At 64.8% G+C, this 55320-nt stretch carries 59 protein-coding genes and 1 pseudogene (2 of these 60 only partly in view); 29 read left to right on the forward strand and 31 right to left on the reverse strand.

Annotation, left to right across the window (positions count from 1 at the left end; translation table 11 throughout):
* Positions 1-263: the beginning of a TetR/AcrR family transcriptional regulator gene (locus AABD04_RS24150; protein ID WP_423228189.1), read on the reverse strand. It extends 439 nt beyond the left edge of the window; only the first 263 of its 702 coding nucleotides appear in the window; the start codon lies at positions 261-263; its stop codon lies beyond the left edge, outside the window.
* A gap of 187 nt (positions 264-450) precedes the next feature.
* Between AABD04_RS24150 and AABD04_RS24155 the strand changes: the two genes are divergently transcribed.
* Genes AABD04_RS24155 through atzF form a run of 5 tightly spaced genes read left to right on the forward strand, consistent with a single transcriptional unit; the run spans position 451 to position 7181 of the window.
* The gene (locus tag AABD04_RS24155; RefSeq protein ID WP_341442795.1) at positions 451-1998 is read left to right on the forward strand and encodes an amino acid permease; all 1548 of its coding nucleotides are present in this window, start codon (positions 451-453) and stop codon (positions 1996-1998) included.
* Between the two features lie 6 nt (positions 1999-2004).
* On the forward strand, positions 2005-2787 hold the full coding sequence (locus tag AABD04_RS24160) for an urea amidolyase associated protein UAAP1 (protein ID WP_341442796.1): 783 nt from the start codon (positions 2005-2007) through the stop codon (positions 2785-2787).
* Complete coding sequence (locus AABD04_RS24165; RefSeq protein WP_341442797.1) at positions 2769-3437, forward strand: urea amidolyase associated protein UAAP2; 669 nt, start codon at positions 2769-2771, stop codon at positions 3435-3437. Before AABD04_RS24160 ends, AABD04_RS24165 begins: the two co-directional genes overlap by 19 nt.
* Positions 3434-5458, forward strand: a complete 2025-nt coding sequence (locus tag AABD04_RS24170) for a 5-oxoprolinase/urea amidolyase family protein (RefSeq protein ID WP_341442798.1) — start codon at positions 3434-3436, stop codon at positions 5456-5458. The genes AABD04_RS24165 and AABD04_RS24170 overlap by 4 nt, the downstream gene beginning before the upstream one ends.
* Positions 5448-7181 carry an allophanate hydrolase gene (atzF, locus tag AABD04_RS24175; protein ID WP_341442799.1) on the forward strand — a complete coding sequence of 578 codons (1734 nt, stop codon included), beginning with the start codon at positions 5448-5450 and terminating at the stop codon, positions 7179-7181. Before AABD04_RS24170 ends, atzF begins: the two co-directional genes overlap by 11 nt.
* Here atzF and AABD04_RS24180 read toward each other — a convergent pair.
* Both AABD04_RS24180 and AABD04_RS24185 read right to left on the reverse strand, forming a co-directional pair.
* Positions 7131-7772, reverse strand: a complete 642-nt coding sequence (locus tag AABD04_RS24180; protein WP_341442800.1) for a LysE family translocator — start codon at positions 7770-7772, stop codon at positions 7131-7133. The two genes, atzF and AABD04_RS24180, sit on opposite strands and share 51 nt — an antisense overlap.
* A gap of 62 nt (positions 7773-7834) precedes the next feature.
* Positions 7835-8725 carry an SGNH/GDSL hydrolase family protein gene (locus tag AABD04_RS24185; RefSeq protein WP_341442801.1) on the reverse strand — a complete coding sequence of 297 codons (891 nt, stop codon included), beginning with the start codon at positions 8723-8725 and terminating at the stop codon, positions 7835-7837.
* A gap of 253 nt (positions 8726-8978) precedes the next feature.
* On the opposite strand from AABD04_RS24185, the gene AABD04_RS24190 reads away from it, so the two are divergent.
* Entirely contained in the window at positions 8979-9146 is a 168-nt protein-coding gene (locus AABD04_RS24190; RefSeq protein ID WP_341442802.1) for a hypothetical protein, read from the forward strand.
* Here the strand turns inward: AABD04_RS24190 and AABD04_RS24195 are convergent.
* A complete protein-coding gene (locus AABD04_RS24195; protein ID WP_335741210.1) occupies positions 9143-9385 on the reverse strand; it encodes a hypothetical protein in 243 nt (80 codons plus the stop codon). The genes AABD04_RS24190 and AABD04_RS24195 overlap by 4 nt on opposite strands.
* A 237-nt stretch (positions 9386-9622) precedes the next feature.
* On the opposite strand from AABD04_RS24195, the gene AABD04_RS24200 reads away from it, so the two are divergent.
* Entirely contained in the window at positions 9623-10597 is a 975-nt protein-coding gene (locus AABD04_RS24200; RefSeq protein ID WP_243609374.1) for an NAD(P)/FAD-dependent oxidoreductase, read from the forward strand.
* On the opposite strand, the gene AABD04_RS24205 is transcribed toward AABD04_RS24200, so the two are convergent.
* A complete protein-coding gene (locus tag AABD04_RS24205) occupies positions 10594-11301 on the reverse strand; it encodes a Clp protease N-terminal domain-containing protein (protein ID WP_243609375.1) in 708 nt (235 codons plus the stop codon). The two genes, AABD04_RS24200 and AABD04_RS24205, sit on opposite strands and share 4 nt — an antisense overlap.
* A gap of 196 nt (positions 11302-11497) precedes the next feature.
* Here AABD04_RS24205 and AABD04_RS24210 point away from each other — a divergent pair, with 196 nt between their 5' ends.
* Entirely contained in the window at positions 11498-13720 is a 2223-nt protein-coding gene (locus AABD04_RS24210) for a putative bifunctional diguanylate cyclase/phosphodiesterase (protein ID WP_341442803.1), read from the forward strand.
* Between the two features lie 21 nt (positions 13721-13741).
* Positions 13742-15673 carry a gamma-glutamyltransferase gene (gene ggt / locus AABD04_RS24215; protein ID WP_243609377.1) on the forward strand — a complete coding sequence of 644 codons (1932 nt, stop codon included), beginning with the start codon at positions 13742-13744 and terminating at the stop codon, positions 15671-15673.
* Between the two features lie 3 nt (positions 15674-15676).
* Here the strand turns inward: ggt and AABD04_RS24220 are convergent, their stop codons facing one another.
* Positions 15677-17125: an amidase gene (locus AABD04_RS24220; RefSeq protein ID WP_341442804.1), complete on the reverse strand. Its 1449-nt coding sequence runs from the start codon at positions 17123-17125 to the stop codon at positions 15677-15679.
* Between the two features lie 252 nt (positions 17126-17377).
* On the opposite strand from AABD04_RS24220, the gene AABD04_RS24225 reads away from it, so the two are divergent.
* Positions 17378-18952, forward strand: a complete 1575-nt coding sequence (locus tag AABD04_RS24225) for an AbgT family transporter (RefSeq protein ID WP_341442805.1) — start codon at positions 17378-17380, stop codon at positions 18950-18952.
* Here AABD04_RS24225 and AABD04_RS24230 read toward each other — a convergent pair whose 3' ends face one another.
* Together AABD04_RS24230 and AABD04_RS24235 are read right to left on the reverse strand one after the other, a co-directional pair.
* Positions 18953-19942 carry an Lrp/AsnC family transcriptional regulator gene (locus AABD04_RS24230; RefSeq protein ID WP_341442806.1) on the reverse strand — a complete coding sequence of 330 codons (990 nt, stop codon included), beginning with the start codon at positions 19940-19942 and terminating at the stop codon, positions 18953-18955.
* Positions 19943-19993: 51 nt separating this feature from the next.
* Positions 19994-20998 carry a 1-aminocyclopropane-1-carboxylate deaminase gene (locus tag AABD04_RS24235; protein ID WP_243595557.1) on the reverse strand — a complete coding sequence of 335 codons (1005 nt, stop codon included), beginning with the start codon at positions 20996-20998 and terminating at the stop codon, positions 19994-19996.
* Between the two features lie 91 nt (positions 20999-21089).
* Between AABD04_RS24235 and AABD04_RS24240 the strand changes: the two genes are divergently transcribed.
* Entirely contained in the window at positions 21090-21770 is a 681-nt protein-coding gene (locus AABD04_RS24240) for a GntR family transcriptional regulator (protein WP_341442807.1), read from the forward strand.
* On the opposite strand, the gene AABD04_RS24245 is transcribed toward AABD04_RS24240, so the two are convergent.
* From AABD04_RS24245 to AABD04_RS24275, 8 genes are all read right to left on the reverse strand, one after another.
* The gene (locus AABD04_RS24245; protein ID WP_341442808.1) at positions 21767-22444 is read right to left on the reverse strand and encodes a response regulator; all 678 of its coding nucleotides are present in this window, start codon (positions 22442-22444) and stop codon (positions 21767-21769) included. The genes AABD04_RS24240 and AABD04_RS24245 overlap by 4 nt on opposite strands.
* The gene (locus AABD04_RS24250; protein WP_341442809.1) at positions 22441-24894 is read right to left on the reverse strand and encodes a sensor histidine kinase; all 2454 of its coding nucleotides are present in this window, start codon (positions 24892-24894) and stop codon (positions 22441-22443) included. Before AABD04_RS24250 ends, AABD04_RS24245 begins: the two co-directional genes overlap by 4 nt.
* Positions 24895-24909: 15 nt before the next feature.
* Positions 24910-25539, reverse strand: coding sequence for a potassium-transporting ATPase subunit C (locus AABD04_RS24255; protein WP_243609384.1), 630 nt, complete (start codon positions 25537-25539; stop codon positions 24910-24912).
* Between the two features lie 2 nt (positions 25540-25541).
* Entirely contained in the window at positions 25542-27554 is a 2013-nt protein-coding gene (gene kdpB / locus AABD04_RS24260) for a potassium-transporting ATPase subunit KdpB (RefSeq protein WP_243609385.1), read from the reverse strand.
* Positions 27551-29215 (reverse strand): potassium-transporting ATPase subunit KdpA, encoded by a 1665-nt coding sequence (kdpA, locus tag AABD04_RS24265; protein WP_335741200.1) that lies wholly within the window; start codon positions 29213-29215, stop codon positions 27551-27553. Before kdpA ends, kdpB begins: the two co-directional genes overlap by 4 nt.
* A 7-nt stretch (positions 29216-29222) precedes the next feature.
* Positions 29223-29306 (reverse strand): potassium-transporting ATPase subunit F, encoded by an 84-nt coding sequence (locus AABD04_RS25215; protein WP_121871520.1) that lies wholly within the window; start codon positions 29304-29306, stop codon positions 29223-29225.
* Between the two features lie 89 nt (positions 29307-29395).
* Positions 29396-29854: a hypothetical protein gene (locus AABD04_RS24270; RefSeq protein ID WP_243609387.1), complete on the reverse strand. Its 459-nt coding sequence runs from the start codon at positions 29852-29854 to the stop codon at positions 29396-29398.
* Entirely contained in the window at positions 29839-30396 is a 558-nt protein-coding gene (locus tag AABD04_RS24275) for an RNA polymerase sigma factor (RefSeq protein WP_243595565.1), read from the reverse strand. Before AABD04_RS24275 ends, AABD04_RS24270 begins: the two co-directional genes overlap by 16 nt.
* Before the next feature lie 172 nt (positions 30397-30568).
* Here AABD04_RS24275 and AABD04_RS24280 point away from each other — a divergent pair, with 172 nt between their 5' ends.
* Genes AABD04_RS24280 through AABD04_RS24310 form a run of 7 tightly spaced genes read left to right on the forward strand, consistent with a single transcriptional unit; the run spans position 30569 to position 33303 of the window.
* Positions 30569-31060, forward strand: a complete 492-nt coding sequence (locus AABD04_RS24280) for an Asp23/Gls24 family envelope stress response protein (RefSeq protein ID WP_243595566.1) — start codon at positions 30569-30571, stop codon at positions 31058-31060.
* Positions 31061-31071: 11 nt separating this feature from the next.
* Complete coding sequence (locus tag AABD04_RS24285; RefSeq protein WP_341442810.1) at positions 31072-31347, forward strand: Asp23/Gls24 family envelope stress response protein; 276 nt, start codon at positions 31072-31074, stop codon at positions 31345-31347.
* Positions 31348-31351: 4 nt separating this feature from the next.
* Positions 31352-31636, forward strand: a complete 285-nt coding sequence (locus AABD04_RS24290; protein ID WP_243609388.1) for a hypothetical protein — start codon at positions 31352-31354, stop codon at positions 31634-31636.
* A 15-nt stretch (positions 31637-31651) separates the two neighbouring features.
* Complete coding sequence (locus tag AABD04_RS24295; RefSeq protein ID WP_027495126.1) at positions 31652-31831, forward strand: hypothetical protein; 180 nt, start codon at positions 31652-31654, stop codon at positions 31829-31831.
* On the forward strand, positions 31824-32189 hold the full coding sequence (locus tag AABD04_RS24300) for an Asp23/Gls24 family envelope stress response protein (RefSeq protein WP_341442811.1): 366 nt from the start codon (positions 31824-31826) through the stop codon (positions 32187-32189). Before AABD04_RS24295 ends, AABD04_RS24300 begins: the two co-directional genes overlap by 8 nt.
* Positions 32186-32728: a DUF6286 domain-containing protein gene (locus tag AABD04_RS24305; protein ID WP_341442812.1), complete on the forward strand. Its 543-nt coding sequence runs from the start codon at positions 32186-32188 to the stop codon at positions 32726-32728. The genes AABD04_RS24300 and AABD04_RS24305 overlap by 4 nt, the downstream gene beginning before the upstream one ends.
* On the forward strand, positions 32725-33303 hold the full coding sequence (locus AABD04_RS24310) for a hypothetical protein (RefSeq protein WP_341442813.1): 579 nt from the start codon (positions 32725-32727) through the stop codon (positions 33301-33303). The genes AABD04_RS24305 and AABD04_RS24310 overlap by 4 nt, the downstream gene beginning before the upstream one ends.
* 3 nt (positions 33304-33306) lie before the next feature.
* On the opposite strand, the gene AABD04_RS24315 is transcribed toward AABD04_RS24310, so the two are convergent.
* Genes AABD04_RS24315 through AABD04_RS24325 form a run of 3 tightly spaced genes read right to left on the reverse strand, consistent with a single transcriptional unit; the run spans position 33307 to position 36935 of the window.
* Positions 33307-34278 carry an endonuclease/exonuclease/phosphatase family protein gene (locus tag AABD04_RS24315; protein WP_341442814.1) on the reverse strand — a complete coding sequence of 324 codons (972 nt, stop codon included), beginning with the start codon at positions 34276-34278 and terminating at the stop codon, positions 33307-33309.
* Between the two features lie 14 nt (positions 34279-34292).
* Entirely contained in the window at positions 34293-35591 is a 1299-nt protein-coding gene (locus AABD04_RS24320; RefSeq protein ID WP_341442815.1) for a lipase family protein, read from the reverse strand.
* A gap of 60 nt (positions 35592-35651) precedes the next feature.
* A complete protein-coding gene (locus AABD04_RS24325) occupies positions 35652-36935 on the reverse strand; it encodes an HNH endonuclease signature motif containing protein (protein ID WP_341442816.1) in 1284 nt (427 codons plus the stop codon).
* 249 nt (positions 36936-37184) lie between these two features.
* Here AABD04_RS24325 and AABD04_RS24330 point away from each other — a divergent pair, with 249 nt between their 5' ends.
* Together AABD04_RS24330 and AABD04_RS24335 are read left to right on the forward strand one after the other, a co-directional pair.
* On the forward strand, positions 37185-38420 hold the full coding sequence (locus tag AABD04_RS24330) for a molybdopterin-dependent oxidoreductase (RefSeq protein ID WP_341443137.1): 1236 nt from the start codon (positions 37185-37187) through the stop codon (positions 38418-38420).
* Between the two features lie 99 nt (positions 38421-38519).
* Positions 38520-39578 (forward strand): annotated as a pseudogene (locus AABD04_RS24335) (Nramp family divalent metal transporter); the annotation flags it as partial.
* On the opposite strand, the gene AABD04_RS24340 reads toward AABD04_RS24335, so the two are convergent.
* On the reverse strand, positions 39575-40018 hold the full coding sequence (locus AABD04_RS24340; RefSeq protein WP_243595575.1) for an SRPBCC family protein: 444 nt from the start codon (positions 40016-40018) through the stop codon (positions 39575-39577). The pseudogene AABD04_RS24335 and the gene AABD04_RS24340 overlap by 4 nt on opposite strands.
* Positions 40019-40047: 29 nt before the next feature.
* Entirely contained in the window at positions 40048-41025 is a 978-nt protein-coding gene (locus tag AABD04_RS24345; RefSeq protein ID WP_341442817.1) for a D-2-hydroxyacid dehydrogenase, read from the reverse strand.
* Between the two features lie 29 nt (positions 41026-41054).
* Here AABD04_RS24345 and AABD04_RS24350 point away from each other — a divergent pair, with 29 nt between their 5' ends.
* Positions 41055-41561, forward strand: a complete 507-nt coding sequence (locus AABD04_RS24350) for a GNAT family N-acetyltransferase (RefSeq protein WP_341442818.1) — start codon at positions 41055-41057, stop codon at positions 41559-41561.
* 9 nt (positions 41562-41570) lie between these two features.
* The gene (locus AABD04_RS24355) at positions 41571-42131 is read left to right on the forward strand and encodes a sugar O-acetyltransferase (RefSeq protein ID WP_341442819.1); all 561 of its coding nucleotides are present in this window, start codon (positions 41571-41573) and stop codon (positions 42129-42131) included.
* Here AABD04_RS24355 and AABD04_RS24360 read toward each other — a convergent pair.
* Positions 42123-43706 (reverse strand): ABC transporter permease, encoded by a 1584-nt coding sequence (locus AABD04_RS24360; protein WP_341442820.1) that lies wholly within the window; start codon positions 43704-43706, stop codon positions 42123-42125. The genes AABD04_RS24355 and AABD04_RS24360 overlap by 9 nt on opposite strands.
* Positions 43703-44503: an ABC transporter ATP-binding protein gene (locus AABD04_RS24365; RefSeq protein WP_374230298.1), complete on the reverse strand. Its 801-nt coding sequence runs from the start codon at positions 44501-44503 to the stop codon at positions 43703-43705. Before AABD04_RS24365 ends, AABD04_RS24360 begins: the two co-directional genes overlap by 4 nt.
* Before the next feature lie 36 nt (positions 44504-44539).
* On the opposite strand from AABD04_RS24365, the gene AABD04_RS24370 reads away from it, so the two are divergent.
* Complete coding sequence (locus AABD04_RS24370) at positions 44540-45343, forward strand: SDR family oxidoreductase (RefSeq protein ID WP_341442821.1); 804 nt, start codon at positions 44540-44542, stop codon at positions 45341-45343.
* 6 nt (positions 45344-45349) lie between these two features.
* Here the strand turns inward: AABD04_RS24370 and AABD04_RS24375 are convergent, their stop codons facing one another.
* Both AABD04_RS24375 and AABD04_RS24380 read right to left on the reverse strand, forming a co-directional pair.
* On the reverse strand, positions 45350-46132 hold the full coding sequence (locus tag AABD04_RS24375; RefSeq protein ID WP_341442822.1) for a pirin family protein: 783 nt from the start codon (positions 46130-46132) through the stop codon (positions 45350-45352).
* A gap of 30 nt (positions 46133-46162) precedes the next feature.
* Positions 46163-46681, reverse strand: coding sequence for a VOC family protein (locus AABD04_RS24380; protein WP_121871542.1), 519 nt, complete (start codon positions 46679-46681; stop codon positions 46163-46165).
* A gap of 87 nt (positions 46682-46768) precedes the next feature.
* Between AABD04_RS24380 and AABD04_RS24385 the strand changes: the two genes are divergently transcribed.
* Genes AABD04_RS24385 through AABD04_RS24395 form a run of 3 tightly spaced genes read left to right on the forward strand, consistent with a single transcriptional unit; the run spans position 46769 to position 48763 of the window.
* Positions 46769-47221 (forward strand): MarR family winged helix-turn-helix transcriptional regulator, encoded by a 453-nt coding sequence (locus AABD04_RS24385; RefSeq protein WP_243609400.1) that lies wholly within the window; start codon positions 46769-46771, stop codon positions 47219-47221.
* A complete protein-coding gene (locus AABD04_RS24390) occupies positions 47218-47940 on the forward strand; it encodes a pirin family protein (RefSeq protein ID WP_341442823.1) in 723 nt (240 codons plus the stop codon). Before AABD04_RS24385 ends, AABD04_RS24390 begins: the two co-directional genes overlap by 4 nt.
* Positions 47941-47953: 13 nt before the next feature.
* Positions 47954-48763 (forward strand): alpha/beta fold hydrolase, encoded by an 810-nt coding sequence (locus AABD04_RS24395; RefSeq protein ID WP_341442824.1) that lies wholly within the window; start codon positions 47954-47956, stop codon positions 48761-48763.
* Positions 48764-48765: 2 nt separating this feature from the next.
* Here AABD04_RS24395 and AABD04_RS24400 read toward each other — a convergent pair whose 3' ends face one another.
* Positions 48766-49200, reverse strand: coding sequence for a MarR family winged helix-turn-helix transcriptional regulator (locus AABD04_RS24400; protein WP_341442825.1), 435 nt, complete (start codon positions 49198-49200; stop codon positions 48766-48768).
* Between the two features lie 62 nt (positions 49201-49262).
* Here AABD04_RS24400 and AABD04_RS24405 point away from each other — a divergent pair, with 62 nt between their 5' ends.
* From AABD04_RS24405 to AABD04_RS24415, 3 genes are all read left to right on the forward strand, one after another.
* Entirely contained in the window at positions 49263-49634 is a 372-nt protein-coding gene (locus tag AABD04_RS24405; protein WP_341442826.1) for a VOC family protein, read from the forward strand.
* A 214-nt stretch (positions 49635-49848) separates the two neighbouring features.
* Positions 49849-50436 (forward strand): ArsR/SmtB family transcription factor, encoded by a 588-nt coding sequence (locus AABD04_RS24410; protein WP_335741180.1) that lies wholly within the window; start codon positions 49849-49851, stop codon positions 50434-50436.
* A gap of 8 nt (positions 50437-50444) precedes the next feature.
* The gene (locus AABD04_RS24415) at positions 50445-50657 is read left to right on the forward strand and encodes a hypothetical protein (RefSeq protein ID WP_341442827.1); all 213 of its coding nucleotides are present in this window, start codon (positions 50445-50447) and stop codon (positions 50655-50657) included.
* Position 50658: 1 nt separating this feature from the next.
* Here the strand turns inward: AABD04_RS24415 and AABD04_RS24420 are convergent, their stop codons facing one another.
* From AABD04_RS24420 to AABD04_RS24440, 5 genes are all read right to left on the reverse strand, one after another.
* On the reverse strand, positions 50659-51144 hold the full coding sequence (locus AABD04_RS24420) for a GNAT family N-acetyltransferase (protein WP_341442828.1): 486 nt from the start codon (positions 51142-51144) through the stop codon (positions 50659-50661).
* Positions 51144-52085 carry a DUF808 domain-containing protein gene (locus AABD04_RS24425; RefSeq protein ID WP_341442829.1) on the reverse strand — a complete coding sequence of 314 codons (942 nt, stop codon included), beginning with the start codon at positions 52083-52085 and terminating at the stop codon, positions 51144-51146. The genes AABD04_RS24420 and AABD04_RS24425 overlap by 1 nt, the downstream gene beginning before the upstream one ends.
* Positions 52086-52197: 112 nt before the next feature.
* Positions 52198-53361 carry an NADH:flavin oxidoreductase/NADH oxidase gene (locus AABD04_RS24430; protein WP_243595591.1) on the reverse strand — a complete coding sequence of 388 codons (1164 nt, stop codon included), beginning with the start codon at positions 53359-53361 and terminating at the stop codon, positions 52198-52200.
* Positions 53362-53588: 227 nt separating this feature from the next.
* The gene (locus AABD04_RS24435) at positions 53589-54809 is read right to left on the reverse strand and encodes a pyridoxal phosphate-dependent aminotransferase (RefSeq protein ID WP_341442830.1); all 1221 of its coding nucleotides are present in this window, start codon (positions 54807-54809) and stop codon (positions 53589-53591) included.
* Positions 54806-55320 carry the 3' portion of a DMT family transporter gene (locus AABD04_RS24440; protein WP_243595593.1) on the reverse strand. It continues 427 nt past the right edge of the window, so only the last 515 of its 942 coding nucleotides appear in the window; its start codon lies off the right edge, out of view; the stop codon is at positions 54806-54808. The genes AABD04_RS24435 and AABD04_RS24440 overlap by 4 nt, the downstream gene beginning before the upstream one ends.

Raw genomic sequence — 55320 nt, forward strand, 5'->3', positions numbered from 1 at the left:
GACGAGTCGCGGATGCGCTGGGCGACGGCCAGCGGCGCGTCGACGGTGCCGCTGAGGAGCGCGTCGAGGATGTCGTCCTTGGTGGCGAAGTGGTGATAGAGCGAGGCCTGACGCAATCCGACGGCGTCGGCGATGACGCGAGTCGAGGTGTTGGTGAAGCCGCGCGTGGTGAACAGCTCGGCTGCAGCGTCGAGAATCTCCTCGCGGGCGGTGTCTCCTGCCCGCTTCTTTGTGCTCAACCTCGGTCTGCCTGCGCCGGTCATGGCCCCATCTTGTCAGCTCGACGTGACGGTGAGATTTCTGTCATCTGATCGAAATAGACGAAACGAGCTTGTTGCACGACGGTCACCGCCCGGGAACGGCGGTGCCGAAAACTATCAACTGACAGAAACCCGCCTCGGCGATGCAGCGGGCGGTCACTCACCACCCACCTCGCCTGTAGGAGAGAACATGAGCTCGACAACATTGCCGGCCCCGGGCGCGGGTTCGGAACCGTCGTCCACCACCGACCATTCGGATCTGGCGGCCCTCGGGTACGACCAGCAACTGCACCGCAGTCTCGGCAAGTATGCGTCGTTCGCGGCCGGCTTCTCGTTCGTCTCGATCCTCACCACCATCTTCCAGCTCTTCGGCCTCGGCTTCAGCTTCGGCGGCCCGGCCTTCTTCCTCACCTGGCCGCTGGTGTTCCTCGGCCAGTTCATGGTGGCCCTCAACTTCGCCGAACTCGCAGCCCGCTATCCCATCTCGGGCGCGATCTACCACTGGTCGCGGCGAATGGGCGGTGAACTGGTCGGGTGGTTCGCCGGTTGGTTCATGATCATCGCGCAGATCGTCACCGCTTCCGCCGCGGCCATCGCACTGCAGGTGGTACTGCCCAGCATCTGGGGTGGATTCCAGCTGATCGGCGAGGACACCGCGCTCACCTCACCGAGCGGTGCTGCGAATGCCGTTGTGCTGGGCTCGATTCTGCTGGTGCTCACCACCACCATCAACTGCATCGGCGTGAACTGGATGTCGCGCATCAACAGCATCGGCGTCACCTGCGAGATCGTCGGCGTCATCGCCCTCGTTCTGGTGTTCTTCACCCACGCCGAACGTGGCCCGCAGGTGGTCTTCGACACCGGAAGTGCCGGAGCCGATCCCGGCTACATCGGCGCCTGGATCGTCTCGGGCCTGATGGCCGCCTACGTCATGGTCGGCTTCGGATCGGCAGGCGAACTCGCCGAGGAGACCCGCAATCCCCGACGCGTCGCGCCGCGCACCATCCGCCTGGCCCTGTCCGCATCGGCACTGGGCGGCGGCCTGATGATCGTCGGCGCACTCATGGCGGCACCGAGCCTAACCGACGGTCAGCTTGCGACGCAGGGACTTCCGTACGTCATCGACTCGATCCTCACGTCCCCGTCGGGCAAGGTCCTGCTCGTCGACGTCGCCATCGCCGTGTTCATCTGCACCCTCGCCATCCAGACCGCGGCATCACGGCTGATGTTCTCCATGGCCCGCGACGGGCGACTGCCCGCCTCGACGGCTCTCGCGAAGGTCAACTCGCGCACCGGAACCCCCATCGCACCCTCGGTCCTCATCGGACTCGCCTGCATCGCGATCCTGGCGGTCAACGTCGGCAACTCCGCGATCTTCACCACGCTGTCGAGCGTGTGCATCGTGCTGATCTACCTCGCCTACATGATGGTGACCGTCCCGCTGCTGGTCCAGCGACTCAAGGGCTGGCCGCACGGCGGCGTGCAGCATGATTCCGACGGCGAGAAGCTCTTCACTCTCGGCCGACTCGGCCTGCCGGTCAACATCGCCGCAGTTCTCTACGGCGGACTGATGGTGATCAACCTGTCCTGGCCGCGGGCCGAGATCTTCGACCCCACCGGCGAATTCCCACTACTGCGGTGGGCGGCACCTTTGACCGTCCTCGCCGTGATCGTCGTGGGCATCGCCTGCCTTCCCCACGGCAAAGCCCACCCGAAGCCCGTCACGATCGGAGCCTGAACTCCCATGAGCACAGCAACCACCCATTCGGCCAAGGAACATGCGCGGTCCCAGGCGACCGTCGCACCGGCCCCCACCGCTCCGGAGGGCATCTCGGAGCTCACGTGGGCCGAATCGGTTCCCGGCGGCAGCTACGCCACCAAGGTCCTCGCTCGCGGAACTCGCCTGCGACTGGTCGACGTCGACGGTGCCGCCTGCGCCAATCTGCTGCTCTACCGCGCCGACGCCCCGTGGGAACGACTCAACACCGCCGACACCGTCAAGGTGCCGTGGCAGGCGTACCTGAGCTCGGGCCACCCCCTGCTCTCGGACCAGGGCCGCGTGCTGGCCACCATCGTCGCCGACACCTCCGGTTGCCACGACGCACTGTGCGGGACCACCTCCACCGCGACCAATGTCGCCAAATACGGAGTCAGCGGACCACATTCGTCGGCTCCGGCTGGGCGTGAACTGTTCACCCTCGCCGCAGCCAAGCACGGACTCGAACCACGCGACGTCGCGCCGTCCCTGTCGTTCTTCCACGGCGTCACCGTCGCCGCGGACGGGAGCCTCGTCAGCACCGGCTCGGCCGGACCGGGCCGCTCGGTGGACCTGCTCATCCACCTGCCGGTGATCGTGTTGCTGGCCAACACCGCTCACCCACTCGACCCCAGCCCCGAGTACCCGACAACGACCCTCGACGTGCTGGCCTGGAAGGCACCCGAAGAGCTGCTCACGCTCGACAACCCGGAGCCGGAATACCAGCGCGCAGTGCAGAACACCGAGAACGCATGGAAGGCAGCGCAGTGACCACCAGTGCAGTGACCACCAGAACCCCCGAGACCACGATCGTCCGCGACGAGATCGCCCCTGCGTTCGGACCCTGGTCCGCCGTCGTCGAAGCCGGTGACATCCTGACCATCGTCGACCTCTACGGCAATCAGGCCGTCGACACTCTGCTGTACGGAGCGCACGATCATGCGCTCCGGTACTCCGCCGCTGCGACGGTCACCGCGCAACAGAACTTGTTCCTCACCACCGGAACCGTTCTGCGCAGCGATGATTCGACGCCGCTGATGACGATCGTCGAGGACGAGGTCGGCAACCACGACACCGTCGGCGGCGCCTGCTCCAAAGAATCGAACACCCTGCGCTACGGCCACCACACCCAGCACCAGCACGCGTGCGTCGAGAACTTCCTCATCGAAGGTTCCAAGTGGGGTCTCGGCAAGCGAGACCTGGCCCCCAACATCAACTTCTTCATGAACGTCCCCGTCGACGCGGACGGCACCCTCGGCATCGTCGACGGTTTGTCGGCCCCCGGCAAGAAGCTCTCGCTGCGCGCCGAGATCGACACGCTGGTGCTGGTGTCCAACTGCCCGCAGATCAACAACCCCTGCAACGGGTTCGACCCCACCGCAGTGCAGATGATCGTGACGCGAGAGTCGGCAGGGGCATGAACGCTGTGAACAGTACGGCCGCCAAGATGACCGTGCAACGACCCGGGATGATCACCACGGTGCAGGACTGGCCCGGACGCATCGGCTACTGGAAGGTGGGCGTGCCGCCGTCGGGGCCGATGGACGATCTGTCGTTTCGGCTGGGCAACGTCGCACTCGGCAATCCCGAGGGTGCTCCGGGGCTCGAATCCACCATGGCCGGGCCGGCCCTGACTTTCGATGCCGACACCTATGTCTGCGTCACCGGTGCCGCGGTACCGGTACGCATCGACGGCCGACCGGTCCCGCAGTGGAAACCGGTTCTGGTCCCCGCCGGGTCGACCCTCGATGTCGGCACCACCACCGGCCACGGCCTGCGGGTGTACGTGCTGATCCAGGGCAGCCTCGATGTCGACGACTATCTGGGCAGCGCAGCAACTTTCACGCTCGGCAAGTTCGGCGGGCATCGCGGCGGCACCCTCGGTGAGGGTGATGTCATCGGCCTGGCCGGCCGCTCGGACAACTCCGCTGTGCTCGGACCCATTCCCATGGAACACCTACCGGTGCTGACGTCCAGCTGGGACATCGCCGTCACCGAGGGGCCGCACGGCGCACCGGAGTTCTTCACCCGCGACGACATCGACACCCTCTACGCCACCCGCTACGAGGTGCACTTCAACTCCGATCGCACCGGAGTCCGGCTGATCGGGCCGAAGCCGCAGTGGGCCAGGACCGACGGCGGCGAGGCCGGACTGCACCCGTCGAACATTCACGACAACGCCTACAGCGTCGGGGCTTTGGACTTCACCGGCGACACCCCGATCCTGCTCGGACCCGACGGCCCGAGCCTCGGCGGATTCGTCTGTCCCGTCACCGTTGTCGCCGCCGAGCGGTGGAAGCTCGGCCAGCTGCGACCGGGGGACACCATTCGCTTCGTTCCGGTGCGAGCCGCAGCCACCGCGCCGCTGGGATCACTCGGTCTCGCTCGTCGAGCGTCGCTGCCCGCAGTGTTCTCCGCAGGCGGAGACGGGGACGACGGCGTCATCGCTCGACGCGACGCCGACACGTGCGTCACCTACCGCCGATCGGGCGACGACAACGTGCTCGTCGAGTACGGGGACATGAAGCTCGACCTCACACTGCGTGCCCGGGTACACGCCCTGCACCAGCGGATCGAGGGTATCGCGCCCCGGGGCCTGTTGGACCTGACACCTGGCATCCGCTCGTTGCAGGTGAAGGTGAATCCCGATGTGCTGTCGATCGATTCGTTGATGGGCCTGCTGTCCGAGGTCGAGGACGACCTTCCCGCGGCCTCGGAACTCGTGGTCCCCAGCCGCCAGGTTCGCCTCCCGCTCTCGTGGGACGACCCCTCGACCCGGGAAGCAATTCAGCGGTACATGCACGGCGTGCGCGCCGACGCCCCGTGGTGCCCCTGGAACATCGAGTTCATCCGGCGGATGAACGGACTCGACTCCGTGGCAGACGTGTTCGACACCGTCTTCGCGGCGGACTACATGGTGCTCGGACTCGGTGACGTGTACCTGGGTGCTCCGGTCGCCACGCCACTGGATCCACGACACCGCCTGGTGACGACCAAGTACAACCCGGCGCGAACCTGGACGCCGGAGAACGCCGTCGGGATCGGCGGGGCGTACCTCTGCATCTACGGCATGGAGGGCCCAGGCGGGTATCAGTTCGTGGGTCGAACCACGCAGGTGTGGAACCACAGTGCCGCCTACAGCGGCGGCCCGTTCGAGGAGGGAACCCCGTGGCTGTTGCGGTTCTTCGACCGAATCTCCTGGTACTCGGTCGAACCCGAGGAGCTGATGGATCTGCGCGCCGACCTGGCCGCAGGCCGCGGCGGTGGAGTGGAGATCACCGACGGTGAGTTCTCACTCGCCGAGCACGAGACCTTCCTGGACACCAACGCGGACTCCATCGCCGAGTTCCGTGCAACGCAAGCCGTGGCCTTCGGTGCCGAGCGTGACGCGTGGTCGGCTGCGGGCGAATTCGACAAGAAAGGCAAGATCGATGCTGCCTGAGGTCCGAGACCGAGTTCTGCAGGCCTACAAACGAATCGCCGAGGTGGATCGACCCGAGGTGTGGATCACCCTGCGCGACGAGGACGACGTGCTGGCCGAGGCCGTGTCGCTGGACGAGGCGCTCGCGGCCGGTGCGGATCTACCGCTCGCCGGTACGCTCGTCGCGGTCAAGGACAACATCGACGTGGCGGGTCTGCCCACCACCGCGGCGTGCCCCGAGTTCGCCTACATTCCTACGGAGTCCGCTGTCGCCGTCGAGCGACTGACGAGCCAGGGCGCATTGGTGCTGGGCAAGACCAACTTGGATCAGTTCGCCACCGGATTGGTCGGCACCCGTAGCCCGTACGGCGCGGTGCGCTGTGCCTGGGACCCGACGTTGGTCTCGGGCGGATCCAGTTCGGGTTCGGCCGTCGCCGTGGCACTGGGCATCGCGGACATCGGAATCGGAACCGACACAGCGGGATCCGGACGAGTGCCCGCAGCCTTCCACGGAATCGTGGGCATCAAGGCCTCGCTGGGTATCGTGCCGACCACCGGCGTCGTGCCCGCGTGCGTCGACTACGACTGCGTCACCGTTCTCGCGCGCGATCTCGACAGTGCCACTGCAGCGATGAACGTGATGACCGGGCCCACCATCACCGATCCACGCAGCCGGGCGTGGCCGGCCGACGTGCGACTGGCCGCGTCACCGGAGCCCCGGGTCGCCATCCCGCGAGGTGAGGATCTGGCGTCGTTGAGCCCGGCGTACCGTCGGGCATTCGAGGAGACGGTGGCCGGCCTGGCCGAGAAGGGCTTCACCCACGTCGAGGTCGATATCTCGGAGCTACTCGACGCGGCCACACTGCTGTACGACGGAGCGATGGTGGCGCAACGCTATTCGGCCGTCGGGAAGTTCCTCGACACCGAGCCTGCCGGTGCCGACCCCACGGTCGCTGCGATAGTCCGCTCCGCCGCAGGGCCGTCCGCCCACCGATATGTGGACGATCTCGACACACTCGCGCGAGCGAAGACCACTGCCCGCGCACTTCTGAGCGACGTCGACGGCCTGCTGTTGCCCACCACCACCGAACATCCCACTATTGCTGCGGTGCAAGCGGATCCGAAGAATATCAATCGACGCCTCGGCACGTTCACCAACTTCTGCAACCTACTCGACATGGCTGCGGTGGCCGTTCCCGGTGCCCCGACGCACGACGGCACCCCGTTCGGGGTCATGGTCGTGGTACCGGCGTTCGAGGATCAGATCGCGATAGACCTCGCCGCACGACTGAGCGGCACACCGTCACCGACTCTGATCGAGGACGGCATCGAGGTACTGGTCGTCGGTGCGCATCTGCGCGGCTTTCCGGTGCATCACCAATTGACCGATCGCGGTGCGCGATTCAGTGGTGAGGTGACCACCACGGCGGACTACCGGCTGGTGGATCTGCACACCACCCCGCCCAAGCCAGGCCTGGTGCGGCGCGCGGGTGCCGGCGCTCCCATCTCCGGAGAGCTCTACCGCATGTCCGCTGCCGCGCTCGGGACCTTCCTCGCGGGGTTGCCCGCGCCGATGGGTCTGGGTCCGGTCGAATTGTCCGACGGTCGCTGGGTCACCGGATTCTGCTGCGCGCACGATGCGGCCGAGAAAGGAACCGACATCACCGAATTCGGCGGCTGGAGCGCATACAGCTCACGCGGGCACGGGCCTGCCGCCGTCGGTGGCGATCCGCACCGCCAGTAGCCCGAGCACCGTGCCCATGAGGTAGCGCTGCACCCTCAGCCACGTGGGGCGGACGGCCAGGAACTGCGCGATCGATCCGGCCAGCACCACGATCGCCAGGTTGACCGCCACCGCCACCGCGATCTGCACACTGCCGAGCGTGAATCCCTGCAGCAGAAGGTGACCGGCCGCGGGATCGACGAACTGCGGGATGACCGAGATGTACATGATCGCGATCTTCGGGTTCAGCAGGTTGGTCACCAAACCCATGGTGAACAGTCGCCGAGTCGAATCCTGCTGCAGCTCGGTCGGTTCGAATGCCGAGACGCTCCCGCGCAGCGCCTGCACAGCCAGCCAGGCGAGGTAGGCCGCGCCGGCGAGCTTGACCGCCGTGTAGAGCGCGGGCACGGCGGTGAACACCGCCGCCAGGCCGAGATTGGTGGCCGTCAGATAGACCAGGAAGCCGAGTGCGACTCCGGCCAGCGACACCGCACCCGCCCGTCGGCCCTGCGAAATGCTGCGCGAGACAAGGTAGATCATGTTCGGTCCCGGCGTCAGAACCAACGCGAGAGCCACTGCGAACACACCGAGAACTGCGGAAGACGACACCATGCGGTCAAGACTTCACGTCGACCGGCTCGCCTGAGAAGAGCCAGTTACGGTTTCGTGGTTCCCTATCCGGCACGCACGGCAGAGGCGACCGCGTCACCGATCGCTGCCATCCCCGCCGCCGTGGGGTGCAGCGGCGCAGCAGGATTCTGCGGGACGACGCCCTCGAAGTACCGCTGGTCCGGAGCCACGCACACGTCGTGGCCGACGCTCAGCGCCTCGGTGTCGACGAATTCCGCACCGTGTTCCTCCGCCTGCGTTCGCAGGGCCTCGTTCATCGCGGTGATGTTGCCCTGGATGTAGTCGGCGTCCTCGGGCAGCATCGGTTGGGTGGGAAAGCAACCGCCGTCCGGCAGATAGGTGCCGTAGCCGACCACCAGAATCCGTGCCTCGGGCGCACGTTCGGCCACCGCGTCGAGCATCGCTCCCCAGCTGGGTGCTCTGTCGGCGATGGCCGTCGCCACGGTATCGACGCCGCCTGCGGTGAGGCGGTCCTTGCAGATGTTGGTGGCCGAGGTGTCCGCGAACGTCAGGCATTGCACCGCCGTCGAGACGAGCCCGATGTCGTTGCCGCCGATCGTGACGGTCACCAGATCGGTGTCGGGGGTCAGCGCGTCGAGTTGCACGGGCACCTCACCGCTGGATGTGCTCTGTGGTGTGGCGACGATGTTCTCGGTGACGGCACCCGAGCAGGTCACATCGACGAACGAGCCGGTCGCCAATTCCTCGGCGAGCACGTGAGGATAGTTGGCGTCGGACTGCTGACATCCCGGAACACCGATCTGGTCGGGGATACGCGGGCCCGATGCGGCCGAGTCACCCAGCGCGACGTAGTTCAGCGGAACAGACGCCTCCGCCGACACAGCAGGCCCCTCCGGTACCGAAGAATCCGACGAACAGCCCCCAAGCAGACCGGCGCTCACAGCAAGACCGACGAGAATTCCCTGGCTCCTCACAGCGTCGACGCTACAGCTGCCGGTAATCTCGATCGGGTTGTCCAGGACACACGGTCCATCGCATCGAACAGAGGAATTACATGATCACCGCGTTCATCAACCAGATCCTCAGTGGCTTCGGCTCCATCTCCGCTGGCAGCAGCGGCTTCGAGCTGGCACCGGGAACGCTGCCCTTCGGGCTGTAGAGACACCGAACGCTCGCCCGCGCGGTGGCCGACGATTGCTTCTTCCGCCGCGCGGGTAGTCCGGCCTCATGACTACCCACAACAACGACTCGAAGAACGACGACACTGCACCCGACGCCAGGGAGGACGTGACGTCCGATCCGGCCGCGGCAGCGGAGGACAACGACTGGTCGAGCGAAGGCGGAGCCGTAGAAACCGGTCCCGCGACCGACGACGAGCGAACCGCAGGCAACTAGCCGATCAGACGGCGGGGAGCGGCCCGCACAGTGCGGACGTCACCGTCGGCGACGATATGCTCCACCGTCTCACCACGGGTGCGCATCGACTCGTCGACGGCGAAGTCCACACGAGCATCCCCGAGCCAGTCGACGCCGACAACGATTCCCACGGTTCCCTTCGGGATACCGCTACGCCACCGAACGTGCCCCAGATTGCGGACCGTGATCACGGTCTCTCCGATCTCGAAGTGCCCCATGCGCCCCCCCGGCTCGATTCTTACCGACCAGTACACCTCGAGCGAACTCCCTGTTCAAGCGGTGCATGCGCGCTTACGACGACCACCGGAGACCACGACACCGGTCGGCGCGATCACAATTCGGCTATTCGCCCGTTTCACGCCTTCGATTACGACGTCGGGTACTTTTCGATTCCACCATTTGCCGATGCGGCAAGAATATTTGCCAGTATTCGATCTGAGTCGGACACTGTCGACATGACTACAGACACCGATCCACACCTTCCGGTCGACGCGATCATCGTCGGCGGCGGAGTCGCCGGACTCAGCGCCGCCGTCGCCCTCGGCCGTTCCCGACGATCCGTCGTGATCATCGATGCCGGTGACCCGCGCAACGCGCCGGCAGCGCACTCTCACAACTACCTCACCCGCGACGGCGCGTCACCTCTCGAACTGGTTCGACTCGGCCGAGACGAGGCGCGGCACTACGGCGCACGCATCGTCGACGGCGTCGCGACCTCGGCGAGGAGAACCGCATCCGGGTTCGAGGTGACCCTCGCCGACGGTTCGGTCGTCCGCGGCCGGAGGATCCTGGTCACCACGGGCCTCACCGACGTCCTGCCGGACATTCCGGGCCTCGCCGAGCGATGGGGTCGCGACGTTCTGCACTGCCCGTACTGCCACGGCTGGGAGGTGCGGGATCGCGTTGTCGGAATCATCGGCAGCGCCATGGTCGGGCACCAGGCACAGATGTGGCGCCAACTCACCGAGCACGTCACGGTATTCGCCCACACGGCAACGGAATTGGCTGCGGGTGATCTCGAGCGACTCGACGCACGCGGCATTGCCGTCGTCGACGAGGAAATCGCTCGAATCGACGTCGACAACGACGCCATCGTGGGGGTGACGCTCGCGAACGGCGAACGAATTGCGCTCGACGCGTTGGTCGTGGGACCCAACTTCACCTCCCGCGCGGACATCCTGGTGTCGCTGGGGATCGGCACCACCGAGATGGTCATGAACGAGAACGTCCTCGGCACGTACGTCGAGGCCGACCCCGTCGGTGCCACATCCGTTCCTGGCGTCTGGGTTGCAGGCAACGTGTCCGCGCCGATGGACACGGTGGTTGCGGCGTCGGCGGCCGGAACGAAAGCGGGCGCTGCCATCAACGGCGACCTGATCGAGGAGGAGGTGCGCTCCGCCGTGGAGCGGAAGAAGTCGGCGCAGCCCTAGCTCTCCAGAGCGGCCAGCCCCTCTTCGATCGCCCCCTTGCGGACTCCGAGCTCCGCAAGGGTGGCATCCTCGTTCTCCAACAATGCCAGCAGAATGTGCTCGGTGCCGATGTACTTGTGCCCCAAGCGAAGCGCTTCGCGGAACGTCAGTTCCAACACCTTCTTGGCACCGGCGTCGAACGGCACCAGGTCCGGGATCGGGTCGGTCGGTTCCGGCAATGTCGCCGTCACCGCAGAACGGATCCGTTCGGGCGTCTGCCCCTGAGCACCCAACAACATCGCTGCCGACCCCTCGGGTTCGCCGAGCAGGCCGAGGATCAAATGCCCGGTCGTGATTCGGTCGTTGGCCGTGGCCCGCGCCTCGTTCTGCGCTCCGACCACCACGTTGCGAGCCCGCGGGGTGAAACGCGAGAAGCCCTGACTGGCATCGAGATCGGCCGGATCGTCACCACCCTTGGCGACGAAACGCTTCTGCACCGCCTGTTTGCTGACCCCCATGGATGCACCGATGGCGGTCCAGGACGCCCCGGAGCGACGGGCGCGGTCGACGAAATGTCCGATCAGATGATCGGCGACCTCGCCGAGAGCGTCGGCGGCGATCACCGCGCCGGACAACTGATCGAGGGTATCCGTATGCACTTTTTCGATGGCCTCGATGAGGTCGTCGAGACGGACGGGATTCGTCATCTTCAGCGATTCGGTCATACGTCAACTCTAAGTTGACGATCACCTGACGTCAACCCTTGGTTGACGACGTCGCCCTCGCAACATCGGTTGGCTTGCTTTCGACGCAGAGGGCGAACTTCGGCGTCGTACGCACTGCGCTACGACGTATATTCACCGATGAAGGCGTCGCGAATGCCATGTGATCGCCGCGAGTGACAAGGAAGTGGGTCCTTCGATGAATACGAAGGTCGCTGCCCCCTTCGCCATGCATTCGAAACGAACCGCCGGCCTGATCACCGTGGCCGTCGTCGCGACCACCGTGTTCGTACTCGGGGACGCCGGGGTGCGCGCCGGTGTCCTGGCCACCGTCGCCGTCGGTTCGGTACTCGCCATCACCGCTGCCATCCGTCGCTATCGACCCGATGATTCCCGATGCTGGTGGGCCCTGCTCGGTGCCTCGGTGTTGTTCATGTTCGGGGTCTCCCTCCGCAGTGATCCCAGCGCACTGAATCACTCGTTCCCACTGCTGCCGGACCTGTTCACGCTCACCGGGTACGCACTCGTCGGGTACGCACTCTCGCGTTGGATTCGAGATCGTAAGTCGATCGACGACATCACTCCGCTCGTCGACGCCGGTCTGATCTTCCTCGGCACCCTGTTCCTGTCGTGGCTACTGTTCATCTCGCCTGCGCTGGAATCGCCGCGCTCGTCGGCATCGACGGTGCTGAACGGGGTGTATCCGGCGATCGACGCGGCGTTGATCACCCTGACCACCTACCTGCTGTTCTCCGCCAAGCCCCGCACGGCTGCGCTGCAGTGGGCCCTGATCGCCCTCGTTGCAACACTCGTCGGCGACGTCTCGTACGCCTTCGCTGCCACCACCCCCGACGCGCCTGCGTCGGGATTGCTCGACGGCATCTACCTGTTCGCGTACCTCTCCCTCGCGATGGCCGCGCTCGATCCGTCGATGCGCACCGTCTCCCAACGCCAGATTCCTGCGCCCGCGCACAGCAGCCGCCGCGTCGTGTTCGTGGTGCTCATGCTGTGCGTGTGCGCTACGGTGCCGCTGCTCGGCTCGGCGGTATCCACCGGAGATCTGATCGTGCGGTCGTTGTTGCTCGCCTCGATCCTGGTGGGTGCCTTCCTCCGTGGGGAACGCGCACTGACCAGAGTGCAGGCGAGCGAAGAGCACGCGAAATATCTGGCCGCTCACGATCTGTTGACCGGCCTTCCGAACCGCACGATGCTCGACGAGGAATTCACCCTGCTCGAGCGCGCCCAGAGTCCAGGACGAACGTGCGTCCTGTTCGTCGACCTCGACAACTTCAAGATGGTCAACGACTCGTACGGCCACCGAGTAGGCGACGAACTGATCATGGCTGCGGCGAGCCGGATCCGCTCCGCAGTCGGCGCAGCCGACACCGTGGTTCGGTACGCGGGCGACGAGTTCGTCGTGCTGACCCGACGCGATCGCGGTGGTGCAGAAGCGTTGGCCCGCCGCATCATCGATCGAATGAACGAACCGTTCCCACTCAGCGCGGCAACGGCATACGTCACGGCATCGGTGGGCATCGCCGACGCGGACCGACTGCACGACGCCATCCGCGAGGCCGACACCGCGATGTATCACGCCAAGTCTCTCGGGCCGGCGCGCTTCGCGTTCTTCGACGAGTCCCTCCGCGCTCGTGCGACATCGGCCATCGAGACGGCCACCGCGCTGCGCGGCGCGATCCGGCGCGGTGAGCTCGAGGTGTACTACCAGCCGATCATCGCGACCGCCTCGCGCGCAACAGTCGTCTACGAGGCATTGGTCCGCTGGAACTGGCAAGGACGTGTACGCGCCCCCAACGAGTTCGTTCCGATCGCCGAATCGACCAATCTCATCCAGGAGATCGGCGAATGGGTGCTGCGTACCGCGCTCTCGGACCTGGTGACGTTACGCGCGAACGGCCAAGACGTCACCATGTCGGTGAACGTCTCCCCGATGCAATTGCGCGACGATTCACTGCCCGTCGTCGTCGGACGACTCCTCGACACGTACGGCCTCGACGGAGCGGATCTGGCGCTCGAGATCACCGAGAGCGTCCTGATCGACGACATGGGCGCGGCCAGAAGCGTTCTCGACCGACTCGCCGCGATGGGGGTGCTCATCGTGCTCGACGACTTCGGTATCGGCTACTCCTCGCTGAGCAGGTTGCGCGCGATGCCGATCGCGCTGCTCAAGATCGACAAGTCCTTCGTCCACCAGATCGGCAGTTCCGAATCCGATACCCAGCTGATTCGCGCCATCGTCGCCATGGCATCGGCGCTTCCGGTGGCCACCGTGGCCGAGGGCGTCGAGACCGAGGAGCAGGCCGCGATCATCGAAGCTCTCGAATGCCGCTTCGCGCAGGGCTTTCTGTTCGGCAGGCCGGCGCCCATCGCACACTGGCTTCTCGAATCTGCCGAACGACGGTGAACTCGGTGTTAGCGTCGGTCGGTGTCTGCAATCGGAGTGCACCGCTCGACTGTCCTTGCCTGTGCCCTGCTGCTGGTGCCGCTCGCCGCGTGCAGTAGCGGCGAGAGCACCGATCCCGACTCCGCGGCCGAGAACAGTTGTGTCCTCGGTGCCAGTGGCGGCACCCCGATAGGAGCGACGCCGAGCGCGAGTTCGGGCGACATCTCCACCAATCCGGAAGTGGCGACCGGGTATCGAACGAACATGACCCCGGTGGAAACGGCCTCGTACTCGGTCTCGACCGCCAATCCGGTCTCCACCGAGGCCGCGTGCGCGGTCCTGCGCGACGGCGGTACCGCGGCCGACGCACTGATCGTCGCGCAGACGGTACTGGGCCTCGTCGAACCGCAGTCGTCCGGAATCGGCGGCGGCGCCTTCCTGATGTACTACGACGCGGCCACCGGGGAAGTTCAGAGCTACGACGGCCGCGAGACCGCCCCGATGAGCGCGACCGGCGATTACCTGCGGTACATCGACGACGTCAATCGCACTCTGCCGCAACCCGATGCCCGTTCGAGTGGGCGGTCGATCGGTGTTCCGGGAGTCCTGCGCATGCTCGAGCAGGCCCACGACGATCACGGCACCCAACCGTGGGGTGAGCTCTTCCAACCCGCAATCGGTCTCGCGGACAACGGAATCGAGATCAGCCCGCGCATGGCGTCGTCCATTGCCGACTCGGCACCGAAGCTCGCCCTCGACCCCGCGTCCAAGGAGTACTTTCTACAGCCGGACGGCACCGGCAAGCCGGCCGGGACGGTTCTGAACAACCCGGCGATGTCGAAGACGCTCTCCGCCATCGCAACCGACGGTGCCGACGCCTTCTACACCGGTGATATCGCGCAGGCCATCGTCGATGCGACCGCCGACACCACCGCAGGCCGTACCCCCGGACAGATCACGCTGGAGGATCTCGCCGCGTACGAGCCCAAGACTCGTACGGCCGTGTGCACCGAGTACCGCGACCACGACATCTGCGGTATGCCCGGTCCGTCCTCGGGCGGTATCGCGGTGGCATCGGCGATGGGAATTCTCTCCAACTTCGATCTCGCGCAATACGCGCCGACGGGGATGGACGCCAACGGCGGCACCCCGACGGCCGAGGGTGTGCACCTGATCGCCGAGGCCGAGCGCCTCGCGTATGCCGATCGTGACAAGTACGTGGCCGATCCGGACTTCGTGCCCCTGCCCGGTGGGTCGCCCGACGCGTTGCTCGATCCCGAATACCTCAGCGAGCGAGCAGGACTGATCGACGAGGGTCGGTCGATGGGTACCGCGCAGCCCGGCGACTTCGGCCCGGTCCAGTTCGCCTCGTCCACCGATCCCGAATACGGCACCAGCCACATCTCCGTCGTCGACAGCGAGGGCAACGCGGCCTCGATGACGACGACAGTCGAGTCGGCCTTCGGCTCGTTCCACATGGTCGACGGGTTCCTGCTCAACAATCAGCTCACCGACTTCTCGGCCTCGCCGGTGGCCGAGGACGGAACTCCGGTGGCCAACCGCGTCGAGCCGGGGAAGCGTCCGCGCAGCTCGATGGCCCCGACACTGGTCTTCGATCGTGGCGACGACGGCGCGCGCGGCGACCTTGCGCTCGTCACCGGCTCTCCCGGCGGATCGGTGATCATCCAGTTCGTCGTCAAAACGTTGGTGGGACTGCTCGATTGGGGCATGGACCCACAGCAGGCGGTGTCGATGGTCGATTTCGGTGCCGCCAACACACCGTCGACCAACTACGGCGGTGAACACCCGAACGTCTCGGGTGAGGACGATCCGGTGGTGGTGCAGCTCCGCGAGATGGGCCACCAGGTGTCGGTCGCAGACCAGTCCAGTGGACTGAGCGCACTCGAGCGCACCGACGGCGGGTGGATCGGAGGAGCCGACCCACGCCGTGAGGGTGAGGTACTCGGCGGATGACGCTCAGGGCACGACAGCCGCGGGGCCGGCAGCGGACGTCACCGCCAGCTCGGGCTTGCGTCGGTGGAAACCCGTCGACGCCTCGAATGCGTGCGCGACGCGGAGCAGCAGCCGGTCGGCCCCATCGGCTGTGACCATCTGCAGTCCGACGGGCAGACCGGACGAGCTGAAGCCACCCGGAACAGACAACGACGGCAGTCCTGTCGCCGAGATCAAACAGGCCGCGCGCATCCAATCGAGATAGTTCCCCATGGGCGTGCCGTCGATCTCGGTCGGGTATTCCTCGTCGGCTCGAAACGGCAGTACCTGAACCGCAGGCGCGATCAGGACGTCGTACGTCGAGAAGAAACGTCTGACGGCCGCACCGAGGCGACTACGAGCCGCGTTCGCAGAGATCATGTCTCGGGTGGTGAGCGCCATGCCCTTGTCGACGTTCCACTGCACCGCGTCCTTCATCCGGTGCCGGTGCTCGGCCAGCAGGTGACCGTAGTTGGTCGCGAAGTCGAACGCACGCGTGGTCTGGAAGACCTCGTCTGCGTCGGACAGATCCGGGCAGCCGACCTCGACGACGGCACCGAGATCCTCGAAGACGTGGAGCTGGCGACTCAGGACCTCGACCACCTCGCGTTCCACCGGCACGCCGAGACCGAAATCGGTGGTCCACGCAACCCGCAGGCCACGCAGAGTGGCGGGCTCCGCCGATGCGTAGGCGTCGTCGATCGGGAGACTGTGCGGGCTCGACGCGTCCGGGCCGGCGATGGCGCGCATCAGAAAGCGCACGTCCTCCACGTCGTGAGCCAGTACGCCTTGCCGGGCGATCCACGCCCACGGGTTGCGCGCGGGAGTCAACGGGACCCGACCGAGCGACGGACGGTACCCGACCAGGTTGCAGAACGATCCCGGGGTACGCAGGGATCCGCCCATGTCGGAGCCGTCACCGGCCGGCTGCACCCCCGCGGCTATCGCGGCTGCGGCCCCGCCGCTGCTACCGCCTGCACTTCGGGTGGGGTCGTACGGATTGGTCGTCGTCCCGAACAGCGGGTTGAAGGTGTGCGACCCCGCGGCGAACTCCGGGACGTTGGACTTTCCCGTCGAATTGACTCCCGCGCGCTTGAGGCGCGCGATGATGCCGCTGTCTTCGGTGGGAACGTTGTCCGCCATCACCGGAGACCCGAACGTGGTGCGCATGCCTGCAGTGAGGTGGTTGTCCTTGTGGGTCATCGGCACGCCGTGCAGCGAGGGCAGTGCCGCACCCGATACCGAATACTCGTCCGCAGCGAGGGCGCGCTGTTCTGCGGTCTCGGCGTCGAGTGTGACGATCGCGTTGACGACGGGATTGATCTGCTCGATGCGCGTCAGATGGGATTCGAGAGCTTCTCGCGCCGAGATGTCACGACGGCGGATGCTTGCGGCCAGCTCGCGCAGGGACATGGACTCGGCAGCACTGCTCATGGATCTCCTCGCTTCGGTCCGGCATCGCCGGAAGTGTTGTCGGCAGCCTATTTACACTCTGCATGCGCCCGCAGCACAGACAGAACCATCCTTCGCAATTGAGTGTTTTCGCCCGTCGCGTGGCGGATTCGCGCATACGGCCGGAAAAAACACGCAAGCAACAAATCGGCAACGTGAAACGAGTTGAGTGAGCAGAACATTCGCCATCGTGCTCTGTGTCACAATCCGAAGGTCTGCGAAGGAGAAACACCGATGTCCAGTCGAATCGACGGCCCGCCAGCAACTCCCGCGATGGCGGAGGACCAATTACCCAGGGGATTGAGACCGCTCTTCGCGCTGGTCTCCGGCATCGAGCGGGTGGGTAACAAACTGCCTCACCCGTTCCTTCTCTTCTGGATTCTCGCGGCCATCCTGGCTGTCGTCAGCGCAGTGCTCGCGGCCCTCGGTACCAGCGTCGTACTCCCCGGTACCGGCGAGTCGACAGCGGTTCGGAGTCTGTTGAGCAGTGACGGCGTCGCCATGATCTTCGGGACCGCGTTGGACAACTTCGCAGCCTTCGGTCCGCTGCCGATCATCGTCACCGTCATCCTCGGCGTCTCGGTGGCAGAGCATTCGGGCGTGCTGACCACGTTGTTGCGCACCACCATCGTGAAACTTCCCACCAAATGGGTGACGTTCGCGGTCGCATTCGCCGGCACCATGTCGCACGTCATGTTCGATGCAGCATTCATCGTCGTCCTCCCCTTGGCGGCACTGGCCTTCAAGGCTGCGGGCCGCAGCCCGGTACTGGGCATGATGGTTGCATTCGTGGCCATCTCGGGTGGGTACAACGCATCACCGCTCATCACTCCGAGCGACGCGATTCTGTCCTCGTTGACGACCTCGGCGGCGCAGATCGTCGATGCGGAGTACGTGGTGACGCCCGTGGACAACTACTTCTTCAGTCTCGCTTCGTCATTGGTGATCTCCGTGTTCATCACCCTCGTCGTGGAACTGGTGATGGCCAAGCACATGAATCTCGACCCCGACGACGGCGTCGAGGACGGTGCCGAGAATCTGAAATTGGAACTCGAGCCCGCAGAGAAGAAGGGGCTGCGCCGCGCCGGCATCGCGTTCCTGATCTACGTCGCAGTCATCGTCGCAGCTCTGCTGCCTGCATCGTCACCACTACGAGGTGAGAACGGTGGCTTCGTCCAGTCCGTCGTCATGGAGAACGTCGCCTTCTTCATCGCCATCGCGTTCGTCCTGACCGGCTGGGTCTACGGCAGAACCACCGGCAGCTTCGGCCGTGCGCGGGAGATCCCCGAATCCATGGCAGTGGGGATCAGGACCCTCGCTCCGATTCTGGTCCTCTTCTTCGCGATCTCCCAGTTCCTCGCGTATTTCAAGTGGACCGGAATCGGCAACGTCGTCGCGGTCAACGGGGCGGAGCTGCTGAAGGCCGGTGGGTGGCATCCGTTGGTCGTCTTCCTGCTGATGCTGGTGGTCATCTCGATCATGAACCTGCTCGTCAGTAGCGGCTCGGCCATGTGGGCGATGCTCGCGCCGGTGCTGGTCCCGATGCTGATGTACATCGACGTCAACCCCGCAACCACTCAGGCCGTGTACCGGATAGCCGATTCCTGCACCAACGCAATGACTCCCATGTCCGCCTACTTCATCCTCACCCTCGGGCTCATCGAGCGATACAAGAAGAATGCGGGTATCGGCACCCTGGCGTCGTTCACCATCCCCGTCGCACTGGGCATGCTGATCGTGTGGGCTGCGCTGTTCGCCGTCTGGTACGCCTTCGGTATCCCGCTCGGCCCGGGTGCACCCATTCGCTGATCAGTACAGGTAGGCCGCGGATTCCGAGGCGAACAGCCGATTGCCGCTGCGTTTGGTGGCTCGCAACACCGATACCACCGAGATCGAATCGGCCAGTGCCGACCATTTTGAATGAGTTGTCATCTCGTGCAACGCAACTCGATCCGAGCAGGCGAAATTGATCAGTAGACCCTCGGAGCCGGCGACCGCCACGGCGTACCGCACCTCGGAATGCTCGAGCAGCAGGTCGACCAGGTTGTCGTGGTGCCGCGGTGCAACCTTCACCCACACCATCGCTTCCGCGGCGTACCCGAGCAACGCCGGTTCGACCACTACGCGCAGGCGGGACTTGTTCGTCTGCTCGAGTGTCTCCATATGACGTCGAACCGTGTTCACCGTGGTGCCCACCACGCGCGCGATCTCCGACGTGGGTGTGCGCGCGTCCTCGGCCAGCACGCGCAGGATGCTGCGATGCAGCGACGAGATCTCCGGGCCGATTCGCCCGTCCGGCTGATAGCCCTCGTGGACGGGGGGAGTCAGGGCGGCCACCTGCCCGTGGTCGAGGATGCTCGGACGCCACTCCCGTACCGAACGATAGACACGGGTGATCGGATCGACTCGAATTCGCCGAATACCACTGACGCTCGGCAGATCGTCGAGCACGAGATCGGCCAGGTGCGCGTCGTCGACCAGGATCTCCGCGATGCACTCCTCGTGTCCCGACGTGGCGTAGACGAACATCGTGTCGTCACGACGGGCCAGCCCGACGGCCACTGCGCGGGCCATACCCACGTGGCAGCGCGCTCGAAGAACGACGGCACCGGTGGCACCGATGACTCCGACCACGCGAACACTGCCCGACTCCAGCAGTTCCCGCCCCCGTCGAGTCACCGTTCTCTCGGGCTCGCCGAGCGCGTCGGCGATGCTCGCCCACGGTGCCCTCGGGTTGACCTGCAGTGCCGCGGTGATCCGACAACTCAACGGATCCAACGCTTCTCGACTCTGCCTCATCGACCGCACCTCCTGAAGTCGTCACTGGGCAGGGACGAGGCTGCGTCTACGTCAGAAGATCCCGCTGTACGCGTTGAGAGCGGGTTGACCGCCCAGGTGTGCGTAGAGCACGTTCGATTCCTTGCCGATCTCACCCTGCTCGACCAGGTCGATGAGGCCGGCCATGGACTTACCCTCGTAGACGGGGTCGATGATGACACCTTCGAGGCGACCCGTCATCTTGATGGCCTCGATGGTGGACTCGACCGGAATGCCGTAGTAGTCACCGGCCCACCCTTCGAGGACGGTGATCTCGTCGTCGCGGAGTTCACGTCCCAGACCGATGAGCTCGGCGGTGTTCCGCGCTATCCGTTCCACCTGGTTGCGAGTTGCCTCGATCTTGGCCGACGCATCGATCCCGAGGACACGGCGTGGCCGGTCCTGCCCCGCGAATCCGGCGATCATGCCCGCGTGCGTCGAGCCGGTCACACTGCACACCACGATCGTGTCGAAGAAGACCCCGAGCTGTTCCTCCTGCTTCTGTACCTCGTACGCCCAGTTGGCGAAGCCGAGACCGCCGAGCTTGTGATCGGATCCGCCTGCCGGGATCGCGTACGGTGTGCCACCCGACCGCTCGACGTCCTCGATGGCCTTCTGCCAGCTGTCCTTGAACTCGATGCCGAAGCCCGACGGGTCGAGCCGTACGTCCGCACCCATGATCCGCGACAGCAGTATGTTGCCCACCTTGTCGTTGACGGAATCGGGCCAGTCCACCCACTTCTCCTGCACCAGAACCGCTTTCAGTCCCAATTTCGCAGCCACGGCAGCGACCTGCCGAGTGTGGTTCGACTGCACGCCGCCGATGGAGACGAGAGTGTCCGCACCCTTGGCCAATGCGTCGGGGACGATGTACTCCAACTTGCGTGTCTTGTTGCCGCCGTACGCCAGTCCGGCGTTGACGTCTTCTCGTTTCGCCCAGATCTTCGCGCCGCCGAGGTGAGCGCTCAACCGTTCCATCGGGTGAATCGGGCTGGGGCCGAATGTGAGTGGATAGCGGTCGAAATCGTCGATAGGCACGGGAGCTCTCCTCGGGTCGGGGTCTGCGATATATTGCATCTTGCATGTCGCCATCTGTCAAGGCCGGACGGGGTGGGCTACGATATTTCGCATGCCGGTACCCGTCGAACTCGGAAAGCACAAGCGGTCACTGCTGCGCGAGAACGCCTACGTATCGATCCGAGACGCCATCGTCGACGGCACGTTCGCACCCGGCGAAAGACTGCGCGACTCGGAGTTGGAGCAGTGGCTCGGCGTGTCCCGCACACCCATTCGCGATGCCATCGCTCGACTGGAGCTGGCCGGTCTGGTCCATACGCGGCCCGGCCGCTCGACTGTCGTCTCGACCATCGAGCGCAAGGCGGTGTTGGACGTCCAGGCGGTGGCCGCAGCCATGCACGCGCTCGCGATGCGCACCGCCGTACCGCTCATGGGCACCCCCGAGATCACCCGGATGCGCGACGCGAACAGGGAGTTCGCCGCCGCCTTCACCCGCGGCGATGTCGACGTGGCCCTGGCGAGCGACGACGCGTTCCACAACGTCGCCGTCGAGGCCGGCCAGAACCATGTGGTGGCGTCGGTGCTCGAGCAGGTCACACCCAGCCTGCGGCGACTGGAGCGGCTACGGTTCGCCTCGCTCGTCGGTCGCGATTCGATCGCACAACACGAGAGAATCATCGAATTGTGCAGTGCCGGCGACGCCGACGGAGCCGCCCTTGCCGTGCAACAGAACTGGGAATCTCTCGCGCTCTTCGTCGACCAGGACGAGTCGGGAGCACAACCCAACCCCTAGCTCACGAATCTGTAGCCCATACCCGTTTCGGTGATGAGGTGCACCGGCGCGGCCGGGTCTCGTTCGAGTTTCTGACGCAGCTGACCGAGATAGATGCGCAGGTAATGTGTTTCGCGCTCGTGCCCGGGACCCCAGACGGTCCGCAGTATCTCTTTCTGCGACACCAACTTGCCCTCGTTGCGAACCAGCAATTCGAGAACGCCCCATTCGGTACGAGTCAGATGCACGCTCGCACCCTCTCGCACAACAGTTTTCGCAGCGAGATCCACGGTGAAGTCCGCGGTCTGCACTACCGGCTCGGCGACCGAGTGCGGTCCACGTCGCAAGGCGGCGCGCAACCGCGCCAACAACTCGTCCATACCGAACGGCTTGGTCACGAAGTCGTCGGCACCGGCATCGAGCGCCTCGACGGTATCGGCCGAGTCGGTACGCGCCGAGAGCACCAGGATCGGCACGTCGGTCCATCCACGCAGCCCCGCGATGACGTCGATTCCGTCGATGTCGGGCAGGCCGAGATCGAGAATCACGATGTCGGGGTGGAAGTTCGCGGCCACCCGCAGCGCCTCCCCGCCGCTCGCCGCGCTGACGACCTCGAACCCGCGGACGTTGAGATTGATTCGAAGCGCGCGCACGATCTGCGGCTCGTCGTCGACGACAAGCGCCCGCACCTTCACCTGATCGCCGCCTTCAACTCGACCGTCATCGTCAGCCCGCCGCCGACGGTGTTCGATGCCGTGACGGTACCGCCCATCGCCCGCACGAACCCGCGCACCACCGACAGCCCGAGCCCGACGCCCACGGAGTTGTCACGATCCCCGAGTCGTTGGAACGCGTCGAACATGGTCACCTCGGCACCCTCGGCGATACCGGGACCGTGGTCGGCGACGGAGATCGTCGCCCGGTCGCCGTGTGTCGCGGCACTGACGGTGATGTCGCCGACGGGGGCATAGCGGGCGCTGTTGTTCACCAGGTTGGCCAGCACACGCTCGAGCAGGCCCGGGTCGGCCACTACCTCGACGTCACCCACCTCGACTCGGACCCGATCCTCGGCTCCGACCAAGGCACCGACCAGAACGTCGTCGACGAAGACCGGGCGCAGACTCGGTTGCACCACACCGGCTTGCAATCGCGACGAGTCGAGCAAGTTGCTCACCAGAGCCGTCAGTTGATCGGCCGATTCGTCGATGGTGGCCAGCAATTCGTCGGTGTCCTCGGGCGAGAACTGGACGTCGGTGCTGCGCAGAGACGAGGACGCCGCCTTGACTGCAGACAGCGGCGTCCGCAGATCGTGGCTGACGGCCGAGAGCAATGCTCGACGCAATGCATCGGCCTCGGCAAGCGCACTGGCGCGGCTGGCTTCCTCGGCGAGACGGCCCTGCCGAACCATGCCGGCGGCCTGGTTGGCCACGGCCGCGAGCACTCGTCGATCGTGCGCTCGAGTTCGGTCGCCGGCGAGAAGCAGCGTGAACTCACCGGCGCCGATCTCGGTGTCGGCACTGTCCTTGTCCGTGGGGGCACCGGCCCCCGTGGTGCCGACGATCGTCGCGGACTCGTTGTCCCACAGCGACACCCCGTCCTGACTGTAGGTTTCGCGAGCACGTTCGAGCAGCGCCGGCAGATCGGCTCCCCGAAGGACGGATCCGGCGAACAGAGTCAGCAACTCGGCCTCCTGTGAGGCGCGTCGAGCTTGTCGCGTTCTCCGCGCGGCGGCGTCCACCAAGGCAGCGACTGCGATGGCCATGAGCAGCAGGACAACGGCGACGACAAAATTCTCCGGCTCTGCGATCGTGAGGCTGTACAGGGGCGCGGTGAAGAAGTAGTTCAGCAGGAACCCGGCAATGAGTGCCGACAGTGCCGCAGGCGCGACGCCTCCCAGCAGTGCGACACACAGAACGACCATGAAGAACAGTGCGCTTTCTCCGCTCGGACCGAAGTTCGGCCCGACGAGGTTCAGCACCGCCGCTGCCACACACGGGACGACAACCGCGGCGATCCACGCGAGAATCCGGCGTCGGCCTGCGTCGACCTGCAGTCGCCAGCGCCGCGCCCGCTCGTCGTGAGTGACCATGTGCACGTCGATCTTTCCGGAATTCTGCACCACCGCGGCACCGATGCCCTCGTCCAGAATCCGCGCGACCCGAGACCGTCTCGACGTACCGATCACCAACTGAGTCGCATTCACCCCGCGAGCGAAGTCGAGCAACGTCGTCGGGACGTCGTCACCGACCACACTGTGCACACTGGCACCGAGCCCCGCGGCGAGCTTGCGCACCGAACCCATCTGCGGTGCCGAGACGCCCATCAGTCCGTCCCCGCGAACGATGTGCAGCACCATCAACTCTGCGCTGGACTTGGAGGCGATGCGGCTCGCGCGACGCAGCAGAGTGTCCGATTCCGGGCCACCGGTCACCGCGACGACCACCCGCTCACGCGCCTCCCAGGTGTCGGTGATCCGATTCTCGCTGCGGTACTTCACCAGTGCCGCATCGACCTGATCGGCGATCCACAGCAACGCCAACTCACGCAGCGCAGTGAGATTGCCTCGGCGGAAGTAGTTGCTCAGTGCTGCGTCCACCTTCTCGGGGGCGTAGACGTTCCCGTGCCGCAATCTACTGCGCAACGCCTCGGGGGTGATGTCGACCAACTCGACCTGGTCGGCACCGCGAACCACGCTGTCCGGTACGGTCTCTCGCTGCGGCACCCCGGTGATCTGCTGCACCACGTCGTTCAACGATTCCAGATGTTGCACATTGAGCGTCGAAATCACACTGATGCCTGCGTTCAACAGGTCTTCGACGTCCTCCCACCGCTTACCGTGCACGCCTCCCGGTGTATTGGTGTGTGCCAGTTCGTCGACGAGGACAACCTGGGGCCGCCGCGCCAGCACGGCCTCCAGATCGAGCTCCTCCGACTGCGATCCGCGGTACTCGACGAGGCGGGGCGGTACCACCTCGATCCCGTCGAGCGCGGCGATCGTCCGTTGTCGGCCGTGGGTCTCGACCAGGGCAGCAACCACATCGCAGCCCCTGTCCTGACGCCGGTGCGCCTCACCGAGCATCGCAAACGTCTTGCCGACTCCCGGCGCAGCGCCCAGATAGATGCGCAGTTCACCTCGATCCGGCACGACACTTCTCCTGTCTCAGCTGCAGGGGCTGGTCAAGCCCAGCGCCACATTGAGCTCCGGCACGTTGACCGCCTTCGCCCCGAGCACACCGTACTGCGGTCCAGCGGTGTACTCGGCGACCAGAGCCTCGACGTCGCCGACACTCATACCGTTGACCTCGGCCACCCTCGGTACCTGCACCGCGGCGTACTCCGGACTGATCGCGGGGTCGACTCCCGAACCGGAGCCGGTGACCGCGTCCGGGGGAACCGCGGCGGGGTCGACGCCTTCGCGCTCGGCGATCGCAGCGCGACGCTGCTCGACGAACGACGCGAGAATCTCACTCGACGGCCCCTGGTTGGTCGGCAGCGCCGCGGCGGGATCTCCGGGAGCGAAGGCATCGTTCTCGGACACCGATCCCGTCACGCGGGTGTGGAAGTACGGATCGGGCTCTCCCGGCGCGACCTGCGGGTCGACGCCGATCAACGAGCTTCCGACGACGCAGCCCTGCGAGTCACGCAGCGGCGAACCCTCGGCGGAGTCGGTTCCGATTCGACTGATGCCCCAGACCACGGCCGGGTAGCCGATGCCCAGAATCACCGTCAGCGCCAACAACACTGCGAACCCGGCCACCAGCTGGCGAAGAAAACCCTGTACGAAACGCATGATCAGCCTATCCCTGGAATGTGTCGAACGAGGAGGTCGATGAGCCAGATGCCGACGAACGGGCTGATGACACCACCGACGCCGTACACCAGCAGGTTGCGGCGCAGCAACGCAGCCGCCGATGCCGGGGTGTAGCGAACACCTTTGAGCGCCAGCGGGATCAGTGCCACGATAACCAGCGCATTGAAGATCACCGCCGACAGGATCGCCGATTCCGGTGTCGCCAAATGCATGATGTTGAGCCCACCCAGCTGCGGATAGACGGTGGAGAACATCGCCGGAAGAATCGCGAAGTACTTCGCCAGGTCGTTCGCCAGCGAGAACGTCGTCAATGCTCCGCGGGTGATGAGCAACTGCTTGCCGATCTCGACGATCTCGATCAGCTTGGTGGGATCGGAATCGAGGTCGACCATGTTGCCGGCTTCCTTGGCCGCCGAGGTGCCGGTGTTCATCGCGACACCGACGTCGGCCTGCGCGAGAGCCGGGGCGTCGTTGGTGCCGTCACCGGTCATCGCGACCAGCCTCCCGCCCTCCTGCTCTCGCCGGATGAGCGTGAGCTTGTCCTCGGGGGTTGCCTCGGCCAGATAGTCGTCCACTCCGGCCTCGGCGGCGATCGCCTTGGCGGTGAGCGGGTTGTCGCCGGTCACCATGACCGTCCGAATTCCCATGGCGCGCAGCTGCGCGAAGCGCTCGGCAATGCCCGGCTTGACCACATCGGAGAGCTCGACGACTCCGAGAGCGCGGGCAGCAGAACCGGTTTCGCGGACCGCAACCACCAGCGGCGTGCCGCCGTTCTGCGCGATGTCGTGCACGGTGGCGTCCAGATCGGCCGTGCCGCCGCCCTCACGAATCCAGCTGTACACCGAATCTGCTGCACCCTTGCGGATCTCCATGCCCGGCAGGTCCAGCCCGCTCATCCGAGTCTGCGCCGTGAACGCCACGAACTCGCCGCGCTCGGATTCGCCCTCGGTCGTTGCGGATTCGAAGTCACGCTCGACCAGTTCGACGATGCTGCGTCCCTCGGGGGTGCCGTCGGCGAGCGAGGACAGGCGGGCTGCCCGCGCCAGTTCGACCGCGTCGATGCCCGTCGCCGGGTGTAGCCCGGTGGCGCGGCGATTGCCGAAGGTGATGGTTCCGGTCTTGTCCATCAGCAACGTGTCGATGTCACCTGCCGCTTCCACCGCACGCCCGGACATCGCGAGAACGTTGCGCTGCACCAGCCGGTCCATGCCCGCGATACCGATGGCCGAGAGCAGTGCGCCGATGGTGGTGGGGATCAAGCAGACCAGCAGCGCGATCAACTGGATCGGATCCTGTTGCCGGCCCGCATAGTTCGACATCGGACCGATGGCGACCACCGCGAAGAGGAACACGATCGTCAGGGACGCGAGCAGGATGTTCAGGGCGATCTCGTTCGGTGTCTTCTGCCGAGCTGCACCCTCGACGAGCGCGATCATTCGGTCCACGAACGTCTCACCCTGCGCCGCAGTGATTTTCACGACGATCTCGTCGGAGAGCACGATGGTGCCTCCGGTGACCGCGGACCGGTCACCCCCCGACTCTCGGACCACCGGTGCAGATTCACCCGTGATGGCCGATTCGTCGACGCTGGCAATGCCCTCGATGACGTCACCGTCGCCGGGGATGACCTCACCGGCCGACACGACCACCTCGTCACCGACCTTCAACTCCGCACCGGCCACTTCGGTGACGACGAACTCCGCACCGGAGGCAGTGCGTCGTCGAGCAACGCTGTCCTGCTTCACTTTCCGCAGGCTCGCGGCCTGCGCCTTGCCGCGCCCCTCGGCGACGGACTCGGCCAGGTTGGCGAAGAGCACAGTGAACCAGAGCCAACCGGTCACGAACCACGCGAACACGGACGGAGCGGCGATCGACAGCACAGTGGTGACGATGGAGCCGAGAAAGACGACGAACATGACGGGGTTACGAGCCAGGTGGCGCGGATCGAGTTTTCGGAATGCGCCTGGAAGCGCGGTTGCGAGAGAGAGTTTCATTGCATGGCCTCTGCTATGGGTCCGAGAGCAAGTGCGGGGAAGAAGGTGAGGGCCGCGACCAGAACGGCAGTGCCGATGAGCAACGTGCCGAACAGCGGCCCGTCGGTCGGGAGGGTTCCGGCGCTGGGTGCGCTGCGTTTGGTCGTCGCCAGCGAGCCGGCCAGCGCCAGCACCAAGACGATCGGCAGAAAACGGCCGAGCAGCATCGCGACACCGAGCGATATCTGGAACCAGTCGCTGGTCACCGTCAGTCCGCCGAAGGCACTGCCGTTGTTGTTGGATGCCGAGGCGTAGGCGTAGAGCACCTCGGTGAAGCCGTGGATGCCGGGATTGCCCTGATAGCCGGTCGTCGATTCGAGCAGCACTGTGATGGACGTGCCGACGAGAACGAGGATCGGCATCACCAGTACCGACAGCGCGGCCATCGTGATGGCGCGTCGACCCAACTTCTTGCCGAGAAATTCCGGAGTTCGGCCGACGAGGAGTCCCCCGACGAAGACGGCGATCACGGCCAACACCAGCAATCCGTACAGGCCGGTTCCGACGCCGCCTGGTGCGATCTCCCCGAACAGCATGTTCAGCAGTACTGTCCCGCCACCGAGCGCAGACATGCTGTCGTGCGCTGAATTGACTGCACCGGTGGACGTTCCGGTGGTCGACACGGCGAACAAAGCCGACGCCGGGATACCGAAGCGGACTTCCTTGCCTTCCATCATTGCGCCCGCCGCGGTTGCGGCAACGCCGCGGGTACCGGACTCGGCGAATAGCGTCACTGCCAACATCGTGGCCCACAGCGTGGCCATCACCGCCAGCACCGTCAGGCCCTGCTTGCGGTTGCCGACCATGGTGCCGAAGGTGCGGGTGAGGGCCACCGGAATCAGCAGCAGCGAGATGATCTCGACGATGTTCGACAGCGGCGTCGGGTTCTCGAACGGATGCGCGGAATTGGCTCCGAGAATGCCGCCGCCGTTGGTGCCGATCTCCTTGATCGCTTCCTGAGAGGCAACGGGCGCAAGCGCATTGGTCACCGCCTGCCCGTCCAGGCCGGTGGAAGCGAAGCCCGTCGAAAACGACATCACCACGCCCTGGGTGAGCAGAATTACCGCCACCAGCAGCGACAGCGGCAACAGAATTCGTAGCGTTCCGCGGATCAGATCCACCCAGAAGTTCCCCAGTTCACCGCCGGTGGAAAACCGGACGAACCCTCTGACGACGGCGATCGCCACTGCGATACCGACTGCAGCAGAAACGAAGTTCTGCACCGCCAAACCCAGCGGCTGCGTCAGGTTCGACATGGTGGTCTCGGGCGTGTACGACTGCCAGTTGGTGTTGGTGACGAACGACGCCGCGGTGTTGAACGCCATCGCCGGGCTGACACCGGACAGGCCACCGTTGAGCGGCAACACGCCTTGGATGCGCTGCAGCAGAAAGAGAAACACCACGCTGACGACCGAGAACCCGACGACGCTGGTGGAGTATCCGACCCAGGTCTGTTCGGATTCCGGATCGACTCTCGCGATGCGATACAGAACTCGTTCGACACTCGAATCCCGAGTGCGCGTGTAGACACGGGCCATGTAGTCGCCGAGAGGCACATAGGCAGCCGCGAGCACGACTATCACCACGCCGATCTGGAGACCGGCAAGCAGAGCAGGATTCATGGCGGCGTCAGAACCTCTCCGGGTCGAGGAGAGCGACGAACAGGTACACCGCGACGAACGCGGCCACCGCGAGACAGAGCAATTCGGTCATTGCTCGATCCTGGATCCCGCTACCGACCGGAGCCGGTTTCCTTACGCTTTCTTACGCCGCCGACCAGCGGTTATGACGCAATATTTACGCTAGCGCTCCTCGATATCGTCGACGCGTATCTCGACCTCTTCGCGGCCGAGGGTGATGCCCAGCAGTTCCCACACGGTCTCGATCGCAATACTCGCAAGTCGGTCGCCCGCGGCCTGCAGATCGTCGCCGTAGACCCCGATCACCGCGATGAACAGGCCGATGCAGGCATGGTCGTCGAGGTGGAGATCGATCTCGGTCGGCTGTGCGCCGTGCACGCCTGCGAGGGCACGCCGAAGCGTCGTCTTGACGATGTGGTCGCTGATCCTCAGCGAGTCGCCGCTCCCGGCTCCCGAGCCGGGAGGGAAAGCGCTGTCGATGGGCCAGGTGCGCCGGGTGGTGTTGCGTACTTTCGCGATGATGGACGAACTGATGTCCACCCAGTTCGGTTCTTGCGGTGCATCCCGAAGTTCGGTGGCAGCACGCGCGAGAACCATATCCGGTTCTACTGGGTTCGCCATGTTGCCAACCTTTCGCTCAATGTTGCTCGTGCTCTGGTCAATTGCCCGCGCACTGCGCCCGCGGACAACGTCATGATCGCGCCGATCTCGGGGTGGGTCATGCCCTCGACCTCACGGAGAAGCCAGCAGGCCCGCTGGCGGTACGGCAGTTCGGCCAGCGCGACGCCGAGCTCGGCCATGAAACTGTCGGCCTCGACATCGGCCTCCGGATCGCTGCCTGCGCCGGTGCTCTTGCGCTCGAACACCCAATCCTCCGCAGGAGGCACGCTACGCCGTCGCCGATGATCGATGACCTTGTGCGAGACGAGCGAGAAGAGCCATGTCCTCAACGCCGAGTCACCACGGAAGTTGTCGAGTCCCTTCCATGCCGCGACGAACGCGTCCTGCACCACCTCCTCGGCGGCACCTTGATCGGACAACATGTTGCGCGCATACCGGAACATCTCCGGGCCGTATCGCCGGACGATCTCCTCGAACGCATCGGTCTCGCCGAGCGCAGCCGCGCCGACGAGAACGCGGTCCGACGCGTCTACCCACTCCATCGGGCCCCCGTTCACTTCATCGTGGTCATCGATCACGCGAGTCTTTCGATACCGGTTTACCACCGGACGTAATCTATGACGTAGGTCACTTTACGACGACGTGCGTTTCGACCATCGAGCTACGACCAACTCCTGACACACACTGCACGACACTCAACGAAGAGAGGCATTCATGAGCTCCACGACGGACACCAAGGCAACCGTATCCGCAACAGGCGAAGGCAAGACCGACATCACCACCAAGTCGGATTCTGTGCTCGTCAGCTCGCAGGGCCGCACCACCATTGCCGACACCGTCGTCTCCAAGATCGCCGGTATCGCCACCCGTGAGGTTCAGGGAGTACACGCCGTCGGCGGCGGAGCAAGCCGCGCGATCGGTGCCCTCCGCGAGCGCATCCCCGGTGCCCGCGTCAACCAGTCGCAGGGCGTTTCGGTCGAGGTCGGCGAGCGTCAGGCAGCGGTCGACATCGACATCGTCGCCGATTACGGTGTCTCGATCGCAGATCTCGCGGCAGGCATCCGTCGCAACGTCATCAACGCCGTCGAGCGCATGACCGGGCTCGAGGTCACCGAGGTCAACATCGTCGTCCACGACATCTTCCTCGACGACGGCTCCGAAGACGACGACACCACCACCGAGCCCGCCACCACCCGAGTGCAGTGACCGATCCGCACATGACGGAGCGTGACAGGTCCGAGGACATCGCCGACGCCGTTCTGGCGATCGACGGTGTCGTCGGGCTGCACGGCGGCATGTTCGGCGAAGCCGCTACGTACCTACCCGGACGCCGTATCGCCGGCATCCGAATCGGGGAGGACGGAACCGAGGTTCACGTGACCCTCGAATTCGGGGTTGCGGTCCGTGAGACCGCCGATAACGTCCGTAGCACAGTGGCGGCGATGGTCGACGGGCCCGTGCACGTCACCGTCGAGGACATTGTGCGAGTCTGACCAGGTGAACGAGCATGCAGCGCACGACCGAGCCGCCGCCTACAAGGCGGCTCGGCGCGCTGTGGCACGCGAACACCACCCCGACATCGGTGGAGATCCGGCCCGATACATGGCCGAACTCGCCGCCGTCGACCGAAGATTCGCGGTGCTGCCCTCGACCCCTGTCAACGCAGCGAGCGCGCCGACGGTGTTCCGCGCGTCCTCGATTCCGTCCCCGTTACGCACTTTTCCCAAGCGGATCGCTCGCATCCGCAAACGCGTCACCAGACGCAATTACTTCGAACTCTGAGTGGAGATCAAGACCATGACCACTGCGACCATCGGTTTGTTCGTGGGACTTCTGCTGGCCATCGCCGCAGCGGCAGGCGGCTTCACCGGCTTCCTCATCGCCATCGTTCTCGGTGGCCTCGGCTTTTTCGTCGGCCGCTACATCGACGGCGAGCTGGACCTGAACTCGATCATGCGTGGTCGCGGTCGTGACTGACACAGTGACCGACCCCGGCGAACGCGGATCGCTGGAGATCAAGCACAAGGCCGTCGAGCGGCTCGCCGTCCTCGCTGCTCGCAGCACCGACGCGGTCGCCGGGCCTCAGCCGGGACTACGCGTCCTCGGCGGGCGTGACCTGCCCAAGGCCGACGTGACGGTCAACGGCTCCCGTGTTCGCGCACAGGTCGCGGTGGCGGTCAAGTGGCCCTCGCCGCTGGCGAAGGTGGCAGCCGACGTCCGAGCCGCCGTGGCACGGGATCTGTCCGAGCTGGGCATCTACACCGTCGACCGAGTCGACGTCACCGTCCAATGCGTACCCGCCGAGGCCACCCATGAAGAAGGGAGAGTGCAGTGATCGAGAAGGCAAGCAAGAAGCCGGTGGCGAACCCCACCGCAGCCGTACCCGCAATCCTGTTCGCACTCGTCCTCATCGGTGCCGGAGTGGTCCTCGGCCGCGAGGCGTTGCTGAACTGGGGTGCCATCGACGGCCCCGAGTGGGTCGGCCCCGCCGCCACACATCTCGACGGTCTGACTGCTCAGCAGTGGATGCTGCCCGGAGGTATCGCGGCAGTCGTCGTCGGATTCATCTTGGTGCTGACTGCGATTCGTCCCCGCAGACGCACCCACCGCGCCCTCACCGAGCACGACGTCTGGCTTCGCAAGGGTGACCTCGCCGCTGTTGCGCGCGCCGTCGCCCTCGACAGTGCCGGAGTCGACTCCGCGACCGCCAAGGCCGGCAACAAGAAGGTCGCCGTGTCGGTGTCCACCGTGGCCGGCTCCGATACTTCGGAGTTGAAGTCTGCGGTCGTGGCCTCTGTGAACGACGCTCTCCGCCCACTCGCGTCGGTGCCGAAGGTCCGCGCTCGAGTGCGAACGACAGGACAAGCCTCATGAAGCGCGCAACTGCATCCGTCGACCGCACCAGCACAGCCGTTGTCGGCCTTGCCCTGATCGCCCTCGGCGCAGGAGCAGTCGCGTGGGAGCGCGGCGAGTTCCCCGGCCGTGAACGTCTCGACGCTGCGTTCGTCGACACCGCCATCGACGCAGGCTGGTGGCCCTGGGCTCTCGGAGTAGCCGCCATCGTCCTCGTTCTGCTCGGTCTGTGGTGGCTACTCGCGCACCTGCCGCGCCGCTCGGTCGGCACCGTCGCTTTCGCGTCCAGTGCGGATGCCGATGTCGACGGCCGGCTCAGTGTCGACCTGGGAACGGCTGCTCGAAGCGCCGCCAAGTCACTGGCCGCGCACGACGGTGTGGTTTCGGCGACCGGCCGTTCGGTGTCCGACCGCGGGCAGCGAGTGGTCGAGATCACCGCCACCCTCGATCCGACCGTGACGTCCCTGGACAAGGTTGCGGGTGCGGCAGCACAGACGCGCGACGATGTGGTGACCTCCCTCGACGGAACGCCGGCAGCCGTCCGAATCCTGCTGCAGTGCGGCAAGTCTCGAAAGCAAGCCGGCCGCGTCAGCTGAACCTCAGGAGAACTCGATCTCCCCGATCAACCCGTGATGGTCCGATCCGGGGAGATCGATACGCTCCAGCGAGCGAGCATGACCGGTGTTGCTGAGGATGTGATCGATTCCGACGACGGCGGGGGTTCCCTTGTCCGTGGGATACGTGGGGATCAGGCCCTTCCCCAATTGCGCTGCAGCGTCGGAATATCCGGCATCGAGCAGGTTGCGGAACTTCTTGTGCGAATAGGTCGTGTTGAAGTCGCCGCTGACGATCACCGGCCCGCTGTCCGACGCTGCCTCCAGATCGTCTCGGAGCGTGTCCAATTCGGTGGTCCAGATATCGGCCGGGGTGATGTAGGCGGGACCGGGATGCACGGCCAGTAACGTGACCGGCTCGGAGCCGGGAACCTCGACCTCGGTGGCGAGATTCACCGGTCCGTAACCGTCGAGTTCGCGATTGCCGGAAATCGGGAAACGGCTGTAGATGCCGGCTCCGCCGCCGCCGGACATGTGCGGCTGAAGATAGCTGTAGGGGAAGAGTTCTTCCATGCCGGCATCGCGGAGGCCGACCACCGACGCGTCGGTCAGTTCCTGGATCGTGACAACATCGACGGCGCCCTCGCGGGCCTGCCCGACCACGACCGTCGGATCGGCCAGCCCGATCATCAGATTCGCTTGCATCACCCGCAGTCGCACTCCATCGTCGCCCGACGCGTCCTCGGGTGCCGCGTCCGCCACGTAGAGCGGTGCGTAGGCCAACGCACCGGCGACCAGCACCAGTGCGGATACTCCCGCCAGAATCCAGCGCCGACCGATCAGCGCCACGAGGGTGCCGACCACAACGGCGACGAACATCAACGGGACGAACGATGCGAGCGCGATCAGAACATTGATCCGGGTGTCGGTGTAGTAGACGACCATCGCCGCAACTCCGATGACGATGCCCAGGATGGCGATCGAGCCGGTGAGTATCCGTATCCAGGTTCGCTGCATCGGTCCGAGGGTAGCTACGCCCGAACGCCGATGATCACGGCTCTGATGGTTGTCCAGGTCAGCGACAGCAACCCCCGCACCGCGGAGAGCGAGAACGCTGTGGACCACACCGTTCGCGTCGACGGTTCGTCGACCGGCCGTCCCGCGAATCGATCGGCGAGCCAGTCCAATGTCAGCGGCGCACTGAGCGGGTGCAGCGACAGGTGTTCACTCAGCCGATCCCGTAGATAGGTCACGTGGGCACCGGCCTCGATGTACCGATCCACCTGCCCGTCCACGTCGTCGACGGCGATGATCTGATCGTGCACCGACTGAACGACCAGCAGCGGTGCCGTCGGAGCGGTCCGACCCGGCTGAATGTCCTGGAACACCTGCACGATCTCGGGCAGAGCCAGCAGATCGGCCAACGGTACTTCGATGTAGCGATCCAGATCGTGCCGCGCGAGGCGGGTGACAGCGCGGACGGTAGTCATGTTCTCGACGGAATCGAGAATGCGCATCCCGTCCTCGTTGACATACTGGCGGATGACCCGGTCCAGCTCTGGATAGGTGCGCCGCAGACCCGCCACCACCAGCGTCGGCAGCGCCGAATGGAACGTCGCATTCAGCCTGGTGAACGCCGAGCCGGGATCTCCGACGGGCGAGCCGAGGGCAGCACCGACCAACTCGATCTCCGGCGCATATTCCGGTGCCATTTCCGCCGCCCAGGACGTCGCGAGCCCGCCGCCCGAGTAGCCCCACAGCGCAACCGGCGTGCTCGAATGCAGGTCCAGCGGCTCGAACGACAGCGCCGCGCGAACCGCGTCGAGCGTGCAGAATCCGGGTTCCTGCGGCGAACCCCAGTGACCGTCGGGGCCCTCGTGATCCGGGATGGAGATGGTCCACCCACGGCGTAAGGCATGCAGTACCAGCAGGAACTCGAACTGCGGAACTGCACCGAACGCCCGCGCGCCACGCCGAAGCGCATAGGACGGGAAGCACGAGGACGCGACGCCGTCGATCGCACACTGATACGACAGCAGGACCGGCTCGGCCTTGTGTGGGCGCAGCACCGTGGTCACACTGGCCTGCGGAAGCCCGCCGAGATCAGCCGTGCGATACAGCAGCTGCCACGCGTCGACCCGCTGGCGGATGCGGCCGAACATGGCGACCTCGACCGGCCGCACCTTGAGAATCGTCCCGGGCAGAGCTGCTTCGTACCCCTCGGGCGCGGCGTAGAAGGGGTCGTCCTCGGGCCTGGTCGCATCGGTCCGGCTCGGTGCTCGTTCCACCGGCCAGGGCCGTTCGTCCTCCAACGATCTGTCGACGCTCATGTCCCACCGCTTCTTGTCCGAGTCTCGCCGTCACACTAACTTGCCCTCGAGGACCCCATTTCATGCAGCCTGCCGCCAATTCGTGATCAGGACATCGGTCGCGTAGCTCAGGTCGAGACCTTCCCCACCCCAATTCGGCACGATGGCGTCGGGCGCGATGTCGCCGTACCGTCGCTTGATCTCGTCGGCGTCTCCGGACACCGCGGGAGCGTGGATGATCTCGGTTCCCGAGGGATGGCGGAACGAAAAGCGTTGATCACCACGGGCTTCGATGAAGAAGTACCCGTCGTGCAACGCTCGATGATGCTCGCCGCACAGCAGGACCAGGTTGTCGAGTGACGTCGCACCTCCCCGTGAGCGGTAGGTGACGTGGTGCGCATGCATGAAGCGGGTTCGGCCGCACCCCGGCACCGCGCAGCATCGGTCTCGAATGATCAACTGACGCATCTGCGTTCGGCTCGGTGCTTTCGCGGTCGAACTCCACCGCACCGTTTTTCCGAGTCGGCCGTGGCCGACGGTGCGCATGACCGCAGAACACAGCACCTGAGCCAACGTCTCGTCGTCCAACCCCGGACCGTCGTCGAAATGGGCATGATCGCATCCGGCTTCGGCGCTGTTGCCGATGTGGACCAACACTTCCGCGGCCGGTGAGACGACCGGTGAATCGACGGCGTCGCAGACCATCTCCGCCATCGCGATCATCGCCGGAACCGGATTGGGTGGCGCCGGGGCGGCCCGGTCACCCTGTGATTCGCTCTCGGTTCGGGTGCGCTCGTACTCCGCTCTGGTCAACGCAGCCAGGAATCGCTTGCCGTCCTCCGGGCGAAACCGCGCCGTGAGCAGCAAGGAGCCGTCCTCCTCGTCCCAGCGCCACCGCCCGACGCACGGATCGAGGTCGACGCCGTTGCCCCTGGTCGGACGCATTGCCTTCTTCAGGCCGCGACAGAGCCGTTCGATATGCGCGGCGGGTGCATCCAGCGCTTTCTGCAGCAGCGATGCCTCGTTCTCGGCCGTGGCCACCCGGGTCATGGCTCGTACCTTGGAGTACGAGATCGTGCCGCTCAGGTACGCCGAGGTGATCAGCGGCAGTTCTCGCATCGCTTTGGCCACCCGCACCTGCTCACGGGCCGTGTGCAGATCGACTCCCGCACGCCAGGACAACCAATGCGCACAGGACCGCACCTCCCAGGCCGCCCATCCGCGTCGAGCATCGAACTCACCCACCAGAATCAGATACTGCGCCGACGCCGCAGCGATCTGACCGGCCAGAGCACAGATTTCGGTCTCGATCTCTTTCATCTCGATTCGCCCCGCCTCGGATCGCGCCTCGGTCATGTCGATCATGAACGCCCCCATTCATCGAATGCATGTTCGACAAAGCGTAGAACGAGGCACCGACAAGAACTTCTCGACGAGGGTCCGACGCGTCCCCGCGGGGACGTATCGGCTTGCTTTCTCGCTGTTCGGCCCGATACTGACACCGGATGCTGGTTTCGAGCGAGCGAAGGGCGGTAGGCGCACGTGAGCGATGACCCGCCGGTATCGGAGCAGGCCACGAGACATCCGGCACTGCGTGGGCAGCGAATGCCCTACATGGCCGACGCACGCAACCCGCTCGCGCGCTTCCGCAGTCCGCTGCGCGGCACGTGGTTGACGTCATTGTTCGGTGCGGTACTCCTGGTGGCGCTGCCGATCATCATCGTGACGGGTCTGCTCTCGTACAGCGCGTACGGCCCGCAGTTCGGCCAGGCCAGGCCCGGTGCCGTGGGGTGGCTACGGTTGCCCTTCTTCGACTGGCCGACGAACCCTGCCTGGCTCTACCAACTCACGCAGGGCCTGCACGTCGGGCTCGGCCTGATCATCGTGCCGCTCGTCATCGCCAAACTCTGGTCGGTGATGCCCAAGCTCGTCGAACTACCACCGGTGCGGTCACCCGCACATGCGCTCGAACGTCTGTCTCTGCTGGCTCTCGTGGGCGGCCTGCTGTTCGAGATCGTCACCGGTGTTCTCAACATCCAGTACGACTACGTGTTCGGCTTCGATTTCTACGCCGCTCACTACTTCGGTGCCTGGGTGTTCATCTCCGGATTTCTCGTTCACCTCGGCCTCAAGGTTCCGCTGATGTGGCGCACCCTGAGATCCGAATCCCTGATGGACGTGTTGCGCGCCAGGAACGAAGCTCCGGACAAGCAGAACGACGACAACCCTCCGGCGACCATGAATCGCCGCGGTGCCATCGGATTGGTGGCTGCCGGAATGGGTTTCGTTGCCGTGTTGACAGTCGGCCAGACGCTCGGCGGAGTGCTGCGCAAGGCTGCCATTCTGCTACCCCGCGGGCGCTCCAACGGCGACGGCCCCAACGACTTTCAGATCAACCGAACGGCGGAAGCGGCAGGAATCACCGAGGCGCAGACCGGTGCCGACTGGCAACTGACGATCAGCAGTGCAGCCGACGACGCCGTCCCGATCGTATTGTCCCGAGGCAGGCTGCTGTCGATGACGCAGCGCACTGCAGAACTTCCGATCGCGTGCGTCGAAGGATGGTCCACGACGCAGACCTGGACCGGCGTCCCGTTGGCCGAACTCGCCGCGCTGGCGGGTGTGCCCGCACCGCGGTCGGCAGAGGTGAGCTCGCTCGAGCAGAACGGAGCGTTCACCCGTGCGGTGCTGCAGGGAAATCAAGCGGCGCACCCGAACTCGTTGCTGGCTCTGAAAGTCAACGGCGTCGACCTCTCGCTCGATCACGGCTATCCCGCACGCGTGATCGTGCCTGCTCTTCCGGGCGTCCACAACACCAAATGGGTTGCTCGTATCGTGTTCCGCTCGTGACGAACAGGGGCCGAACCCGGCGGCGGGAGAGTCGGCTTGCCAGGGACCTCCACTTTCATAAAGAGTGAGGCAGGTCACTGAGCAGACGCCGGCCGCTACACGTTGGCGTCGGGAAACACGATCTTCCAGGGCTGGCGTTCGCTGGGTAAGTGGACGACGGTGTATTTCGCGCCCTACATCGTGATCTGGGGATTCGTGTACGGCGCTGCGGCGATGTCGTCGAGCGCGCTGCCGATCGTCGCACTGTTCCCCGCACTGGATCTCAAGGTCGTCGCCATCGCATCCGGACTCCTCGGGTTCGCATTGATCTCGCTCGGTAGCTACGGGTTCTTCGAGAAGATCATCACCGTCTTCGTCGGCATCATGTTCGTCACGGTCATCGGCGCTGCGGTAGTGGCTGTTCCGAACGTTCCCGCGATCGTCAAGGGTATCGTTCCCACCATTCCCGACGGCTCGATCGTGTACGTCCTCGGCCTCGCCGGTGGCGTCGGTGGCACCATCACGCTCGCCGCATACGGCTACTGGCTGCGCGAGAAGGGCTGGATCACACCGAAATTCATGCGCGTCATGCGCATCGACAATTCGATGGCCTACGTCATCTCGGGCATTTTCGTCCTCGCGATGCTCATCGTCGGTGCCGAACTGCTGTACTCGTCGCAGATCGCGATCTCCACCGGCGATCAGGGCTTGGTTCAGCTCTCCGACGTGCTGGCCGAGCGCTACGGCACGGTGTTCGGCTACGTGTTCCTCATCGGATTCTGGTCGGCGTCGTTCTCGTCGCTGATCGGGGTGTGGAACGGCGTGAGCCTGATGTTCGCGGACTTCGTCGGCAATCTGAAGGGGCTCGAACAGGGCCACTCGGACACGCGTGTGGGCGGCAAGTACTTCCGCTGGTACGTCGCGTGGTTGACGTTTCCGCCCATGGCGCTGCTGTGGCTCGACCAACCGATCGGGCTCGTACTGACGTACGGCGTGCTCGGGGCGGTCTTCATGCCGTTCCTGGCGGTCACGCTGTTGATTCTGCTCAACAGCGATCGGGTGCCGACGCAATGGCGCAACGGCTGGTTCACCAACCTCACGCTGGGTGTCTGTGCATTCCTGTTCGCATGGCTCGCCGTCGACCAGGTGTTGGATGCCCTCGACAAGTACGTGTACTAGTCGGCGGCTTCCAGGCGGGCGCGCAATGTCGACTCCGTGTGCTTGATCGCCTGACCCACAACCGGTTCCACCACCGCGCCGAGCACCTTGCCTGCGATTCCGCCGGGCAGGCTGTAGCGGAACACCACATCCAGACGGGTACCGCCGTCTGCCGTATCGGAGAACGACCACGTGGACGAGTTGGACAGGCCCTCGACCGATTCGAGCGTCAGCTTCTCGTTGTGGACCCATTCGGTCACGTGCACGACGGAGGTGAGGGCCTTGGGACCGATCTGCATCGTCGCGTCGTACCGGGCACCGAGGCCTGAGGTGACCTCGCTCGTCGGCTCGAACCGGGTGATGCCGAACATCCACTGCGGGACGTTTCTGAAGTCGTCCATGTAGGCGAACGCCGCGTCACGGCTGGTCGACGCAACGGCCGAACGATTGATTTCACGCACTCGTGCACCCTAGTACACGCTACGGAGTGTTACGTATACTTTGGCGCGTCGTTCTGTCTGCGCACGTACCCCAACCGCATGTCCACGACGTTGACCAGTGCCGAACCACGGACGTATCGCTGCAGGTTGTCCTCGAACAACGCCCACAGACGGTCGGCGAAGTCATCGGCGTCGCCCGCCAGATGCGCAGTCAGGATGACGTTGTCCATGCCCCACAGCGGGCTCGTGTCCGGCAGCGGCTCGACCTCGAACACGTCCAACACCGCCCACCCGATACCTCCGGACGTCAGGGCGTCGCACAGGGCTCGTTCGTCGACGACGGGCCCGCGAGCGATGTTGATCAGCCCCGAATCGGGACGCATGGCCATGAGCACCTCGCCGTCGACGAGACCGCGGGTGGCATCGGTCAACGGTGCCGCCAGCACGATCACGTCGTACTCGCCCGCATACGTGGGTAGTTGCCGAACATTGCGGATTCGCGTGAACTCCGTGTCACCGGACCGCTCGGACGTTGCCGCGGCATCCACGCGCATTCCGAGGGCACCGAGCACTCGGCCGATCTCGCGCCCGATGGAACCGGGTCCGACGACGAGAGCGGAGCGACCGCGAATCCCGTTGGTGATTCTGTGCTCCCAGACTCGCTCGCGTTGTCGAGCAAGCGCTTGTGGCAGTTTCTTGACCGACGCCAGAATGCCGGCGGCGACGTACTCGGCGATCGCGCGGTCGAGGATTCCACCGGAGTTCGTCAGCGTCCACGACCCCTCGCGCAGAACCGGATCGAGCAGTCGATCGACGCCGGCACTCGACGAGTGGATCCACCGAAGATTCTCGGCCTTCGGCCATACGGCCCGCAGATCGGCGGTCTCGAACGTCCGGAACAGCAGCACCTCGGCCCACGACACCGCGTCGGCGAGTTCGGCGATCGTGCAACTCCGAAACTCGGCACCGTCGATCGCGGGGAAGGACCTCCGGTCCGAATCGTTCTCGACCACAAGCACGTTCAACACAGGACTCGCCACCTCCGTACGATGGCACCGTGCTCACCGTAGAACTCGCATCTGCCGCCGACGCGGCAACGATACTCGGCCTCCGGCACGCTGCCGAGGACTGGCTGTTCGCCCGGGGGATCGATCAGTGGACGCCACGCGAGGTACCTCTCGCCACGATCGCTGCGCAGATCGACGCGGGAGAGTTCTACGTCGCTCGACGCGAGCCCGGTGCCCCGATAGTCGGGGCTCTGCGGTTGATCTGGGCCGATCCCGCAATCTGGCCCGAAGAGGATGGGCACGCCGGGTACGTGCACGGGGTGGTGATCAACAGAAGCGAGTCAGGAATGGGACTGGGCGCGTCGTTGCTCGAGTGGGCATTGCGGCGAAGCCGGCAGGAAGGGCGATCGCTACTGCGTCTGGACTGTGCCGAGACCAATACCGAACTGCGCAACTATTACCTGCGGCAGGGCTTCCGCTACGTCGGCCGCCGCGAGTTCGCCGACGGCAGTTCGTGGTTCAGCGTGGCACTGTTCGAGAAGCCGACCGATCGGTAGCCTGTCCTCATGAACGAGAACCGGGATCGAATGCTGCGCGGCGAGTTGTACCGAGAGAGTGATCCCGAGTTGGTGGCGTCTCGGGTGGCATGCAGCAAACTACTAGACCGATTCAACGCAACCGAGGCAGACCAGACCGACGCACGGCGCGAGATTCTCGGCGAGTTGCTCGGATCCATCGGATCGGACTCGTCGATCATGCCCAGATTCCAATGCGACTACGGCACTTACATTTCCATCGGATCGAATACGTTTCTCAACTACGACGCAATCCTGTTGGACTGCGCGCCGATCACCATCGGTGACGACGTATCGATCGGCCCACGGGCGCAACTGCTGACGGCGCTGCACCCGATGGAGGATCACGAGGCGCGCCGAACACGCTGGGAGAGCGCTCTTCCCATCACCATAGGAAACAACGTGTGGTTGGGTGGCGGGGTCATCGTCTGTCCAGGAGTCACCATCGGGGAGAACTCGGTGATCGGAGCCGGAAGTGTCGTCACTCGCGACGTGCCGTCGCACACCTTCGCGGCCGGCAACCCGTGTCGGGCCATTCGCGCTCTACCGTGAGATCACCTCGTGCAGGATCTTGTCGGAGTCACGGACCAACGTGTCGACGGCCACCCGCGCACCCCACCACATCCCCAGCCACCCGACGGCCGCGGCCACGGGAACGGACAGATACGCGAAGGCACCGGGGAGGAGTAGTGCCAGTAGCAGAGCGGGCAATACCGACACCGCGAGCACAACTATTGCCAGCATGAGCAGGGCGAACGAACCTCCGTTGAACGACCCTCGTGTGTTGAGAGAGAAGGCCTTGGTCGGTTCGGGAACCGGATAGGCGGCACGGACGGAGACCATGACGATGAGGCCGGCGCTGACCCCGAGCATCGACAGCGTGACCGAGATGGGGATTGCCAATCGGTCGAGTCCGAGGTCACCGAATACGCGGACGACCGCCGTGGGCACGATCGCGAAGGGTGCAGCCACGATCAGCCAGGCGAGCTGCCGGCCACGAACGTCGTCGCGCAGAGCTTGCGGAATCATCACCAGGTGCCACATCGAACCGCCGTCGAGGCCGTACAGATTCGATCCCGCGCCCATCGCCATGAAGATCACGATCCACGCGCCCCATGCTGCACTGAACGGAATCGAGTCGGTCACCAACGGACCGACTCCTCCGAGCACCGCGAAGATGAGGACCGACAGCAGCTGACTTCGACGACGCATATCGCCGCGCCACAGGGACAGCTCTCGCATCACCACCGCACCGATCCGCGATGCCCGCCAGCCGGTATCGCCGTTACGACCCCCTGCCTCCACCTGCTTCCGCGACGCGCCGTACGAGGCGGACACCCGTCCCTCGAAGAGCCGCAGCACAAGTCGCTGCCACGACCACACCACTACACCGTCGAGCAGCAACAGTCCCGCCACTGCGCCGATCGCCAGGAGCCAGTTCCCGTCCAGCGCAGCATCCACACCGGTGATTCCCCAGCTGAACGGAATCGAATGTGCCAGAGTCAGAGGCCAAGTCACTTCACCCGATAGCACCCGCGAGAAGTTCTGGGTGATGGGGAACTGCAGGAAGTACAGTCCGCCGAACACCGCACCGAACGCCAGCAGAGCGAACTCTCGACTACGTCGACTCTTCAGTAGCTGAGACATCGCCACGGTGACCACTCTGGACAGTGACACGAAGAGCACCACGGTCGCGGGCCAAGCCACCAGAGCGACCGGAAGTGCTGCGAGGGAACGGGACACGGCATAGATCGGGATCGACGCAGTCGCAATGGCCGTCAACGGCACCACCATGCCGAACGCCGACGTGCCCAACAACGCACGAGCCAGGCGTGCAGGTTCGACCGACAGCATCTGGAAGTGGCGGGGCTGGATGTTGTCGTCGGAGATTCCCGAGAGCACCGGGAACAGCACCCAGCTCAGGCCGATCAGGGTCAGCCCGAGGCTCGCGGTGCCGCCGACCAACACCTGCGAGTCTCCACTGCGCGCAGACAACACACATGCCACGACCGCGAATACCAGTCCCAGCAACCCGAACACGGCTTTCACCACTGCTTGCCCGCCCTTGAACTGCCTGCGGTAGAGCGTGATTCGCATCTGCAGGACGGTGCGGCCCAGGGACGTCACGAGCGCATCCAGGACAGGCCGTCGGGGTTCTGCTCGCGAGTACCCACCAGGCGAACGAAGGCGTCGTCCAGGCTTCCCCCCGCACGGACCTCGTCCACCGTTCCCGCGGCCACGACGCGGCCGCCGGTGATGACGCCGACGTGGGTGCAGAGCTGCTCGACGAGGGCCATCACGTGGCTCGACAGAATCACCGAGCCGCCGGACCGGACGAATTGGATCAGAATGTTGCGAATGGTGGTGGAGGAGATGGGGTCGACCGCCTCGAACGGTTCGTCCAGCACCAGTAGCCGTGGACCGTGCAGCAATGCCGAGGCCAGTCCGATCTTCTTGGTCATGCCCGCGGAGTAGTCGGCGATGACGGTTCCCCCGGCATCCGCCAGATCCAGCGCGTCCAGCAGCTCGTCTCGACGCTGTGCGATCACGTCCTCCGGCATCGCGCGCAGTCGTCCGAAGTACGTCAGCAGCTCGTGGCCGGTGAACTGCGAGGGCAGAGCGAGCCCGTCGGGAAGCACGCCCAACAGTTCTTTTGCGGCGATGGGATCGGCCCAGACATCTCGTCCGAACACCAGACTTCGGCCGTACTGTGGCCTGAGCAGACCGACCGCCATGGACAGGCACGTCGTCTTACCTGCGCCGTTCGGGCCGACGAGGCCGAACATCGATCCGGGTGGAACCATCAGCGAGAGGTCGTCGACGGCAACCTTGGGGCCGAAGGCCATACACAGGTGCTCGATCAGCAGGGCGGCAGAGTTCGTTTGCACGGGTAACAGACTAACCGGTATGGGCTGATTCGTCATGCGGTACGAACCGACTGCACCGGTACCATTCCGGACATGAATCGCACCGCAGTGGTCACCGGAGCTTCGTCGGGTATCGGACGCGCGGTCGCGCAGGCGCTCGTCGCCCGGGGCTATCGAGTGATCGGCACGTCCCGTAATCCGGCATCGATGACCGACGCCCAGCGGGCCACCGGCGTCGAGTATCGCGCTCTCGATCTCACCGAAGCCGACTCGATCCGCACCTTCGTCGCCGATCTCGGTGACGTCGACGTCCTGGTCAACAACGCCGGTGAGAGTCAGTCCGGTCCGTTCGAGGAACTGCCGACCGACGCCATCGAGCGACTGTTCCAGTTGAACGTCTTCGGCGCAGTGACGCTGTCGCAGAGCGTCATTCCCGGCATGCGTGCGCGCGGGTACGGCCGCATCGTCATGGTCGGCTCGATGCTGGCCAGCTTCCCGCTCGCCTACCGCTCGTCCTACGCCTCGACGAAGGCCGCCATCAAGGGCTTCTCCGACGCGGCACGCCTGGAACTGTCGCCCTACGGCGTGTGGATGACCACCGTCGAGCCGGGATCGATCAACACCGGAATCAGCGAGCGGCGAACCAAGTACATCGCACCGGATTCGGTCCACCGAGACGACTTCCACACCGCGATCTCATCCCTGGACCGCAAAGAAGGAACCGGCATCTCCGCCGAGGATGTCGCCGAGGTGGTGCTGAAGGCCATCGAGGCGGACAGGCCGAAACCGTTGTACGCCAGGGGCAGCAACGCACCTGTCGTATTTCTTGCGCGGCGGCTGCTGCCTGCGACGTTCATGGAGAAGACGATCGCGAAGATGTTCGGTCTGAAGAGATAGCAGACCTCACCCGGCGATCGCGGCGTGCATCTCCCACACGATCACTTCGGCTCCGGTTGCGGTGCTCAGCTTCTGCCCGCCGCCTCCGGAGATCCGTACCGCGTCGCCCTCGGCGAGTACGCCGACTCCCTCGAGCATCGCTTCACCCTCGGCGACGAAGATGTGCACGAACGGCGCGTCGGGCACATCGACCGGGGCTTGCCCTGGCTGCAGACGGGCAGCGTGCATGGCGGCGTACTTGTTCTTGATGCGGATCGCCGCGTGGTCGGCGTGATGAGCCATGCCTGACGCCACGGGAACCAGTCCGCCACTGAGCAATTCGCCGTCGATTTCGAGCTGCTCGTAGCCCGGGGTGATGCCCTGCTCGTCCGGGACCACCCACATCTGCACGAAGCGAACGGGATCGCCGTGCTTGCCCGAGTACGAGCCGGCGGTCTCACCGAGTCGCCACGAATCGTTCTTCTCGGAGTGCAGGATTCCCGTACCTGCGCTCATCCGCTGCGCGAGACCGGGGTAGATGACGCCGGTATGGCCCATCGAATCCTGGTGCACCAGCGAACCCTGCAGGACCCAGGTGACGATTTCCATGTCGCGGTGCGGATGGGTGTCGAATCCCTGACCGGGAGTGACGATGTCGTCGTTGTTGACCATCAGGACACCGTGGTGGGTGTTGCCACGGTCGAAGTGGTTGCCGAAGGAGAAGGAGTGCTTGGAGTCGAGCCAGCCGATCCTGGTCTTGAATCGGTCTTCGGCTCGACGGACGTCGAGTGTGGTTGCTGCAGAGGTCATGTCATTGCCTCGGATCTCGAAGTGTGGGGGTCAGAGAACGTGCGAGCCGTACATCTCACCGAGTGGATCGGCGATCAGTTCCAGGCGGGCACCGTCGGGGTCGCGGAAGTACAGGGAGACCTCGCTGTGCTCGATCAGTTCGACTCCGGCGTCGATCAGCTTGGAACGCAGGTGTTCCCACCTGGTGGGCTCGACACTGATCGCCACGTGATGGAGACCGCCGAGCACCTCTGCGTAGGGTCCGACATCGAGGCCGGGAAAATCGAAGAACGCCAACAGGTTGCTGTTGCCGATATCGAAGAAGAAGTGCGAAGACCCGGGATAGTCACGGTTCTCGATGAGCTCGGTGAGCGGAAACTCGAGCAGATCCTGGTAGAAGCGGACCGTTGCTTCGACGTCGCTGCTGACCAATGCGGTGTGATGGAGGCCGCGAGCCGAGGAAGCAGGCCGCTCACCGGCAGGCTTCAGGTGCTGCCGACGAATGCGTTCCCGCTGCTCTTCGTGTTCCTGCGCGCGGCGTGTCTCTTCGGCAGTCAGTTCGTTGGTCATCGCTCCACCCTCCAGGGTCAAGTAGTTGCTTCGTCAACTACTGAGAACAGTACACCTGCTAGTTGCGTTGTCAACTACTATGGGCGCATGGATTCACCACGGTGGCTGAGCAAGGACGAACAGCGGGCCTGGCGCGCATACCTCGACGCAACGCGGCTGTTGCTTCGCGATCTCGACAATCAGCTCACGCGCGACTCCGGGATCTCGTTCACCGACTTCGAGTTGCTGGTCGTGCTTTCCGAAGCGCCCGATCGCCGACGCCGCATGAGCGAACTCGCCGACGCCGTCACCACCACTCGCAGCGGCGTGACAAGGGCCATCAGTCGACTGGTCGACTGCGGCTGGGTCCGGCGCGTCAAGTGCGACGACGACAAGCGAGGAATGTCTGCCGAACTCACAGAGGCCGGCATGAACACCCTCGCCGCCGCCAGCCCCGGGCACGTCGAAGCGGTACGGAAGAACATGTTCGATCTGATCGACCCCAACGATCTCGCGGCCGTCACACGTACATTCTCGGCAATGCGGGACAACGCGTCGTGACCCTCACCCACATTCCCAGCGAACAACGGCATCACTGGTGGAACGAATGGCTCGATTCCAGGCAGTCTTTCCCCGCCACCGGAAACTATGATCTGACGGCCAATGCGCATGGACTGTTGATGGTGCACAACGAGGACATGGTGTCCCCGGGCGAGGGGTTCGACTCCCATCAGCACGAGAACATGGAGATTCTCACCTGGGTACTCGAGGGAACGCTCGAACACACGGATTCCGAGGGTCATTCCGGGCTGATCCGCCCCGGGCTGATTCAGCGAATGAGTGCGGGCACCGGCATTCGCCACACCGAACGCAACGCATCCAGCCTGACCGGCCGCGACAAGCTACGCGTCGTGCAGATGTGGATCCCACCCGATACCGACGGGAGGGTGCCGTCGTACGACGAGCGCGACGTCCGAGACGAGTTGGCGAACGGCGAGCTCGTCTGCGTGGCATCGGGAATCCCAGGAAGAAGTGGAGTGAACATCGGCAATCGCTTTGCGGCACTTCACGTTGCGCGACTCGAGACCGGACAGTCGATCACCGTTCCCGACGCACCGTTCGGTCACGTCTTCGTCGCCGACGGTTCGGCAGTGTTCGAGGACATCGGCAACCTGGCCCAGGGCGACGCGGTGCGACTGACCTCGACCGGCGGGCACCGTGTGACAGCATCGACCGCGAGCGAAATCATGATCTGGGAAATGCACGCCACATTCGCCTGAGGGAGTTTCGACCATGCCGACCGTCATCACCGACGATGCCGTCACCCTGAACTATCTCGACGAGGGCACCGGCCCGGCCGTTGTTCTGATCGCCGGATTCTGCGCGCCCGCGACCACCTGGGTGCTACAGCAGAAGGCGTTGGTGGCGAACGGATATCGGGTGTTGGCGCTCGATCGACGAGGGCACGGTGCCTCGGAGGCACCGACACACGGCGCGTCCATGGAGCGGCACGGGCGCGATGTGGCCAATTTCCTCGCGGCCGTGGGAGTCACGGACGTCGTCCTGATCGGCGGGTCGATGGGAGCGAGCACTGTCTGGTCGTACGTCTCGCAGTTCGCCACCGAGCACGTGCGAGCGATCGTGTCGGTCGATCAGACACCGAAGATGGTGAACAGCGACGATTGGCCCAACGGTTTCTACGGCCTCACCGAGGACAACCGAACCACGTTCTTCGACAACGGAATACCAGATACCGGCCACGGCCGACCCCAGTGGAAATCGATACCGTCGCTGTTGAAGCTGATACTCGCACTGAAGGCAATGCCGAAGATGGCGTCACCCGACACCCCACCGATGAAGGCTCTGCTCGCCGATCATGCTGCGCAGGATTGGCGCTCGACCATCGCGGGCATCGACAAGCCGTACCTCATGATGGCCGGACGCGACAGCCAGTTCTGGCCTGCTGCACATGCTTCCGAGTCCGCGAAACTCAATTCGCTCGGTCGGTCGGTGGTCTCGAGAAACTGCGGTCACGCCGCGAACATGGACCGACCGAACGAGTTCAACACGGCGATGCTGGGGTTCCTCGACTCGATCGAGTGACATCACGAGGTTCGGTTCCCGTCCAACGCCTCAGCGCAGGCAACAAGATTGCGATGCAACACTTCTCGCTCCTGCGCGGACAGTGAGGTGATCATGGTGCGTTCCACGTCGGCAACTGCGGCAGATGCTTGCCGCAGTCGTTCGATTCCCCGCTTCGTCACGTACAAACGCTGGTCTCGACCGCCGCCCTCGATCTCCACCAGGCCGTCGCGCGTGAGCCCGGCCAACAGCTGATGGGTTGCTTGCCGGCTGACGAACACCGCGCGAGCGAGCTCTGCATTGGACAATCCCGGCTTGTGCGCGAGGAGTTCGAGGCTGGAGTACTGCGAGACGGTGATATCGAGATCGCGTAGACAATCGTCCATTGCCGAACGCAGGGCGGAGGTGGCTCGCTTGAGGGCGTAACCGATCGAGGTGTCGACGTTTACTTGACTCATGTCAATATCTTGACATACGTTGAACTCGTCAAGAACTTGACGAACCACCGAAAGGAACCAACATGACCACCCCTACCGTCTCCGGACCGAGCTTCCTCTCCTTGCAAGTACGCGACCTCGCCGTCAGTGCAGACTTCTACGAGAGCCGACTCGGCCTGGCCCGCGCACCGCAGGCACCCCCGGGCGCGGTGGTGTTCACGACCTCGCCGATACCGTTCGCGGTCCGAAACCCCGCTGCCGAAACCGATCTCGACAGCGGACAGCCGGGACTCGGGGTTGCGCTGTGGCTCGAATGCGACGACGCCGAGGCGCTGCACGAGACACTGGTCGCCGCTGACGTCACCATCCTCACGGCACCCTTCGACGGACCGTTCGGGAAGACCTTCGTCCTGCAAGACCCCGACGGATACGCCGTGACCGTGCACAGCGGCTAGTACCGTCGCCCCATGTCGAACCGCCTGATCGACCGCCTGATCGAGGCAGCCAACGCACCTCGACGAGCTGCGAAGCCGCCCGGTCCGATCCTGCACGCCTTCACCAGTCGTGGTTGGACTCGGAGCTCTTCTGATCGTGTTCCTGCAGGAGCGGTCCACGGCGTAATTCCGAAAGAACTATTGCGAAACTTTTCTTTCGGGTTATGGTTGGTGCATGAGCCCACCCCCACCGCCCCGGACACCACGCAAGCTGACGGACATGTCCGAGCTCAAGGCGCTGACGCACCCGATTCGGCTGCGCTTGCTCTACGCATTGCGGGCCAACAAGTCGATGACAGCGACTCAGCTCGGCGATCTGGTGGACGAGTCGCCCGCGTCGGTGAGCTATCACCTGCGCAAACTTGCCGAACACGGGTTCGTGAAAGAGGTCGAGAACGGATCGGACAAGCGTCAGCGCTGGTGGTCGGAGGCCAACGAGGAAGGGTTCAGCTGGTCCGAGAACGACTTCTCCGATTCGCCGGAGTCGTTGTCGGTTGCCAAGGCGTCCAAGGACTCCTGGTTGGCGCACCAGTGGTCTCGGCTACGCGATTTCGATCGGACATCTGAATCCTGGGGGCCGGAGTGGGTCTCGGCTGCCTTCAGCACCGACAACGTCCTGCGACTGACAGCGAGCGAAACCGCCGAGATGGACGTGGAATTACGTGCCGTCGTGGACAGGTGGCGTCGACACGGGGAAACCGCGACCTCGGGGGAGCGCGAACACGTCATGGTTCTGATGCACGGATTCCCCACGACACCATAGGAGTTGGCATGTATCCGTTCGATCCGCACACATACCTCTTCATCATCAAGCACGATCGCGCGCAGCGACTACTTCGGTCCGAGCGCCGCAGACTCGCTGCTGCGCAGAAACGCCTGCGGCGCGATGAACTCCGCGTTCAGAAGGCATGGGACGAGTTGACAGCATCGCTCGCCGACGTTTCTGCATCGGAGCGACGAGTTCTCGAGCTGGCGCGAGGCTGATTCAGCGGAGAGATTTTTCGAACCACACCTCGGCAAAGGGTTCATTGTTGAACGCGCGCACCTCCTGGTAGCCGAGCTTTGCGTACAGCCGCCGCGCTTCCACCAGATCTGCCCTGGTGTCCAAACGAATACTCGTACGGTGCGACTGCTGGACGAATCCTTCGAGAAACTCGACTATCGACGCTCCGACACCGCTGCCCCGTGCCGAGGTATCGACGAACAACCGCGTCAGCTCTGCGGTGTCGTCGGACACGAAACGGATGCCTCCACAACCGACCAGCTCCGACCCCAGATACGCGACGACCAACAGGCCCGAATCTCCAGTGAGGTCGTCGCTCGGTTCGTCGATCAAGGCTCGAAGCACTTCGTCGTCCGACGCTTCTCGACCGTGGAAGCGCCCGACCACATCGACGTAATAGCGAAACAGGATCTCGGAAGCCGGCTCCGAGGCTGGATGAACGACGGCGAATGTGGCAGCGAGAGCCACTACTTTGCGGCAGCCCGCTTGGCGAGCGCCTTCGAGATCCCCAGCTGCGCAGCGACGATGATGCCGCCCACGATCGCGCCGATGACCGCCGACGCGAGGGTGTTGACGATCCACGCCAGCACTCCGCCGATGCCGGCCACTCCGCGGACTGCGTCTTCGCCGTGGTGCACGAGTTCGTAGATGGGGTGGAATCCGAGCTCGTCGATGCCGACGAGCAGGATGTGTCCACCGACCCAGAGCATCGCTGCGGTACCGACGACCGACAGCACCGACATGACCTTGGGCATGCCCTTGACCAGGCCTCGGCCGAACTTCTCGACGAACCCGGTGGAGCCGTCGGCCAGTTTCAGACCGATGTCGTCCATCTTGACGATCAGCGCGACGACTCCATACACGACGATCGTGATGACCACGGCGACGACCGCGAGGATGATCAGTCGACTCCAGAAGCCCTCTGCAGCAATGGTGTCCAGCGCGATAACCATGATCTCGGCGGACAGAATCAGATCGGTGCGTACCGCTCCGGAGACCACGGTGTCCTCGTCGCGCGGCTCGTCCTCGGCGGCGGCGTGATGGTCGCCGTGACCGAACAGTGCGCCCCAGATCTTGTGCGCGGCCTCGTAGCTGAGGTAGCACCCGCCGAGCATGAGAATCGGCGTGAGCAGCCACGGCACGAACTGACTGAGCAGCAGCGCGATCGGCAGGATGATCAGCAGCTTGTTCCGCAACGAGCCCACGGCGATGCGTTTGATGATGGGCAGTTCACGCTCGGCTGCGAGACCACGAACGTACTGCGGCGTCACCGCTGCGTCGTCGATCACGACGCCTGCTGCCTTGGCCGTCGCCTTACCGGTCGCTGCACCGACATCGTCGATGGATGCCGCGGCCAGACGAGCCAGCGCTGCCACGTCGTCGAGCAGGGCTACGAGTCCGCCGGCCATCACAAACCTCCGCTTCGATACGAGAACACCGCTGGGCTCCTCATGATGCGAGCCCTTGGAACCCTACCGTCCGCAGGTGGTCTGTGATCGCCGTCCGGCCCCCTCCTGGTTACTACGCGATCTTGCGCTCCTGTTCGACCTCGACGACCTTCGCCGGCGGCAATCCGATGCTCGGGTCGTGTCCTCGGAAATTCTTCAGCCACCAGCTCCAGTCCTCGGGCACCAGCGAGAACGGGTCACCATGGCCGAGCTCGCGTGCAGCCCACACCGGCCAGTGCGGGTTGGCCAACGCCGGACGACCGAGCAACACCACGTCGATTTTGCCGTCGCGGATCACGGTGTCCGCATTTTCCGGAACTCCCAGATTCCAGCTGCAGGTCACCGGGATATCCAGCTCACGCTTGACCCGTGCGGCCCGCTCGACCATGAACCCCATGTCGCCGAACGGCGGGTCCACCATGTCGTCGGTATTGAAGCCCAGGCTGACGTCGGCCATGTCCAGGCCGTGTTCCTTCATCCATCCGATGGCGATCATGGATTCGTCGAACTGAACCCCGTCCGGGTGGTGGTCGTCCGAGCCCAATCGCATGGTGAGCGGGAACTTCTCGGGCCACACCTCGCGCACCGCGTCGAGTGCCTCGAGGTGGAACCGTGCCCGGTTCTCCAAGCTTCCGCCGTACTGGTCGGTGCGCTGGTTCGCCAGTGGGGAGAAGAAGCTGGCCCCGAGGTAGCCGTGCGCGTAGTGCATTTCGAGCCATTCGTACCCCGCCTCCGCAGCTCGGACGGCTGCGTCGGCGTAGCTCTGGTGGATGGCCTTGATCTCGGGCACGGTGAGTTCGTGGACGGGAAACGAGTGGTCGCCGCCGTAGGGAATCGCCGACGGCGCAACACATTCCCAACCGTCGGGATGGTCTGCCGGAAGCTGGTGTCCGCCCTGCCACGGCGGCACTTCGCTGCCCTTGCGTCCGGTGTGACCCAACTGAATCGCCGGCACCGAACCCATCTGCTTGATCATCGACGCCACGCGAGCGTGACCCTCGATCTGATCGTCGTCGTAGATTCCGGCGCACCCGGGAGTGGTGCGTCCGTCGGGCGTGATCGCCACCTGTTCCGGGAACACCATCCCGAAACCGCCGGCTGCGCGCGCACCGAGATACATGAGATGAAAGTCGTTCATCTTTCCGTCGACGGCGCGATACATCGTCATCGGCGACATGGCGATTCGATTTCGAAGCGTCACCCCTTTGAGGGTGAACGGGCTGAAGAGATCCGGCATGACGGTGGTCCTTTCCTGAGTGATACCACCTCACCACCTGGCACGTTTCGATCTACTACATCGATGCTGCACGTCGGTGACAGTTTTCTCACCGTCCCACTCACCTGAGTGTGAGGGCCGGTGTGCAGTTTCCTGTACGCACAGTGCTGCTGATGATCCGCCTACCTCTCACCGCCGCCTTCGACTGCTCGATCGAGGAACTGTTCGAGCCGGATCAGAGCTGATCGTTACTGCCTGTACGAGCTCATGAAATTACCCAGACGCTCGAGCGCCGTTCCGAGATCATCCACGTTGGGCAAGGTCACGAGCCGGAAGTGATCGGGCACATCCCAATTGAACGCACGGCCGTGGCTGACGAGGATCTTCTCGGATTCGAGGAGGTCGAGGACGAACTTCTCGTCGTCGACGATCCCGAAACGTTCGGTGTCGAGTTTCGGGAACATGTAGAGCGCACCCGCCGCCTGCACGCAGCTGATTCCGTCGATCGAGTTGAGCATGCGATGCGCCAGGTCGCGCTGCGCGGTCAGCCTGCCCGCCGGGAGCAGCAGATCCTCGATCGACTGTCTCCCGCCGAGCGCGGTCTGTATTGCATGTTGCGCCGGTACATTCGCGCACATGCGCATGTTGGACAGCAGCGTGATGCCCTCGATGAAACTTGCCGCACGTCGACGAGGGCCGGTGATCGCCAACCATCCGGCCCGAAATCCACAGACCCGGTATGCCTTCGACAGGCCCGAGTACGTCAGGCACAGAACATCTTTGCCCGTCAGAGTCGCGAGATTGGTCATCTCCGCACCGTCGTAGACGATCTTCTCGTAGATCTCGTCGGCGAGCAGAATCAGATCGTGCTTGCGTGCCAGGTCGACGAATCGCTGCAGTGCGTCGCGTGGGTACACCGCGCCGGTCGGGTTGTTGGGGTTGATCACCACGATTGCACGGGTGCGGGGCGTGATCTTGGCTTCGAGGTCCTCGAAGTCCGGGGCCCAGTCCTGGCTTTCGTCGGCCAGATAATGGACGGGTACGCCTCCGGCGAGGGCCACCGAACCCGTCCACAACGGATAGTCGGGGGAGGGAATGAGGATCTCGTCCTCCGGGTTGCACAGAGCCTGCATCGTCATCGTGATCAATTCCGATACCCCGTTGCCGAGATAGACGTCGCCGACATCGAGATCCGTCAAACCTTTGGTCTGGTAGTACTGGACCACCGCGGTGCGGGCGGAGAACAGGCCTCGGGAATCCGAATACCCCTGTGCCGTAGGAAGGTTGCGGATCATGGCCATCATGATCTCGTCCGGTGCCTCGAAACCGAACGGGGCGGGGTTGCCGACGTTGAGTCGCAGGATTGCGTGACCCTGCTCCTCGAGTTCTTCGGTTTTGTCCAGAATGCGGCCACGAATGTCGTAGCGCACGTTCTCGAGCTTGCGCGCCTGATCGATCGATTTCGTCATCTCGAAAACTCCTCCTGCCGAACGGTCGGCGACATCCGGGTCCGGACCGCCACTGTTGCACACACGATGACCGCCGCTCCACCCACGAGCACCGGCCACGTCAAGCCCTCGCGCAGGATGATCGCGGCCCAGCAGATGGTCAGCACAGGTTGGATCAACTGGACCTGGCTGACGCCGGCCATCGGGCCGATCGCCAGTCCCCGATACCAGGCGAAGAACCCGAGATACATGCTCACCACCGCCAGGTAGCCGAAGGCAGCCCACTCGGATGCCCCTGCTGTCGACGGTTGCTGCCACCACGCGAGCGCGGCCATCGCACCGGTGACCGGCACGGACACCACCAGGGCCCAGGACACCGTCTGCCACGCACCGAGTTCTCGCGCCAACAGCCCACCCTCGGCGTATCCCACCGCTGCGGCGACCACGGCTCCGAGCAGCAACAGATCCGACCACTGCAATCCCGTCACCTGTCCGCCTTGCAGGGCAGCGAATCCGATTGCGACGGCAGCCC

The sequence above is a fragment of the Rhodococcoides navarretei genome, assembly GCF_038069675.1.
In the GTDB taxonomy this organism is placed as follows: Bacteria; Actinomycetota; Actinomycetes; order Mycobacteriales; family Mycobacteriaceae; genus Rhodococcoides; species Rhodococcoides navarretei.

What these genes read in the sequence shown, in the direction of transcription:
- AABD04_RS24400 (WP_341442825.1), bottom strand. Translation starts at nt 49,200, where the DNA reads ATGAGTCAAGTAAACGTCGACACCTCGATCGGTTACGCCCTCAAGCGA.
- AABD04_RS24395 (WP_341442824.1), top strand. Translation starts at nt 47,954, where the DNA reads ATGCCGACCGTCATCACCGACGATGCCGTCACCCTGAACTATCTCGAC.
- AABD04_RS24280 (WP_243595566.1), top strand. Translation starts at nt 30,569, where the DNA reads ATGAGCTCCACGACGGACACCAAGGCAACCGTATCCGCAACAGGCGAA.
- AABD04_RS24355 (WP_341442819.1), top strand. Translation starts at nt 41,571, where the DNA reads ATGAACGAGAACCGGGATCGAATGCTGCGCGGCGAGTTGTACCGAGAG.
- AABD04_RS24385 (WP_243609400.1), top strand. Translation starts at nt 46,769, where the DNA reads ATGGATTCACCACGGTGGCTGAGCAAGGACGAACAGCGGGCCTGGCGC.
- AABD04_RS24435 (WP_341442830.1), bottom strand. Translation starts at nt 54,809, where the DNA reads ATGACGAAATCGATCGATCAGGCGCGCAAGCTCGAGAACGTGCGCTAC.
- AABD04_RS24310 (WP_341442813.1), top strand. Translation starts at nt 32,725, where the DNA reads ATGAAGCGCGCAACTGCATCCGTCGACCGCACCAGCACAGCCGTTGTC.
- AABD04_RS24365 (WP_374230298.1), bottom strand. Translation starts at nt 44,503, where the DNA reads ATGACGAATCAGCCCATACCGGTTAGTCTGTTACCCGTGCAAACGAAC.
- AABD04_RS24320 (WP_341442815.1), bottom strand. Translation starts at nt 35,591, where the DNA reads ATGAGCGTCGACAGATCGTTGGAGGACGAACGGCCCTGGCCGGTGGAA.
- AABD04_RS24375 (WP_341442822.1), bottom strand. Translation starts at nt 46,132, where the DNA reads ATGACCTCTGCAGCAACCACACTCGACGTCCGTCGAGCCGAAGACCGA.
- AABD04_RS24170 (WP_341442798.1), top strand. Translation starts at nt 3,434, where the DNA reads ATGAACGCTGTGAACAGTACGGCCGCCAAGATGACCGTGCAACGACCC.
- AABD04_RS24330 (WP_341443137.1), top strand. Translation starts at nt 37,185, where the DNA reads ATGGCCGACGCACGCAACCCGCTCGCGCGCTTCCGCAGTCCGCTGCGC.
- AABD04_RS24410 (WP_335741180.1), top strand. Translation starts at nt 49,849, where the DNA reads ATGAGCCCACCCCCACCGCCCCGGACACCACGCAAGCTGACGGACATG.
- AABD04_RS24295 (WP_027495126.1), top strand. Translation starts at nt 31,652, where the DNA reads ATGACCACTGCGACCATCGGTTTGTTCGTGGGACTTCTGCTGGCCATC.
- AABD04_RS24195 (WP_335741210.1), bottom strand. Translation starts at nt 9,385, where the DNA reads ATGGGGCACTTCGAGATCGGAGAGACCGTGATCACGGTCCGCAATCTG.
- AABD04_RS24225 (WP_341442805.1), top strand. Translation starts at nt 17,378, where the DNA reads ATGTCCAGTCGAATCGACGGCCCGCCAGCAACTCCCGCGATGGCGGAG.
- AABD04_RS24165 (WP_341442797.1), top strand. Translation starts at nt 2,769, where the DNA reads ATGGAAGGCAGCGCAGTGACCACCAGTGCAGTGACCACCAGAACCCCC.
- AABD04_RS24275 (WP_243595565.1), bottom strand. Translation starts at nt 30,396, where the DNA reads ATGGAGTGGGTAGACGCGTCGGACCGCGTTCTCGTCGGCGCGGCTGCG.
- kdpA (WP_335741200.1), bottom strand. Translation starts at nt 29,215, where the DNA reads ATGAATCCTGCTCTGCTTGCCGGTCTCCAGATCGGCGTGGTGATAGTC.
- AABD04_RS24415 (WP_341442827.1), top strand. Translation starts at nt 50,445, where the DNA reads ATGTATCCGTTCGATCCGCACACATACCTCTTCATCATCAAGCACGAT.
- AABD04_RS24425 (WP_341442829.1), bottom strand. Translation starts at nt 52,085, where the DNA reads ATGGCCGGCGGACTCGTAGCCCTGCTCGACGACGTGGCAGCGCTGGCT.
- AABD04_RS24325 (WP_341442816.1), bottom strand. Translation starts at nt 36,935, where the DNA reads ATGATCGACATGACCGAGGCGCGATCCGAGGCGGGGCGAATCGAGATG.
- AABD04_RS24155 (WP_341442795.1), top strand. Translation starts at nt 451, where the DNA reads ATGAGCTCGACAACATTGCCGGCCCCGGGCGCGGGTTCGGAACCGTCG.
- AABD04_RS24230 (WP_341442806.1), bottom strand. Translation starts at nt 19,942, where the DNA reads ATGAGGCAGAGTCGAGAAGCGTTGGATCCGTTGAGTTGTCGGATCACC.
- AABD04_RS24220 (WP_341442804.1), bottom strand. Translation starts at nt 17,125, where the DNA reads ATGAGCAGTGCTGCCGAGTCCATGTCCCTGCGCGAGCTGGCCGCAAGC.
- AABD04_RS24200 (WP_243609374.1), top strand. Translation starts at nt 9,623, where the DNA reads ATGACTACAGACACCGATCCACACCTTCCGGTCGACGCGATCATCGTC.
- AABD04_RS24190 (WP_341442802.1), top strand. Translation starts at nt 8,979, where the DNA reads ATGACTACCCACAACAACGACTCGAAGAACGACGACACTGCACCCGAC.
- AABD04_RS24205 (WP_243609375.1), bottom strand. Translation starts at nt 11,301, where the DNA reads ATGACCGAATCGCTGAAGATGACGAATCCCGTCCGTCTCGACGACCTC.
- AABD04_RS24315 (WP_341442814.1), bottom strand. Translation starts at nt 34,278, where the DNA reads ATGCAGCGAACCTGGATACGGATACTCACCGGCTCGATCGCCATCCTG.
- AABD04_RS24270 (WP_243609387.1), bottom strand. Translation starts at nt 29,854, where the DNA reads ATGGCGAACCCAGTAGAACCGGATATGGTTCTCGCGCGTGCTGCCACC.
- AABD04_RS24370 (WP_341442821.1), top strand. Translation starts at nt 44,540, where the DNA reads ATGAATCGCACCGCAGTGGTCACCGGAGCTTCGTCGGGTATCGGACGC.
- AABD04_RS24255 (WP_243609384.1), bottom strand. Translation starts at nt 25,539, where the DNA reads ATGCGTTTCGTACAGGGTTTTCTTCGCCAGCTGGTGGCCGGGTTCGCA.
- AABD04_RS24160 (WP_341442796.1), top strand. Translation starts at nt 2,005, where the DNA reads ATGAGCACAGCAACCACCCATTCGGCCAAGGAACATGCGCGGTCCCAG.
- AABD04_RS24240 (WP_341442807.1), top strand. Translation starts at nt 21,090, where the DNA reads ATGCCGGTACCCGTCGAACTCGGAAAGCACAAGCGGTCACTGCTGCGC.
- atzF (WP_341442799.1), top strand. Translation starts at nt 5,448, where the DNA reads ATGCTGCCTGAGGTCCGAGACCGAGTTCTGCAGGCCTACAAACGAATC.
- AABD04_RS24430 (WP_243595591.1), bottom strand. Translation starts at nt 53,361, where the DNA reads ATGCCGGATCTCTTCAGCCCGTTCACCCTCAAAGGGGTGACGCTTCGA.
- AABD04_RS24210 (WP_341442803.1), top strand. Translation starts at nt 11,498, where the DNA reads ATGAATACGAAGGTCGCTGCCCCCTTCGCCATGCATTCGAAACGAACC.
- AABD04_RS24285 (WP_341442810.1), top strand. Translation starts at nt 31,072, where the DNA reads ATGACGGAGCGTGACAGGTCCGAGGACATCGCCGACGCCGTTCTGGCG.
- AABD04_RS24405 (WP_341442826.1), top strand. Translation starts at nt 49,263, where the DNA reads ATGACCACCCCTACCGTCTCCGGACCGAGCTTCCTCTCCTTGCAAGTA.
- AABD04_RS25215 (WP_121871520.1), bottom strand. Translation starts at nt 29,306, where the DNA reads ATGACCGAATTGCTCTGTCTCGCGGTGGCCGCGTTCGTCGCGGTGTAC.
- kdpB (WP_243609385.1), bottom strand. Translation starts at nt 27,554, where the DNA reads ATGAAACTCTCTCTCGCAACCGCGCTTCCAGGCGCATTCCGAAAACTC.
- AABD04_RS24380 (WP_121871542.1), bottom strand. Translation starts at nt 46,681, where the DNA reads ATGACCAACGAACTGACTGCCGAAGAGACACGCCGCGCGCAGGAACAC.
- AABD04_RS24180 (WP_341442800.1), bottom strand. Translation starts at nt 7,772, where the DNA reads ATGGTGTCGTCTTCCGCAGTTCTCGGTGTGTTCGCAGTGGCTCTCGCG.